Source organism: Nesterenkonia sedimenti, from assembly GCF_012641515.1.
GTDB classification, from domain to species: Bacteria; Actinomycetota; Actinomycetes; order Actinomycetales; family Micrococcaceae; genus Nesterenkonia; species Nesterenkonia sedimenti.
Genome location: NZ_JABAHY010000001.1, coordinates 452,629 through 507,845, shown reverse-complemented (window position 1 = coordinate 507,845; position 55,217 = coordinate 452,629). Strand labels below are relative to the sequence as shown.

57 protein-coding genes and 3 pseudogenes (2 of these 60 only partly in view) are annotated in these 55,217 nt (G+C 62.9%); 33 read left to right on the top strand and 27 right to left on the bottom strand.

The features are described from left to right. A protein-coding gene (locus HGQ17_RS02515; protein ID WP_168886365.1) for an FAD-dependent monooxygenase crosses the window boundary here: on the bottom strand, nt 1–13 show its start. Its footprint begins 551 nt before the window's first position; only the first 13 of its 564 coding nucleotides appear in the window; the start codon lies at nt 11–13; its stop codon lies beyond the left edge, outside the window. Between the two features lie 283 nt (nt 14–296). On the opposite strand from HGQ17_RS02515, the gene HGQ17_RS02510 reads away from it, so the two are divergent. Beyond that, entirely contained in the window at nt 297–824 is a 528-nt protein-coding gene (locus HGQ17_RS02510; protein WP_168886364.1) for a TetR/AcrR family transcriptional regulator, read from the top strand. 46 nt (nt 825–870) lie between these two features. Continuing rightward, the gene (locus HGQ17_RS02505) at nt 871–1,179 is read left to right on the top strand and encodes an MTH1187 family thiamine-binding protein (protein WP_168886363.1); all 309 of its coding nucleotides are present in this window, start codon (nt 871–873) and stop codon (nt 1,177–1,179) included. Here HGQ17_RS02505 and HGQ17_RS02500 read toward each other — a convergent pair. Continuing rightward, on the bottom strand, nt 1,176–1,880 hold the full coding sequence (locus HGQ17_RS02500; RefSeq protein WP_168886362.1) for an aminoglycoside 3'-phosphotransferase: 705 nt from the start codon (nt 1,878–1,880) through the stop codon (nt 1,176–1,178). The genes HGQ17_RS02505 and HGQ17_RS02500 overlap by 4 nt on opposite strands. Nucleotides 1,881–1,884: 4 nt before the next feature. Then, nucleotides 1,885–2,247 carry a MerR family transcriptional regulator gene (locus tag HGQ17_RS02495; protein ID WP_168886361.1) on the bottom strand — a complete coding sequence of 121 codons (363 nt, stop codon included), beginning with the start codon at nt 2,245–2,247 and terminating at the stop codon, nt 1,885–1,887. 45 nt (nt 2,248–2,292) lie between these two features. Here HGQ17_RS02495 and HGQ17_RS02490 point away from each other — a divergent pair, with 45 nt between their 5' ends. Next, nucleotides 2,293–2,718 (top strand): VOC family protein, encoded by a 426-nt coding sequence (locus HGQ17_RS02490; protein WP_168886360.1) that lies wholly within the window; start codon nt 2,293–2,295, stop codon nt 2,716–2,718. Nucleotides 2,719–2,797: 79 nt separating this feature from the next. Beyond that, nucleotides 2,798–4,153, top strand: coding sequence for an HNH endonuclease signature motif containing protein (locus tag HGQ17_RS02485; protein ID WP_168886359.1), 1,356 nt, complete (start codon nt 2,798–2,800; stop codon nt 4,151–4,153). On the opposite strand, the gene HGQ17_RS02480 is transcribed toward HGQ17_RS02485, so the two are convergent. The 4 genes from HGQ17_RS02480 to HGQ17_RS02465 are packed head-to-tail and all read right to left on the bottom strand — an operon-like array spanning nt 4,116 to nt 7,616. Then, nucleotides 4,116–4,622: a methylated-DNA--[protein]-cysteine S-methyltransferase gene (locus HGQ17_RS02480; protein ID WP_168886358.1), complete on the bottom strand. Its 507-nt coding sequence runs from the start codon at nt 4,620–4,622 to the stop codon at nt 4,116–4,118. The two genes, HGQ17_RS02485 and HGQ17_RS02480, sit on opposite strands and share 38 nt — an antisense overlap. Then, nucleotides 4,619–6,205: a DNA-3-methyladenine glycosylase 2 family protein gene (locus HGQ17_RS02475; protein ID WP_168886357.1), complete on the bottom strand. Its 1,587-nt coding sequence runs from the start codon at nt 6,203–6,205 to the stop codon at nt 4,619–4,621. The genes HGQ17_RS02480 and HGQ17_RS02475 overlap by 4 nt, the downstream gene beginning before the upstream one ends. Nucleotides 6,206–6,261: 56 nt before the next feature. Beyond that, nucleotides 6,262–6,912: a pentapeptide repeat-containing protein gene (locus HGQ17_RS02470; RefSeq protein WP_168886356.1), complete on the bottom strand. Its 651-nt coding sequence runs from the start codon at nt 6,910–6,912 to the stop codon at nt 6,262–6,264. Beyond that, nucleotides 6,912–7,616 (bottom strand): maleylpyruvate isomerase family mycothiol-dependent enzyme, encoded by a 705-nt coding sequence (locus HGQ17_RS02465; protein WP_168886355.1) that lies wholly within the window; start codon nt 7,614–7,616, stop codon nt 6,912–6,914. The genes HGQ17_RS02470 and HGQ17_RS02465 overlap by 1 nt, the downstream gene beginning before the upstream one ends. A 116-nt stretch (nt 7,617–7,732) precedes the next feature. Between HGQ17_RS02465 and HGQ17_RS15650 the strand changes: the two genes are divergently transcribed. Further along, complete coding sequence (locus HGQ17_RS15650) at nt 7,733–8,104, top strand: ATP-binding cassette domain-containing protein (protein ID WP_168886354.1); 372 nt, start codon at nt 7,733–7,735, stop codon at nt 8,102–8,104. 50 nt (nt 8,105–8,154) lie between these two features. Continuing rightward, nucleotides 8,155–11,757, top strand: coding sequence for a transcription-repair coupling factor (mfd, locus tag HGQ17_RS02455; RefSeq protein WP_168886353.1), 3,603 nt, complete (start codon nt 8,155–8,157; stop codon nt 11,755–11,757). Between the two features lie 21 nt (nt 11,758–11,778). On the opposite strand, the gene HGQ17_RS02450 is transcribed toward mfd, so the two are convergent. The 5 genes from HGQ17_RS02450 to HGQ17_RS02430 are packed head-to-tail and all read right to left on the bottom strand — an operon-like array spanning nt 11,779 to nt 17,018. Then, on the bottom strand, nt 11,779–12,117 hold the full coding sequence (locus HGQ17_RS02450) for a hypothetical protein (RefSeq protein WP_168886352.1): 339 nt from the start codon (nt 12,115–12,117) through the stop codon (nt 11,779–11,781). Nucleotides 12,118–12,156: 39 nt separating this feature from the next. Beyond that, nucleotides 12,157–12,852 (bottom strand): deoxyribose-phosphate aldolase, encoded by a 696-nt coding sequence (deoC, locus tag HGQ17_RS02445; RefSeq protein ID WP_168886351.1) that lies wholly within the window; start codon nt 12,850–12,852, stop codon nt 12,157–12,159. Nucleotides 12,853–12,884: 32 nt separating this feature from the next. After that, nucleotides 12,885–14,732, bottom strand: a complete 1,848-nt coding sequence (locus tag HGQ17_RS02440; RefSeq protein ID WP_168886350.1) for a phospho-sugar mutase — start codon at nt 14,730–14,732, stop codon at nt 12,885–12,887. A 2-nt stretch (nt 14,733–14,734) separates the two neighbouring features. Beyond that, nucleotides 14,735–15,559, bottom strand: a complete 825-nt coding sequence (locus HGQ17_RS02435) for a purine-nucleoside phosphorylase (RefSeq protein WP_168886349.1) — start codon at nt 15,557–15,559, stop codon at nt 14,735–14,737. 10 nt (nt 15,560–15,569) lie between these two features. Beyond that, nucleotides 15,570–17,018: an NAD(P)H-quinone dehydrogenase gene (locus tag HGQ17_RS02430; protein ID WP_168886348.1), complete on the bottom strand. Its 1,449-nt coding sequence runs from the start codon at nt 17,016–17,018 to the stop codon at nt 15,570–15,572. A 173-nt stretch (nt 17,019–17,191) separates the two neighbouring features. On the opposite strand from HGQ17_RS02430, the gene HGQ17_RS02425 reads away from it, so the two are divergent. Both HGQ17_RS02425 and HGQ17_RS02420 read left to right on the top strand, forming a co-directional pair. After that, nucleotides 17,192–18,142, top strand: coding sequence for a hypothetical protein (locus HGQ17_RS02425; protein ID WP_168886347.1), 951 nt, complete (start codon nt 17,192–17,194; stop codon nt 18,140–18,142). Then, nucleotides 18,135–19,394 carry an aminoglycoside phosphotransferase/kinase family protein gene (locus HGQ17_RS02420; protein WP_168886346.1) on the top strand — a complete coding sequence of 420 codons (1,260 nt, stop codon included), beginning with the start codon at nt 18,135–18,137 and terminating at the stop codon, nt 19,392–19,394. Before HGQ17_RS02425 ends, HGQ17_RS02420 begins: the two co-directional genes overlap by 8 nt. Here HGQ17_RS02420 and HGQ17_RS02415 read toward each other — a convergent pair. Continuing rightward, a complete protein-coding gene (locus HGQ17_RS02415) occupies nt 19,348–21,138 on the bottom strand; it encodes a hypothetical protein (protein WP_168886345.1) in 1,791 nt (596 codons plus the stop codon). The two genes, HGQ17_RS02420 and HGQ17_RS02415, sit on opposite strands and share 47 nt — an antisense overlap. Nucleotides 21,139–21,173: 35 nt before the next feature. Here HGQ17_RS02415 and HGQ17_RS02410 point away from each other — a divergent pair, with 35 nt between their 5' ends. The 3 genes from HGQ17_RS02410 to HGQ17_RS02400 are packed head-to-tail and all read left to right on the top strand — an operon-like array spanning nt 21,174 to nt 24,713. Then, nucleotides 21,174–22,169, top strand: a complete 996-nt coding sequence (locus HGQ17_RS02410; RefSeq protein ID WP_168886344.1) for a glycine betaine ABC transporter substrate-binding protein — start codon at nt 21,174–21,176, stop codon at nt 22,167–22,169. Nucleotides 22,170–22,214: 45 nt separating this feature from the next. Continuing rightward, nucleotides 22,215–23,459, top strand: a complete 1,245-nt coding sequence (locus tag HGQ17_RS02405) for a pyridoxal phosphate-dependent aminotransferase (protein WP_168886471.1) — start codon at nt 22,215–22,217, stop codon at nt 23,457–23,459. A 27-nt stretch (nt 23,460–23,486) separates the two neighbouring features. Continuing rightward, nucleotides 23,487–24,713 (top strand): pyridoxal phosphate-dependent aminotransferase, encoded by a 1,227-nt coding sequence (locus tag HGQ17_RS02400; RefSeq protein ID WP_168886343.1) that lies wholly within the window; start codon nt 23,487–23,489, stop codon nt 24,711–24,713. A 242-nt stretch (nt 24,714–24,955) separates the two neighbouring features. Here HGQ17_RS02400 and HGQ17_RS02395 read toward each other — a convergent pair whose 3' ends face one another. After that, nucleotides 24,956–25,222, bottom strand: a complete 267-nt coding sequence (locus HGQ17_RS02395) for an exodeoxyribonuclease VII small subunit (RefSeq protein ID WP_168886342.1) — start codon at nt 25,220–25,222, stop codon at nt 24,956–24,958. Further along, complete coding sequence (gene xseA, locus HGQ17_RS02390) at nt 25,223–26,515, bottom strand: exodeoxyribonuclease VII large subunit (protein WP_168886341.1); 1,293 nt, start codon at nt 26,513–26,515, stop codon at nt 25,223–25,225. A 63-nt stretch (nt 26,516–26,578) separates the two neighbouring features. Here xseA and HGQ17_RS02385 point away from each other — a divergent pair, with 63 nt between their 5' ends. The 7 genes from HGQ17_RS02385 to HGQ17_RS02355 all read left to right on the top strand — a co-directional run bounded on the left by HGQ17_RS02385 (nt 26,579) and on the right by HGQ17_RS02355 (nt 33,829). Next, the gene (locus HGQ17_RS02385; protein ID WP_168886340.1) at nt 26,579–27,493 is read left to right on the top strand and encodes an NAD(P)(+) transhydrogenase (Re/Si-specific) subunit beta; all 915 of its coding nucleotides are present in this window, start codon (nt 26,579–26,581) and stop codon (nt 27,491–27,493) included. Nucleotides 27,494–27,517: 24 nt separating this feature from the next. Then, complete coding sequence (locus tag HGQ17_RS02380) at nt 27,518–28,642, top strand: 4-hydroxy-3-methylbut-2-enyl diphosphate reductase (protein ID WP_168886339.1); 1,125 nt, start codon at nt 27,518–27,520, stop codon at nt 28,640–28,642. 35 nt (nt 28,643–28,677) lie between these two features. Next, complete coding sequence (locus tag HGQ17_RS02375; protein ID WP_168886338.1) at nt 28,678–29,439, top strand: TSUP family transporter; 762 nt, start codon at nt 28,678–28,680, stop codon at nt 29,437–29,439. Further along, entirely contained in the window at nt 29,429–30,613 is a 1,185-nt protein-coding gene (locus HGQ17_RS02370) for an MFS transporter (RefSeq protein WP_168886337.1), read from the top strand. Before HGQ17_RS02375 ends, HGQ17_RS02370 begins: the two co-directional genes overlap by 11 nt. Nucleotides 30,614–30,688: 75 nt before the next feature. Next, entirely contained in the window at nt 30,689–32,413 is a 1,725-nt protein-coding gene (locus HGQ17_RS02365; protein WP_168886336.1) for an SLC13 family permease, read from the top strand. Between the two features lie 117 nt (nt 32,414–32,530). Further along, nucleotides 32,531–32,767, top strand: coding sequence for a hypothetical protein (locus HGQ17_RS02360; protein ID WP_168886335.1), 237 nt, complete (start codon nt 32,531–32,533; stop codon nt 32,765–32,767). Nucleotides 32,768–32,776: 9 nt separating this feature from the next. After that, complete coding sequence (locus tag HGQ17_RS02355; protein WP_168886334.1) at nt 32,777–33,829, top strand: PPK2 family polyphosphate kinase; 1,053 nt, start codon at nt 32,777–32,779, stop codon at nt 33,827–33,829. Here the strand turns inward: HGQ17_RS02355 and HGQ17_RS02350 are convergent, their stop codons facing one another. The 4 genes from HGQ17_RS02350 to HGQ17_RS02335 all read right to left on the bottom strand — a co-directional run bounded on the left by HGQ17_RS02350 (nt 33,830) and on the right by HGQ17_RS02335 (nt 37,791). Continuing rightward, on the bottom strand, nt 33,830–36,223 hold the full coding sequence (locus tag HGQ17_RS02350; protein ID WP_168886333.1) for an ATP-dependent DNA ligase: 2,394 nt from the start codon (nt 36,221–36,223) through the stop codon (nt 33,830–33,832). Between the two features lie 163 nt (nt 36,224–36,386). Further along, nucleotides 36,387–36,575, bottom strand: a complete 189-nt coding sequence (locus HGQ17_RS02345) for a hypothetical protein (RefSeq protein ID WP_168886332.1) — start codon at nt 36,573–36,575, stop codon at nt 36,387–36,389. Continuing rightward, the gene (locus tag HGQ17_RS02340) at nt 36,572–36,928 is read right to left on the bottom strand and encodes a PadR family transcriptional regulator (protein ID WP_168886331.1); all 357 of its coding nucleotides are present in this window, start codon (nt 36,926–36,928) and stop codon (nt 36,572–36,574) included. Before HGQ17_RS02340 ends, HGQ17_RS02345 begins: the two co-directional genes overlap by 4 nt. Before the next feature lie 74 nt (nt 36,929–37,002). After that, nucleotides 37,003–37,791 (bottom strand): alpha/beta fold hydrolase, encoded by a 789-nt coding sequence (locus HGQ17_RS02335; RefSeq protein WP_168886330.1) that lies wholly within the window; start codon nt 37,789–37,791, stop codon nt 37,003–37,005. Between the two features lie 18 nt (nt 37,792–37,809). Between HGQ17_RS02335 and ku the strand changes: the two genes are divergently transcribed. From ku to HGQ17_RS02300, 7 genes are all read left to right on the top strand, one after another. Then, on the top strand, nt 37,810–38,634 hold the full coding sequence (ku, locus tag HGQ17_RS02330) for a non-homologous end joining protein Ku (RefSeq protein ID WP_168886329.1): 825 nt from the start codon (nt 37,810–37,812) through the stop codon (nt 38,632–38,634). A gap of 78 nt (nt 38,635–38,712) precedes the next feature. Next, nucleotides 38,713–39,393: a hypothetical protein gene (locus HGQ17_RS02325; protein WP_168886328.1), complete on the top strand. Its 681-nt coding sequence runs from the start codon at nt 38,713–38,715 to the stop codon at nt 39,391–39,393. Then, complete coding sequence (locus HGQ17_RS02320) at nt 39,390–39,962, top strand: hypothetical protein (protein WP_168886327.1); 573 nt, start codon at nt 39,390–39,392, stop codon at nt 39,960–39,962. The genes HGQ17_RS02325 and HGQ17_RS02320 overlap by 4 nt, the downstream gene beginning before the upstream one ends. Before the next feature lie 3 nt (nt 39,963–39,965). Next, complete coding sequence (locus HGQ17_RS02315) at nt 39,966–40,580, top strand: DUF3558 family protein (protein WP_168886326.1); 615 nt, start codon at nt 39,966–39,968, stop codon at nt 40,578–40,580. A 68-nt stretch (nt 40,581–40,648) separates the two neighbouring features. Beyond that, complete coding sequence (locus tag HGQ17_RS02310; protein ID WP_168886325.1) at nt 40,649–41,590, top strand: ABC transporter ATP-binding protein; 942 nt, start codon at nt 40,649–40,651, stop codon at nt 41,588–41,590. Further along, on the top strand, nt 41,587–42,057 hold the full coding sequence (locus HGQ17_RS02305; RefSeq protein ID WP_168886324.1) for a DUF202 domain-containing protein: 471 nt from the start codon (nt 41,587–41,589) through the stop codon (nt 42,055–42,057). The genes HGQ17_RS02310 and HGQ17_RS02305 overlap by 4 nt, the downstream gene beginning before the upstream one ends. Nucleotides 42,058–42,067: 10 nt before the next feature. Further along, complete coding sequence (locus tag HGQ17_RS02300) at nt 42,068–42,382, top strand: DUF202 domain-containing protein (protein WP_168886323.1); 315 nt, start codon at nt 42,068–42,070, stop codon at nt 42,380–42,382. Here the strand turns inward: HGQ17_RS02300 and HGQ17_RS02295 are convergent. From HGQ17_RS02295 to betT, 3 genes are all read right to left on the bottom strand, one after another. Then, entirely contained in the window at nt 42,379–43,953 is a 1,575-nt protein-coding gene (locus HGQ17_RS02295) for a GMC family oxidoreductase (protein ID WP_168886322.1), read from the bottom strand. The genes HGQ17_RS02300 and HGQ17_RS02295 overlap by 4 nt on opposite strands. A gap of 35 nt (nt 43,954–43,988) precedes the next feature. Then, the gene (locus HGQ17_RS02290) at nt 43,989–45,461 is read right to left on the bottom strand and encodes an aldehyde dehydrogenase family protein (RefSeq protein ID WP_168886321.1); all 1,473 of its coding nucleotides are present in this window, start codon (nt 45,459–45,461) and stop codon (nt 43,989–43,991) included. Between the two features lie 115 nt (nt 45,462–45,576). Continuing rightward, nucleotides 45,577–47,718: a choline BCCT transporter BetT gene (gene betT / locus HGQ17_RS02285; RefSeq protein ID WP_168886320.1), complete on the bottom strand. Its 2,142-nt coding sequence runs from the start codon at nt 47,716–47,718 to the stop codon at nt 45,577–45,579. 258 nt (nt 47,719–47,976) lie between these two features. On the opposite strand from betT, the gene ychF reads away from it, so the two are divergent. After that, a complete protein-coding gene (gene ychF, locus HGQ17_RS02280) occupies nt 47,977–49,074 on the top strand; it encodes a redox-regulated ATPase YchF (RefSeq protein ID WP_168886319.1) in 1,098 nt (365 codons plus the stop codon). Nucleotides 49,075–49,078: 4 nt separating this feature from the next. Continuing rightward, nucleotides 49,079–49,612 (top strand): hypothetical protein, encoded by a 534-nt coding sequence (locus HGQ17_RS02275; RefSeq protein WP_168886318.1) that lies wholly within the window; start codon nt 49,079–49,081, stop codon nt 49,610–49,612. Nucleotides 49,613–49,788: 176 nt separating this feature from the next. On the opposite strand, the pseudogene HGQ17_RS02270 reads toward HGQ17_RS02275, so the two are convergent. From HGQ17_RS02270 to HGQ17_RS02260, 3 pseudogenes are all read right to left on the bottom strand, one after another. Continuing rightward, nucleotides 49,789–50,082: pseudogene (locus tag HGQ17_RS02270) on the bottom strand (IS3 family transposase); the annotation flags it as partial. A 7-nt stretch (nt 50,083–50,089) separates the two neighbouring features. Continuing rightward, a pseudogene (locus HGQ17_RS02265) lies at nt 50,090–51,487 on the bottom strand (IS30 family transposase). A 57-nt stretch (nt 51,488–51,544) separates the two neighbouring features. Further along, nucleotides 51,545–51,706 (bottom strand): annotated as a pseudogene (locus HGQ17_RS02260) (IS30 family transposase); the annotation flags it as partial. A 107-nt stretch (nt 51,707–51,813) separates the two neighbouring features. On the opposite strand from HGQ17_RS02260, the gene HGQ17_RS02255 reads away from it, so the two are divergent. From HGQ17_RS02255 to HGQ17_RS02240, 4 genes are read left to right on the top strand one after another with little or no spacing between them, the layout of a single operon-like run. Next, nucleotides 51,814–52,575, top strand: a complete 762-nt coding sequence (locus tag HGQ17_RS02255; protein WP_168886317.1) for a hypothetical protein — start codon at nt 51,814–51,816, stop codon at nt 52,573–52,575. Nucleotides 52,576–52,622: 47 nt separating this feature from the next. After that, nucleotides 52,623–53,138, top strand: a complete 516-nt coding sequence (locus tag HGQ17_RS02250) for a GNAT family N-acetyltransferase (protein WP_168886316.1) — start codon at nt 52,623–52,625, stop codon at nt 53,136–53,138. A gap of 5 nt (nt 53,139–53,143) precedes the next feature. After that, nucleotides 53,144–53,398, top strand: coding sequence for a toxin-antitoxin system YwqK family antitoxin (locus HGQ17_RS02245; RefSeq protein WP_168886315.1), 255 nt, complete (start codon nt 53,144–53,146; stop codon nt 53,396–53,398). A gap of 11 nt (nt 53,399–53,409) precedes the next feature. Then, nucleotides 53,410–53,934, top strand: coding sequence for a GNAT family N-acetyltransferase (locus HGQ17_RS02240; RefSeq protein ID WP_168886314.1), 525 nt, complete (start codon nt 53,410–53,412; stop codon nt 53,932–53,934). A 234-nt stretch (nt 53,935–54,168) separates the two neighbouring features. Here HGQ17_RS02240 and HGQ17_RS02230 read toward each other — a convergent pair whose 3' ends face one another. Continuing rightward, a complete protein-coding gene (locus HGQ17_RS02230; RefSeq protein ID WP_168886313.1) occupies nt 54,169–54,567 on the bottom strand; it encodes a type II toxin-antitoxin system VapC family toxin in 399 nt (132 codons plus the stop codon). A gap of 5 nt (nt 54,568–54,572) precedes the next feature. Further along, the gene (locus tag HGQ17_RS02225) at nt 54,573–54,809 is read right to left on the bottom strand and encodes a type II toxin-antitoxin system Phd/YefM family antitoxin (RefSeq protein WP_168886312.1); all 237 of its coding nucleotides are present in this window, start codon (nt 54,807–54,809) and stop codon (nt 54,573–54,575) included. Nucleotides 54,810–54,841: 32 nt separating this feature from the next. Between HGQ17_RS02225 and HGQ17_RS15820 the strand changes: the two genes are divergently transcribed. After that, the gene (locus HGQ17_RS15820; RefSeq protein ID WP_168886470.1) at nt 54,842–55,153 is read left to right on the top strand and encodes a MarR family winged helix-turn-helix transcriptional regulator; all 312 of its coding nucleotides are present in this window, start codon (nt 54,842–54,844) and stop codon (nt 55,151–55,153) included. A 62-nt stretch (nt 55,154–55,215) separates the two neighbouring features. Then, a protein-coding gene (locus tag HGQ17_RS02215; RefSeq protein ID WP_324615150.1) for an alpha/beta fold hydrolase crosses the window boundary here: on the top strand, nt 55,216–55,217 show a 2-nt sliver of it. It continues 808 nt past the right edge of the window; a 2-nt sliver of its 810-nt coding sequence is all that appears in the window; only part of the start codon is in view: it crosses the right edge, with 2 bases visible at nt 55,216–55,217; the stop codon falls past the right edge of the window.

Sequence of the window (55,217 nt, the reverse complement as noted above, 5' to 3'; positions counted from 1 at the left end):
CAGTGACGCCCAAGGGGCGTGGCGCGGAGGCGGTCCCCCAGAAATGACTCCGCACCACACTGTGTAGATGCTCAGGGCCCGAAGTGCCTCCTGGCCACCTTTATGCAGGCCGAAGAGAGTCGGCACCTGACGGGTCTGCCACTGGGCCTCATGAAGATGAACATCCCAGTCGGTCGGAAGGCAGCTGGCCAGCGCCAACCCGGAGACGCCACCTCCGACGATGTGAACAGTGGTCATATCGAAAATGTACAACACTTGTTGTTTACGTACAACGGATGTTGTGCGACTATGGGGGCATGCCTTCGCGTCGTGAGGAAATTCTTGATGCCGCTATCCGTGTCCTAGGTGCCCAGGGCCCACGGGGGCTCACCCACCGTGCCGTGGATAAGGCAGCCGGTCTGCCGCTGGGAAGTACTGCGAACCTCTTCAGCCGACGGGATGACCTCATGGGGGCACTTGTGGACCATATGGAGGAGGCCGACCGCAGTCAGTGGGCGAAGATCCCGCGAAGTGCTGATCTCTCTGAAATGTTGACGGAACTCGTCTTTCGTAGCGCCCAGGAGCCTATGCGGACTGTGCAGACCGCCCGGTATCACCTGCAGTTTGCTCGTCCCGAAGAGACTGCAGCAGCTAACCGTCGACTCAGTGAAGAACTGGCTGCCCTCTTGGCGACAGCCGGTATCCCCGCCGAAGAGGCGGAATTGCTCTCGCCTGTCCTCGATGGCTTCATGCTCCGGGCTGTCACCTACGGTGCTGAATCTCTGCCGGCATATGACGAGGTTGCCAAATGTTTGAAGACCCTGATGACGGGGGCTAATCCATAGGGAGTGGGCTGTTCACATAACCCCAGCTCAGGCGTAGCCTGGGGGCATGTTAGTAGCGTTCTCCGTTGCACCCAGCAGTACTGACAGCGACGACGGCTCCGTCACCAAGGCCGTGGCTGCCGCAGTGAAGGTCGTCAAGGACTCCGGGCTTCCGTATGAGCTGAACTCGATGTTCACCATTCTGGAAGGCGAGTGGGATGAGGTCTTCGAGGTGATCAAACGAGCCACTGACGTGGTCGCCGAAACCGCCCCACGCACCTCCCTGGTCATCAAGGCTGATATCCGCCCCGGCCACACCAACCAGCTCACTGAGAAGGTCAAGCGAGTCGAGCAGGAGCTGGGCGGCCTCAGCTAACTCGCATCCCAGAGGTTTCGGTAGAAGGCGATGCGTTCCTCGTCTGGCTCCACCCCGTAGGTGGCGAAGAAGAGGTCATCGTAGCTGCGGCCGAAGTTGATCTGCCAGCTGATGCTGTAGGTGGCGATCGCCAGATCCGCCCAGCGGTCTGCAACGCCAAGCTGTCCCAGATCCACATGGGCAGCGAAGCCTCCATCGGTATGTACCAGAGTATTCGGCACGCAGGGATCGCCGTGACAGACCACGAGTTTCTCCGGCTCTGGAAGGTCGACCCCCTCCGCCTCCGCCCAGCTGCCCTGGAAGGGGCATTCGTCCACAGGCAGGGTGTTGTGCAGTTGCCGCAGACCTGAAGCGATGGCACGTACGGCAGTCTCCGGCTCGGCCTGCCAGCGTGGATGGACAGCAGGCAGCGCTTGGATCCCCGTGGTCAGCAGCCATGCAGCCTCATCGTCGTCGCCAACTTGTAGAACCTCGGGCACGGATATGAACTGTCCCGCCCAGGACAGGCGGTCTGCCTCTGCCTTGAGGTTCACGTGGCTGCGGTGGATAGAGCTCAGCCCCGAATAGCGCTGCCACTTGAGGTAACGGACACCCTCACCGCCGGAGAGTTTGAACGTGACCCCGCCAAGCTCGTTGTGCCAGACCGGCTCGATGGCGTCCCCGCCAGCAAGGTCGCGGGCCACAGCAGGCAGCTCGTTCATAGTCTCACTGTATGTCTGTCGCGCCCAGAGGTGGGGACTCATCGATGATCTGCTGCAGGGCACAGCGCATGGTCTCCCGCTGACGGATCTCCTCCACCAGCCGATCATGCTCCTGGATCAACCGCCTAGTCAGCTCTGAGGTCTGAGTGGCTGGTTCGCTGAGGCACGGCAGCACATCAGAGATGGCCTCGGTGCCCAACCCGGCCGAGAGTAGACCGCGGATCAGCCGCACTCGCTGGACGGAGTCCTCTGCGAACAGCCGCTGACCGGTGGAACTGCGTTGGGCAGCGATCAGCCCACGCTCCTCGTAGTACCGCAGAGAACGAACGCTTGCACCCGTTCGATCCGCCAACTCTCCAATGCGCATGGCCTCTTGCCCCTCACACCAATGTCAGGTTCTAGCCTCTGGGTTATGGAGAACAACAACACACCACCACAGAACACTTCCCCGGTGCGTCAACTGCGCCTGGTCGTCCACGCCGAGGACTTCGAATCAGCCCTGACCTTCTACCGAGACGTGCTGCGGCTGCCCGAAGAGGCCGCCTACGAGGGTGACGGTGATGCACGGGTAGGGATCCTCGACGCCGGACGCGCCACCCTGGAGCTGGCCAATACCGAACAGGTGCGGATGATCGACTCAGTAGAAGCCCAGGGCCAGCCCAGTGCGAGACTGCGAGTGGCCTTTGAGGTCGACGACGCCGCAATCCACACACAGCAGGCCACAGCAGCCGGGGCGCAGCTCACCGCAGAACCAACGCTGACTCCCTGGGGCTCCCTGAACTCCCGGCTCGAAGCGCCCGCGGGACTGCAGATAACCCTCTTTCAAGACGTGGCTTGATCACCGCTGCTGGAGCAGTTCGGCCTGCCGGATCAGAAGGAATATCGGCATGTCCGGGCCCCTGGTTAGTGTGGCAAGTATGAAAGATAAACAGCGGCAGAACCGGCCCAAAGTGCCGGAGCGTGTGGCCTCTCTTATGGTTGAGCCACAGCTTGCCGCTGCTTGGAATACAGGTGTTGAATTCCGGCGTCGCTGTGCTGAGCAGGTCGCTCAATTATTGGCCTACTGGGAGCACTGCAGTAAGGAAGCTGAGAAGGAGAATGCCTTTGCGCAACTGGTTGCCGAGCAAGCAGCAGTCAAAGACGCCTCCTTCATCCTGGAGATGAGTGAATACACCGCCGCCGGCCTGCTCACCGAGGCGAAACTCATCCGCGACACAATGCCCATCTTCTGGGGACTCTTCACCTCCGGTGCCGTGGACCGGGAAAAACTCTGTACTCTCGGATCAGCCATCAGACCCATCGAAGACCGCCCCGACCTCCTGGAAATCCTGGACACAGATGTAGCCGAGATCGCCCCAGGGAAGACCCCTGCGGAACTCAAGCGCTGGCTGAAACGTAAAATCCCCACACTGGATATCGAACTCTTCGAAGCCCAGGTCGAGAAAGCCGTCCAAGACCGGTACGTGAGCGTCCGCCACGGTGAAGACGGTGTCAGCCTCATTCAAGCTCTGCTGCCCACCCCAGAAGCAGAGGCCATTGCCAAGAAACTCCGTGCAGCAGCCCGATCCATGGACCGGGCCAGACCCAAAGACTGTGAAGTTCCGCCGCCACCGGCTGCTGCAGAGACCCTGACCGACCCCTTGGCTCCCCACCAGCCCGTGGCAGAACCCCCATCGCGGGATATCGACCACGACGGTCGCTATCAGGGCCACGACCCTCTGCTCTATGGTGATCAGACCGATGAGCGAACCCTGCAGCAGCGAGAGGCCGACCTCTTCAGCGCCTGGCTGCGAGACGGGCACTGCTATGGCGTGCCCATTTCGGCAAAGATCTGCGTGATGGTCCCAGAGGAAACCCTGACCGGAGAATCCAATGAGCCGGCCATCGGCGCCGATAGGTCATGGGTCCTCCCCGCCCCAGAGTTCCGAAAGCTAGCTGCGGACCCCGCCGCCGAACACCAGTGGTACACCGCAGGAACACGACCCAACCCCAAAGAAGCAGAACGAGACATCCTCAGCGTCGTCTACAACGGCCGGTTCCCACCGGACAGCCTCCGCGATGCCATCATCTTCCGAGACGGAACATGTCAGGCACCCGGATGCGTGGTCTCGGCCGAACGCAGCGATCTCGACCACCAAATCCCCTTCGAGCGGGCTGGGGCAACCACCGCCTCAAACCTCTGGGCACTGTGCAGACGCCACCACAAGATGAAGTCCCATGGCTACCTTGAGGTGCCTAAGAGCGCGACTCCCGTTTCAACAGGCTTTCCTTGATCCGCAATCCATAGCGGAACCCACCCAGGGAGCCGCCTGTCCGGATCACCCGATGACACGGCACGAACAGGGCAGCAGCATTCTTCGCGCAGGCCCCTGCCGCCGCACGTACAGCACCCGGGTTCCCCGACCGTGCGGCATACTCCGCATACGTATCTGGAGCTCCCGGCTCGACCTCACGCAGCACCTCCCAAGCATGCTGCCGAAACGGCCCCGACTGCTGATGCACTGCAACGCGCATCGGAGCCCAGTGGTCGCCGTCGTAATAGACGGTCACTGCATCCTGCGCCTCCGCCAAGACCCGGGGGCCCTCTGAATCCACTGCTGTGCCCCGCAGGGATGGGTGGACCAGCGAGATGAGGAGGTCGACATCCTCGGTCCACCCCGAGGCTAATACCGCCGATTCATCGGTCACAATGCTGAAGGCCCCATCAGGGGTATCCATCTGGGAGGTATACAGACTTGTCATGGGTGAGGTCCTTCCTTCTGGGCAGATGCAGCAGCCCATAGGTGCATAGCGGCATAGGACCGCCAGGGCGACCAGCGGTTGGCAGTCTCAGCAAGTTCCCGGTGGGCAGCCGCCTTGAGGAGGTCATCTGGGATCAGGCCCAGCTTCTTGGCACCGGCGATCAGTGCAACATCTCCGGTCATCCACACATCGGGATCCCCGAGCAGGCGCAGCGACAGATAAGCAGCCGTCCACTCACCGATACCCGGCATTGATTTCAACTCTTCACGCATCGCAGCAGGCTCACGACCACTGTGCATATCCAACTGCCCCTCCACCAGGGCTGCGCATGCGGTCCTGATTGTCTTCACCGACCGTGCCGGCAGCCTCAGCGGCCGCTGGGGGTCAGGGGTTTGCCCCGAAACAGGCTCCGGCACACCCGCCAGGATCTCAGCGGGGGAGGGGAACAGCCTGCTCAGCCCCGCAATCCTGGACTCATAAGGCGTCCCCAAGAGCCCCGCCAGACGGCAGAGATGAGCCCGGGCCGCTGAGACCGAGATCTGCTGACCGACAATAGCCCGGACCAGATACTCCTGAGGCTCAACTGTGCCTGGCAGCCGGATTCCTCGAACCGCGGATACTCGCGGCTGCAGGACAGGGTCCTCGGACAGGGCGGAATCAATCCCGAGCGGATCAGCATCGAGGTCCAGGAGCCTGCGCGCGGCAGCCACTGCGGAGGGCACATCGGCCAGGGAACTGAGCTCACAGGACAGCCGGGGCAGCCACTCTCCCTCCACCAGCTGCGCGGTGACCTCCAACGCTCCAGGCCCCTGTGGCAGGTGTACGGTCCGAGCAAAACGTAGATAGCGCGCTCTGAGCTCTGCGGCCTCCACTCCATCTATCGCCCGCTCGGCCAGGAAGCGGAAAACCCCGGGAGCATCAAAGGGCTGCCGGACGGGCAAGTCCAGAGTCAAGACCAGAGGAGTATCCGGGGCCTGCTGCGCAGTGACCTCAAGGTGCTGGGTGCGGCTGCGGATCTGTGAGGGAGAGCAGTCGAAGACCTCACGGACGGTGGCATTGAACTGGCGCACCGAGGAGAACCCCGCGGCGAAAGCCACATCCGATACTGACAGCTCCGTGGTGCTCAATAAGGCCCGGGCGGTATGCGCCCGCTGTGCCCGAGCCAGTGCCAGGGGACCGGCACCCAATTCCGCGCGCAGAATCCGGTGCAGGTGCCTGCTGGTGTAGCCCAATCGTGTGCTCAGCGCCTCGACCCCGCCCTGGTTCATCACACCCTCACGGATCAGCCGCATGGCCCGGCCGGCGAGATCCTGGCGAAGATTCCACTCCGGGGAGCCTGGGGTCGCATCGGGCAGACACCGTTTGCACGCGCGGTAGCCGGCCTCATGGGCAGCCGCCGAGGTGGTGTAGAAAGTGACATTCTCCGGTTTCGGGGTTCGCGCCGGACAGGAGGGTCGGCAGTAGATACCGGTGGTTGAGACCGCCAAGAACAGCTGGCCATCAAACCGGGGATCTCGAGACTTCACAGCACGATACCGCCGGGTGAAATCCGGATCCTCGGTCAGTGCCGCCTGTGCCTGCATACTCCCATCCCACCGCCTGCCCGGTGGCTTGTCCAGCGGAAATCGGACATTGCCTTTTAGATGTCCTCCAGAACGGTCAGCCCCAGATGCTCAGCGAGACTCGGGGCCAGTTCGCTCAGCTGCATCGGACTGATCACAGCACCTCGAAGCGAATCAATACCGATAATCCTGCTCAGCTCGGCGCCGGTGAGATCAACATGGGCGAAACTGGCCTGTGTCGCTGCAAAGGTCTCCACCTGACAGCCGATGAACTGCACCCGCTTGGCGCTGCAGCCGGCGAGATCAAGTTCCCCGATAGTGCAGTTTTCGAAGACGACATCGGACAGCTTGGCCCCACGGAGATTCACCAGGTCCAATTTAGAGCCCTGGATATGCACCGAATCCAGGACACCGTCATAGAGGTCAGCAGCACCAATCCGGGAGCCGGTCAGCAGTACATCCCGCCAGGAGGAGCGAGGAGCTGACAGATGCGGGGCATTCAACCCGCGGATCCAAGTCTCAGCAATGGTCACCGCCGAGAGATCAGAATCCATGACATAGAGGTTCTGCAGTGAGCATTCAACAAAGCTGCCCCCGCTGATGTCCTCACCGACCAACTCCTGACCCTCGAAGCTCAGCCCCTCGGCCTCGCCTAGCAGCTCACTGCTGGTGCCAGGCACCAGATGCCTGGGCTCACGCAGGTCCAACTGGGGGCGGTGGAGGGCCATCAGGGCACCAATGCTTGAGCAACGAGATCGGCAGCTCGCTGATCCCCGTAAGTATCGTCCCAGGGGAGTCGGTGCCAGAGCAGAAGCAGAAGCTCCGCGGCTGGTCCCTCTAAGACAGCCTCCTCCGGGGCCTCGCCGATCACCACGAGCTCAGCCTCGAGATCGGTCGCTGATATTGCGAGGCTCACCGGCAGTGGATCCACCCGGCCGGCGCGGAGCATACGCGGATACATGACATCGCGGATCTCGGCGATGCCGTCAAAGGCCAGGGCTTTGTCGAACTCTGTCTGTTGGCTCAGGGCAGAGCGGGCATCCCAGAGATGCACCAAGGTCTCATGTACCTGCCGACGCTGCCAGAACAAGGCCGTGCGCTGCTCCTTCACCAGTGTCCAGCAGGGTGCATGGGGACCTGCCTCGGCCAGGGCATGCCGCAGATTCTCCGCTATGCCGGCATACCAGGGCGCCAATGGACCCTTGGGATTATCCTGTGGCCGATCGCGGGGATCCGCCCCGGCCAGGATCTGAGTGGCCCACAGATGCGTCCGTCCCACGTGAATCGCCAGCTCTTGCAGATCCCACCCCGGGCAGGCAGCAACTGGGGTGCTCAGGGCGTCGTGGTTCTCTGCTGAGGCGATAACCGCCCGAAACTGTTCAGTGGCCGAGGCCAGCTCATCCAACCACGGCCGTCCAGTGGGAGAGATCACGTTGTGGAGCATACCCCGCATCCACCGATCGGTGGATATGTGACTCAGCCGAAGGGCTGTCCAGTTCCACCCAGATCGTCGATGTGCCCTCGTGCTGGGAGCGACAGTCTGGATATATGACGATCCTCAACATCAAAAACCTCACCAAACGCTATGGCGGGCACACGGCCGTGGACGATGTGAGCTTCAGCGCGAGCAAAGGCGAGATCTTCGGCATCCTCGGACCGAACGGTGCTGGAAAGACCACCACAGTCGAGTGCATCTCCGGGCTGCGGAGCCCCGACAGCGGCTCCGTCACCGTCTGCGGACTGGACCCCCAGCGCAACCCATCGGACCTCTCAGGGCTGACCAATCGAGAAACAGCTAAAGAACTGTTCATCAGTGAGGCCACAGTGAAGACCCATCTCATACATGCCTATACAAAGCTCGGGGTCAAGGACCGCGCTGCAGCAGTTGCCGCAGCCTACTCCCAGGGTTATCTCCGGTAATGTAGGGGAGGTCTATTTTCTCCCCTTCAGTTCTGTGGTGAGGTGTTCTTGTGTCTCTGAAAGGTCTGCGAGCCGCATTGGCGGAGGCGTCGTCGTATGCCCGAGTGGCATCTGCGGCGGGCCACCCTGCAGCTGAACGCACCGATGAGGTGCAGATCGCTGCTACCTCGGGGCTGCGCGGTGCGCTGCTGGCCGAGATCACCGAGAACCTGCGCAAACACCACAGTCAGGCCGTCACCCTGGCGATCACCGCAACCGATCGCGAAGCCGATGAGCTGGAATCAGCGCTCAGCTGCTACGCCCCACAGGCACGGGTCGGACACTTCCCCTCCTGGGAGACCCTCCCGCATGAACGGCTCTCCCCACGCTCGGATACAGTCGGGCGCCGGCTGGGAATCCTGCGGCAGCTGGCCCATCCTGAAGATGCCGGTGGACTCGATATCGTCGTCGCCCCCATCCGGGCGGTCATCCAGCCGCTGGTCGAAGGTCTCGGTGACCTCGAACCGGTCAGCCTGTCCACCGGTGAGTTCTACGAATTCGATGAGGTCGTCACCCGACTGGCCGCAGCCGCCTACTCCCGGGTGGATATGGTCACCCGGCGCGGCGAGTTCGCCGTCCGTGGCGGCATCCTCGATGTCTTCCCACCCAATGAGACCCATCCGGTACGTGTGGAGTTCTTCGGTGACGAGGTCGAACAGATGCGGCACTTCGCCGTGGCCGACCAGCTCTCCATCGAGACCGATGATGCCCCCACCACCGTTCACGCCGTACCCTGCCGCGAACTGCTGATCACCGATGAGATCGCCGCCAAGGCCAAAGAGCTGATGGCCACCATGCCCCATGCGGTGGACATGCTGGAGAAGATCAGCCAGCACCAGGCCGTGGAAGGGATGGAATCCCTGGCCCCCGTGCTGGCCGAGCGGATGGTCCCGCTGGTCTCCCAACTGCCCGAAGGCTCCCTGGCCGTGGTGGTGGAACCCGAGAAGGTCCGCACCCGCGCCCATGACCTGGCCGCCACCAATGAGGAGTTCCTCGCCGCCGCCTGGCAGGCAAGCTCCGACGGCGCCTCAGCCCCTATCGATGTCACCGCGCAGGAAAAATCCTCCCTGGAATCCGGGGCCTTCGCGTCCCTGACCGAAACCCGCGAATCCTCCCTGGAGAACGGCACCGGCTGGTGGTCGATCACCTCCCTGGGCCTGGACGAGGACCTCGAACAGGATGCCGATATCATCTCCATCGACTCCCGGGAACCCATCGGGTACCGGGGATCAGTGGAACAGGTCATGGAATTCCTCGCCCAGCGCGCTGCCGATAAGTGGTCCGTTGTGGTCACCACCGCCGGCTCCGGCTCAGCCATCCGCGTGGGTGAACTGCTCGAAGAGCACAACGTCCCCCACGAGCTGGCAGAAACCCTCGACGACGCCCCGGCCGCCGGGAAGATCACCGTCACCACTGCCAATGTGGCCGAGGGCTTCGGGGTGGACTCCCTGCAACTCGCCCTGCTGACCGAATCCGAGATGCTGGGCCGCTCCATCCGGCAGGACTCCCGGGCCGGGAAGAAACGCGCCACCCGCCGGAAGAAGAACCCCGTGGACCCGCTCTCCCTGGCCAAGGGGGACTATGTGGTCCACGAACAGCACGGCATCGGCCAGTTCGTCGAACTCATCCAGCGTCCGGTGGGATCCCCGCAGTCCATCCGCGCCGGGACCGCCGGAATGCGCGAATACATGGTCCTGGAATACGCCTCCTCCAAACGCGGGGCACCCAAGGACCGGCTGATGATCCCCACCGACCAGCTGGACCAGGTCTCCCAGTACGTCGGCGGGGATGCCCCCAAACTCTCCAAAATGGGCGGCTCCGACTGGGCAGCCACCAAACGCAAAGCCCGTAAAGCGGTCAAGGAGATCGCCGCCGAGCTCATCCGGCTCTATGCGGCCCGGATGGCATCCCGCGGCCACTCCTACCAGACCGACACCCCCTGGCAGTCCGAGCTCGAGGACGCCTTCCCCTATGTGGAGACCCCCGACCAGCTCTCGGCCATGGACGAGGTCAAACGGGATATGGAAGCCGAGGTCCCCATGGACCGGCTCATCTCCGGGGATGTGGGCTTCGGCAAAACCGAAATCGCCATCCGGGCAGCCTTCAAAGCAGTCCAGGACGGCAAACAGGTTGCGGTCCTGGTGCCCACCACACTGCTGGTCTCCCAGCACTATGAGACCTTCACCGAACGCTATGCCGGATTCCCCGTCCGAGTCCGGGCGCTCTCCCGGTTCCAGACCGCCAAGGAGTCCAAGGATGTCCTCAACGGTCTCAAAGAGGGGACTATCGACGTCGTCATCGGAACCCACCGTCTGCTGAGCAAAGAGGTTCAGTTCAAGGACCTCGGCCTGGTGATCATCGACGAGGAGCAGCGCTTCGGCGTCGAGCACAAGGAACAGCTGAAGAAGATGCGGACCAATGTGGATGTGCTGGCCATGACCGCCACCCCCATCCCCAGGACCCTGGAGATGTCCCTGGCCGGGATCCGGGAGACCTCCGAGCTGAACACCCCACCGGAGGAGCGCCACCCGGTGCTCACCTATGTGGGCCCCTATACCGATAAACAGATCTCGGCTGCCATCCGGCGCGAGCTCATGCGAGAAGGCCAAGTCTTCTACGTGCACAACCGAGTCGCCGATATCGATAGGGTCGCCGCACGGGTGCGTGAACTGGTCCCCGAGGCCCGGGTGGAGGTCGCCCACGGCCAGATGGGGGAGACCCAGCTGGAACGCATCGTCAACGACTTCTGGGAACGCCGCTTCGATGTGCTGGTCTCAACCACCATCATCGAAACCGGCCTCGATATCTCCAACGCCAATACCCTGATCGTGGACAAGGCCAGTGCCTTCGGGCTCTCCCAGCTGCACCAGCTGCGTGGACGAGTCGGCCGGTCCCGGGAACGGGCCTATGCCTACTTTCTGTACCCCGCGGAGAAACCCCTGGGCGAGGACGCCCTGGAACGGCTCAAAGCGGTCGCAGCGCATAACGAACTCGGCGCCGGATTTCAGCTGGCCAAAAAGGACCTCCAGCTCCGGGGAGCCGGAAACCTCCTGGGCGGAGAACAGTCCGGACATATCGAAGGAGTCGGCTTCGATCTCTATCTGCGGATGGTCGGCGAGGCTGTGGCGGACTACCGGGGCGAGGAGGACACCCACCCCGAGGAGGTCAAGATCGAACTGCCGATCAACGCTCACCTCCCGGCCGAATACGTGCCCAGTGAACCCCTCCGCCTGGAGGGCTACCGGAAGCTGGCCGCAGCCGATACCGATGAGAAGGTCGATGAGGTCGTGGCTGAGTGGAGTGACCGCTACGGCGAACTGCCCGAACCGGTGAAGAACCTCGTGGAAGTCTCCAGGTTCCGCAACCGCATGCGGGCAGTGGGCATCACCGATGTCGGAGTTCAGGGCAAGTTCATCCGGTTCGGTCCGGTCGAAGAGCTGGCCGAATCACGTCAGCTGCGCATGGAGCGGATGTACAGCGGGCAACATAAGGCTGCGATGAAACAGGTGCTGCTGACTAAGCCCACCACCAAGAAGATCGGCGGGGAGGACCTCACTGACGGGCCACTGCTGGAATGGTTGGGCCAGGTCTACGAGGCCCTGTTCAAGCAGTAGGCCCCGTCAGGGGCGAAACGCTCAGTAACGGGACTGGGCGGTGGCTTTGCGCTCACCGCGGGGAGCCTGGGACTCCGCCTCACGGGAGTTCATGGCGTCCAGGGGCTCGCCGTGCTCACCGTGGAGGTCCTGCTGATCCAGTGTGTCGGAGCGGCCGATGACCTCCTTGGCCACCAGGAAAGCGCCGGTGTACAGACCCAGGAAGGCCAGGCCGGGCCACCAAGCGTTATCCAGATCCCAGAAGTTCAGAATCACCATCGAGCCCAGAAGCAGGCCGAATACAAACAGGAAAGCAACGAAGTTGCCGAGAAAACGGCCCTGACCGGAGTAGGCCTTGACATTGCCCTGAGCGTCAATCATGTGATCCCTCTATAAAGTCGTACGGACTGCAGCGGCGAGTCAGTAACCGCCGTCTGAGCTTGGATTTCCTACCCCCACAATATCAAGTGAGGAGCTTGCTCCGATGCGGGTGGCACCGGCGTTGATCACCGCCACCGCATCCTGGTAGGTACGCACGCCTCCTGAGGCTTTGATGCCCAAGCGGCCGCCTACCTCCTGATGCATCAGGGCGATGTCCTCCACAGTGGCCCCACCGCCGGCGAAACCGGTGGAGGTCTTCACGAAATCGGCACCGGCGGCCTCTGCTGCCTGGCAGACCAGCCGCTTGGCCTCCTCGCTGAGCAGGGCGGTCTCCAGGATCACCTTCAGAATCGCCCCACCGGCATGGGTGGCGGCAGCAATGGCAGCGATCTGACCCTGGACGGCATCAGCGGCCAGGGTATTGGCATCGGCGATATCGACGACCATATCGATCTCATCGGCGCCCTCGGCTATGGCCTCCTGGGCTTCGGTGACCTTCTGTGCGGTCGTCGTCGCCCCCAATGGGAAGCCCACCACAGTGCAGGTGCGCACCCCGGTGCCGGCCAGCTGCTCAGCAGTCAGAGAGACCCACTTCGGGTTGATGCAGACCGAGGCGAAACGGTGCTCCACAGCCTCATTGATGACCCGGCGCACCGTGGGCTCATCGGTATCGGGTTTGAGCACCGTATGGTCGATCATCCCGGCGATCTCCGCCGGTGTGGGCGCAGTGGTCATCAGCGCAGTGTCCTTTTCGTCGGTTGTGGTGATCAGGCGAGGATATTCTGCATTGCGGCACGGAGATCGCTGAGGGTCGACTCCGCAGTTTCACGGGCTGCTGCCACCGCATTCGGTGCAGCCGAGGCCGGTTCGGCAACAGCCTCCAGATAGCATTTGACCTTCGGCTCAGTGCCCGAGGGCCGTACGATCACCCGGTGACCGCCGGCAGTCAGGAAGATCAGCGCATCAGTGGACTTCGCCTCGGTGAACTCCTTACCCGGCAGTCCAGCAGTGGAGAGGTCCAGAGAATCCACGACGACGTCGCCTGCGATCTCCGTCGGTGGGTTCTTCCGCAGGGCCGCAGTGATCTGCCCCAGCTGAGAGAGATCATCAACCCGGATGGTCAGCTGACCGGTGACATGCACCCCGGCCTCCGCGGCGATCTCATCCAGGGCTCCGATAGCAGTCTTGCCCTTGGCCTTCAGATCGGCCATGAGCTCGCTGAAGATCAGCGCAGCCGAGACCCCATCCTTATCCCGGACATGGACGGGATCGACATCGAAGCCGATGGCCTCCTCATAGCCGAAGACCAGATTCGGCACTCGAGCCAACCATTTGAACCCGGTCAGTGTTTCCTCATGCCCGACGCCGCGGCCGGCGGCCAGTTTGCCCAGCAGGCGGGAGGAGACCACGGAATTGCCGATTACTGGGGTTGTGTCACCTGGCTGGTTCTGCCAGCCGGTGCGCAGCGGACCGCGCTCGATGATATGCCGGCCCAGCAGGGCGCCGATCTCATCACCGGAGAGCTGACGCCAGTCATCGGCGGCGGCGTCATAGACCGCAGCTGAGAGCCGGTCAGCATCGGGGTCATTGGCCAGTACGAGGTCGGCGTCATGCTCCCGGGCGGTCCGCAGCGCCAGTTCCAGGGCCCCAGCTTCCTCGGGGTTCGGGAAATCCGCGGTGGGGAATGCCGGATCCGGTGCGAACTGCTCCTCGACCGGGATAACATCGGCGAAGCCTGCCGCATAGAGCAGATCGGTCGCCGCCGCACCGCCGACACCATGCATCGCGGTATAGACGATGCTGAGATCTCGATGCGGATAGCTCTGCGGGTCCAGCAGCTGCAGGGCCTCACGCTGGTAGCTCTGGCGGGCATCCTCACCGATGATCTGAACACCCGAGGGGGTCGGCACCTCCGGAGCGGGAACCGCCGCCGGGGCGGGGGCATCGGGAGCGAAATCCTCGGCCACCACCTCAGCGATAGTGGCTGCGATCTCCTTATCCACCGGGGAGACGATCTGGGCACCCACGCCCAGCCCATCGGGCTCAAGGAACCGGGAGAGCTCCCCGCCGAGGTAGACCTTATAACCGTTGTCCCGGGGCGGATTGTGACTGGCGGTGACCATCACTCCGACCTCGGCATCCTGGACCAGCACCTGTCGGGCCAGCAGGGGAGTGGGGCCGGGGCGGTCGAAGAGATGGACCGCCCAGCCGGCATCGCGGAAGATCTCCGCAGTCTCATAGGCGAACTCATCGGACTGGTACCTGGCGTCGAATCCGATCACGATCCGGCGTGCGCCAGCAGCCTGAACATCCTGGGGATTGTCCACCTTCGCGGTGGCCCCCTCCAACGTCGCAGTGGCGTATTTCAGCAGTCCCACAGCAGTCTGGCGAACCACCAGACGATTCATCCGCAGCGGACCAGGCCCCAGCTCCGCGCGCAGGCCCGCGGTGCCGAAGGCCAGACGACCGGCGAAAAGCCGCTCCAAGGTGTCATAGGCATTCTGCTCACCGGAGCGAGCATCAGAGAGCAGTTCGCTGAGCTCGGCACGGGTACTGGGATCGGGATCCAGATCGATCCAGCGCTGGACAGTGCTCAGCAGATCGGTATGCGACATTCTCAGCTCTCCTCTGCTGTGCGCTTGATGACCCCGGCCAGCAGCCCGGCGATCCGCGGGGCAGCGGCCTGGCCTGCCTCGATGACCTCCTGATGGGACAGCGGCTCAGGTGAGATCCCGGCGGCGAGATTGGTCACCAGTGAGATCCCGAAGACCTCCATCCCGGCGGCCCGGGCGGCGATTGCCTCTAAAGCGGTGGACATGCCCACCAGATCGGCGCCGATGGTCTTGAGGTACCGGATCTCTGCGGGGCTCTCATAATGCGGTCCCGGCAGCTGGGCGTAGACACCCTCATCCAGGCTGGGGTCGATCTCCCGGGCCAGCTCGCGCAGCCTGGGGGAGTAGAGATCGGTGAGATCCACGAAATGCGCCCCGGTCAGTGGCGATGCCGCGGTGAGATTGATGTGATCGGAGATCAGCACCGGGGTGCCGGGCGCCCAGTCCCGGTTCAGCCCGCCGCAGCCATTGGTCAGGAACACCTGCTTAGCCCCGGTGGCAGAGGCTGTGCGCACCCCATGGGCGACGGCTTCAACGCCACGGCCCTCGTAGTAATGGGTGCGGGCACCGATGACCAGCACATATTTGTCCTGACAGCGGATGACTTTCAGGACCCCGCTGTGCCCGGGGACCGGGGAGGTGTGGAATCCCGGGATGGTCTCGGCAGGGATCTCGGCGATCTGCTCGCCGATCTGGCCAGCGGCCTCACCCCAGCCGGAGCCGAGAGTGCAGGCGATATCGATCCGGTCCACGCCGGCGGCTGAGAGCAGGGCTTCTGCGGCCTGCTGAGCCTGCTGATTGGGTGCGGAGGCAGGGTCCTTGGTGCTCATGCCAGTAAGATTACTCGTCCGTCGGCTCCATCACATGCAGGTGCAGCCGCCGCGCCGCCTCGGCCACCGAACCGGTCAGTGAGGGATAGACGGTGAAGGTGGAGGCGACATCGTCCACATGGAGTTTATGAGTCACCGCCAGGGCCAGTGAGTAGATCAGCTCAGAGGCACGCGGGGCGACGACGACGGCGCCGATCACCGTGCCGGAGCCGCGGCGGGCAAAGATTTTGACGAAACCTTCGCGGATATTCATCATCTTCGCCCGCGGGTTGGTGGTCAGATTCAGCTTCACCACATCGGCCTGGTACTTCCCGGAGTCCACCTGGGCCTGGGTGACGCCCACAGTGGCGATCTCCGGGGAGGTGAAGACATTGGATGCCACCCGGTGCAGCTGCAGGGGTTTGACCGCCCCGCCCTGCATATGGGCCACGGCAATCCGGCCCTGCATGGCCGCCACAGAGGCCAGCGGAAGCATCCCGGTGCAGTCGCCGGCGGCATAGATATTGGTGGCGGTGGTGCGGGAGACAGTATCGACCCGGATATGACCGGACTGGGTGGTCTCCACACCGCATTCCTCGAGGCCGAGATCGCCGGTATTGGGCACCCCGCCCACTGCCATCAGGCAGTGTGAGCCGTTCAGAACACGGCCATCACTGAGGGTGACCCGCACCCCGTTCTCGGTGCGTTCGGCGGATTCGGCCCGGGCCCGGGCGGCGACTTTGACCCCCACTCGTTTGAAGGAGTTCTCCAGCACGGTGGCCGCATCGGCGTCCTCGCCGGGCAGCACCTGGTCACGGGAAGAGACCAGGGTGACCTCTGCGCCCAGGCGGCGGTAGGCGGAGGCGAACTCCGCGCCGGTGACACCGGAGCCGACCACGATCATATGTTCGGGCACCTCGGTGAGGTTATAGGCCTGGGTCCAGTTCAGGATCCGCTCGCCATCGGGCTTTGCCGAGGGCAGCTCGCGGGGATGGGCGCCGGTGGCCAGGATGACCGCATCGGCCTCGACCCGGAAGGTCTCACCGGCGGAATCGGTGACATCAACATGATGCGGCGGGGCCAGTCGCCCCCGCCCGGAGATGATCTTGACCCCGATGGCCTCCAGGGAGGCGTGGATGTCCTGGGACTGGGTCTTCGCCAGCTTCAGCAGACGCTCATTGACCCGACCGAAATCCGCCCAGGCCTCAGTCTCATATTTATCGCCTCCGCCTTCGCCGAAGCGGACTCCAAAGGCAGTGGAGGCATTGACCCGCCGCATGGCATCGGCCGTGGCGATCAGAGTCTTGGAGGGCACCACATCGGTCAGCACCGCTGAACCGCCCAGGCCCTTCTCCTCGATGATCGTGACCTCCGCCCCGGCATCCGCGGCGACCATGGCGGCCTCATATCCACCAGGTCCACCTCCGATAATCGCAACACGGTCCGGGGCAAAGCGTTTAGCGGGTGCGGAAGCAGTCATGACCTCCATTCTTGCCGACAATGGAACCCCATGTCACAGAGGTTCGTGTATATGTCGAAGCTGAGCCGGGAGCATCGGATACCCTAGAACAATCAGCGGCACCCCCGTCGAACCAGGACGGAGCCGAAGCAAGCATCAGCCATCGGGTTGATCGAGGGCAGGTGGAGACGTTCATGACGTTGGGCCTCTGGCTAACAACAGCCGGATTCGTCGACATGATCCCCACCCTGCCCATTCACTCTTCGGTCCTCATCGTTCTGGTCGCCGGGCTCTTCCTGGCGGCGCTGGTACTGAGAGCCCAACGGCTGCCTCAGAAGGCAGCAGACGCGCAGAAACCCGGTCTGAGCACGCGCCAGGCCCGGGCAGCACGCAGACGTGTACAGCAAGGGACAACTATGAGCACCGCTAGGAAAACGACACAAGCCAACGACGGCTTCCAGATCTACTGGGGGCGTACCTTCCTCGCAGTGGTCGGGCTCTTGGCGCTCATCGCCGCAGTCGGCGGCGCCCTGCTGGTCCCGTTCACCACCGCCATCACCTGGGCGGTTCCCCTGTGGAGCGGGGCCGTATTCCTCGCCGCTCTGGTGAGCCTGCAGGTCACTGCCGCAGTACGGCGCCGGCATAAGCGCCGCCAGCGGATCGAACGCGCCTTCCAGGAGGCCATCGAGACCCAGCCGGAACCCCAGCGCACCCCCGAGGCCGAGGCCCCGGCGCCGAAGAAGGCTCCCTTCGATGCGATGACCCAGGACCGTACCGGGGTCGGTGGACCCGATTCTCTGGTCCGCACCGATGAGGACGGACTGGCTGATAACCCCGAGCGGCTCTTCGGCTCCCAGGCCCCGAAGGTCGATGCCTCGCTGTTCGACCAGGGCGACAGTGCCGACAAGGGCGAGAAATGGGAGCCCCGCGAGGTGCCGCAGGCGAAGTACATGGTCGCCGAGAAGGCCGAACGCAGCACACCCGAGGTGCAGGTCGAGACCAGCCCCGCAGAAGCCGAGGAGTCCGCCGAGCAGGAGGCCGAGGCCAAACGGAGGAAGGAAGAGGTCAAACTCAAGCAGCCGGCTGCCGCACCGGCAGAGCCGTCCATGGACCTGGACGCGGTGCTCAGCCGACGCCGTGCCTGAGCAGCTCAAGGCTCAGCCGGTGGCCACCACCCAGGACGAGAATTCCCAGCTGAGCTATCTTCAACAGGCTGACCTCGTTCAGCCGCATATCGCCGCGGCCCTGCAGAGGACCTCCGGGATCACCGCTGAGGGTATCCACCTCGAATCGGTCCAGCACCGTCCCGGCGCCGGGGTCACCGGCATCTACCGTGTTGCCCTGCCCGGCGGAATCGATGAGGCCTATGTCGGCATCACCACCGAAAGGCTGCGCCACCGCTCGGAAACCGCGCTGAGCGCTGATTCGCCCCAGGGCCAGCTGACCCTCTGGCAGCATCCCTATGACCCCGCACTGCCGGGTCTGCAGCGGGCCACCGACCCCGCAGAGGTAGTCCGGATCTGGGGCGGGGGCCGCAGGCTGACCGGCCTGGAGACCATCAGCTACCGGCCCCTGCGGCGTGCGGTGATCGCAGCAGATTTCGACGACGGCGCCCGGGTCTATCTCAAGGTTCTGCGCACCGGTCGGGCTGAAGAGCTCGATGCCCGCCACCGGCTGCTGCTGGATGCTGGAATCCCCGCCCCGGTGCCGGTGAAAGAACCCGTCGACGACGTCGTCGCCCTGCATCAGGGGCAGGGCGTATCCCTGGCCGAATATTTCCTGGCCGATGGCGGTGCCACCGTCAGACCACAGGACTTTGTGGATCTGCTCGATGCCATGCCCGCAGATGTCATGGCTCTACCGGCCAGGGATGCGTGGACGGACCGGCTGCCGGCCTATGCCTCGGCGGCGGTGGCGGCCCTGCCGGACTGCCAACGCCGAATCCGGCGGTTGGAGGAGGAGATCCTGGCCGGAATTCCGGTCACCGACCGCGGGCCGGTTGTGCCCACCCACGGGGACTTCTACGAGGCCAATGTGCTCATCCGAGGCTCAAAGGTCTCCTGCCTGCTGGATGTGGACTCCCTGGGCCCGGGCCATCGGGTCGATGACCTCGCCTGCTTCCTGGGACACCTGGCAGTACTGCCGGCAGTGGACTCCCGGTATGTCCATGCCCCGGCCGGCTTCGACCGGTTCGCCCGGGTATTCGCTGAGGGAGTGGACCCCGAAAGCCTACGGATCCGGTCAGCCTCAGTGGCACTGTCCCTGGTGGCCGGAGCACGCGATGCCCGCCGCACCGGATGGGAACCGGCGGCCGAACACCGGCTGCGCTGCGCTGAGGTGCTGCTGGGGCTCACCCCTCCCGCTGGGGATCTTCCTCACTGGCCAGCTGTGCTTTAGCAGCCTCCAATTCGCCCTCCAGCTCAACGGCGGCATCCTCACCGCCGAGATCACGCAGGGCTTCTATCCGGCCCTCAAGAATGGTGATCAGCAGGGGTAAGGAAATCTCCCGGCTCTCGGCCGCCATCCGGAAGACCAGCTCGGCCTCCTTGGCCTGATTCGACTGCAGCAGAACAGTTGCCGCAAAGATCTCGGCATCGGCTGCAGCCTCCTCATCACCGGCCTCGGTGAAGAGATCCGCTGCCGCCAGGGCAGTGGAGACCGCCTCGCTTCCGCGGCCCAGCGCAGTCAGAGAACGCGCCTTGGTATCGGTGATATCCGCCTGCTGCCAATCTGTGCCGTGCTCATTGGCCACCGCAAGGGCCCGCTCCAGGTACTGCAGTCCCGCCTCCTCCTCATGACGGCAGAGCAGATGACCCAGTGAGTGCAGGGCCTGCAGCAGCATCAGGGGATCGGTGTCCTCACCCTGATCGGCTAGCTTTAGGCCCCGTTCATAGTGGTGCCGGGCGCTGTCCACCCGGTCCAGGGAGGCCGCCAAGGCCCCGGCGGCCAGATGCGCCCGGGCTGCCTCATCCAGCTCCTGGGCGGCCAGGAACTGTTGGGCAGCCTCATCCCAATGGGACATCGCCTCCAGGGGGCGTTTCTGCTGGGTCACGGCATGGCCCAGACCCATCAGGGCCCGGCCGCGGGTGGAATGCTCATCCTCGGCCCCGGCCAGCCGGAGGGACAGCGCATCGAGGACCTTCTCGGCTTCTGCGTGGTCCTCCATCTCCAAAAGCTGTTGCCCCAGAGCCAGGGAGAGCATCCGCGATTCCGGGAACTCACCGAGCTCTGCCTGCTGGACGGCCACCCGCCAGGCCAGCACGGCCACCTCGGACTGGTTCAGACTGGAGGTGATTCCGGCCAATAGGGCAGCCGCAGAGGCTGCTCCCTTGCGGACTGCACAGGCCGAGTAGAGCTCAGTGGACTGCATCGCATCGGCCACTGCCTCAGTGGGACGCTCGGCCTGGTGATGAATGGTGGCACGCAGCATCGACATCGCACCCCGGATGGCCCTGTTGGACTCCCCGGAGAGCACCTTATCTGCGGTGACCAGGGCGGCATCGGGGTCTTCGGTCAGCAATTGGGTATGAGCCAGGAACATCCGAGCCCCGGCCAGGGCCTGACGCCGGTCCAGCTGCTCCAGGATCTCGCAGGCCTCACCGATCAGCGGCAGGGCCGCATCCGGGCCCTCATCATGCAGCCGGCGCACCGCCAGAGAGGAGAGCACATCGGCGCGTTCAACACTGGGGCCTGAGCCGTCGTCGAGCTCCTCTGCCAACCGGGCGAGGATCTCGGCTTCGACCCGATCGGGCTCACGCAGCAGCATAGGACCCAGCCGGTCCTCGACATCGGCCTGGCGCATCCGGCCCAGCCGGCGCAGCAGATCGACCCGCTGCCGCAGGAACGGGGCCGAACGTTCAGACTCCCCACGCATCTCATAGACACCGGAGAGGATCCGCAGCAGCATCAGCCGGTTCTCGGGGTCCTTGGCCCCGGGGGCAGTCAGACCCTGCCGGGCAGCCTCGGCTGCGGCGGCGTAACGTTCCCCATAGGCTGCTTCATAGGCGAGGTCCACCCAGCCTCGGGCGGTCTCCGCTCGGGGCTGACTGGGCCCGGTACTACGCAGCAGCGATTGCAGCCGCCTATTCAGCGGCGCCGAGCCGGGGATCTCGACGGAGAGGTCAGCAGATTCGCCCTTCATCCCCCCTAGGGTAGCGCGGACGTAGAATATTCCTCATGACTTTTGCTCAACGGTCGGGTGCAGCTGTGCTCACAGCGGCCATGCTGATCACCGGCTGCTCGAGCCCACCACCACCTGCACCGGAGCCCACCGGCGATGATCTGGAGCAGGCCTGGCGGATCGCGGTGGGGGAGAACCAGCTAGATGCCACTATCGCTCAGGTCTACGCCATCGCGCTGAACTCCCATGAGGTGCCCACAGTGGTCACCGAGGCCGAGGAATCAGCCGTGGACCTCGCCGTCGCCCTGGCCCGCGGGCAACAGCTGGCCGAGGATGACTCCGAGGATCGGTACGAGATGGTTGTGGCTCGCACTATGCCGCTGGCCGAGGCCCTGGATCCCAGTGCGTATTCCGACACCATCACCGCCTCCGAGGTGGAGTACACCCCTGCGGCGTCCCCGGAGGAGCTGACCGAACTCATTGAGTCCCGGATGGATGCTGCCGAGCTGCTCGAACCCACAGCGGGGGTGCTGGGGCAGGGCTTCCACATCACCTCCATCACTGCTGAGGAGTTCGAACTCGGCGGAGAGGATGAGGATGCCGAGGACTTCGCTCCGCACTGCGGGGAGCTGCGGATGGGGCTGAACGAGGAGCTCACCGATGCCGCCGATCAGCTCGCCGAGGTCTATGACTGTGTGCCGGCCGAAATGCAGACCGGCTCCGAGGAGGAGCTGGTCCAGCTGCTGATCACCGCCGAGATCGATGCAGCCCTGATGACCCTGTCCCATCCGGCCGCGGCAGATCACTCCCTGATCACCTTCTCTGATGCCAGCCGGGGCTTCCCACAGGACCAGTACGCACCGGTGGTCTCCTCGGAGATCGCCGATGAAGTCCCTGAAGTCGTCGTCGAAATCTCTGAAGCCCTCGATGAGGACTCACTGCTGACCCTGCGCCGGCTGATCGAAGGGGAGAACGGCCTCTCCCCGGAGGATGCGGCGGTCTATTGGCTGGTCGAAGAGGGGCTGCTGGCCGAACCTGATGACTGGGGCTAACCATGAGGATTGTTGACAATCGCCTTAATGGGGCAGAATCTTGTCATGGAGGAATTCGAGGACTTCACTCAGGCGCATAAACTGCGCAATGTCCGCTATGACGTCCGCGGACCTATTGCCGTAGAAGCCGCCCGCCTGGAGCGGGCCGGCCACCGGATCACCAAGTTGAATATCGGCAATATGGCCCCCTTCGGATTCGAGGCCCCGGACTCGATCATGATGGACATGATCAAGCACCTCCCCACAGCCCAGGGCTACTCCGACTCCGCCGGTATCTACTCGGCGCGCACGGCCGTGGCGCAGTACTACCAGACCAAGGGGATGAAGGACGCCGCCGTTGAGGATGTCTATCTCGGCAATGGAGTCTCCGAACTGATCACGATCACCCTCCAAGCCCTGATCAACCCGGGGGACGAGATCCTGATCCCCGCCCCGGACTACCCCCTGTGGACTGGACTGACCTCCCTCTACCAGGGGATCCCGGTGCACTACATCTGCGATGAGCAGAACAACTGGTGGCCGGACCCCGAAGAGGTCGAGGCTAAGGTCACCGACCGGACCAAAGCCCTGGTGATCATTAACCCCAATAACCCCACCGGGGCGGTCTATCCGCGGGAGATCCTCGAGGCAATGGTGGATATCGCCCGGCGGCATAACCTCATGCTGCTGGCCGATGAGATCTACGAGAAGATCACCTACGACGACGCCGAGATGATCAACGCCTGCACTCTGGCCGAAGATGTCTTCACCATTACCTACTCCGGACTGTCCAAGACCTGGCGAGTCGCCGGCTACCGGTCCGGCTGGATGTACATCTCCGGGCCTAAGTACCGGGCCAAGAACTACCTCGAGGGCCTGCAGCTGATGTCGAACCTCCGCATGTGCCCCAATGTCCCCGGGCAGCATGCAGTCCAGACGGCCCTGGGCGGGTATCAGTCCATCGAGGAGTTCATCCAACCGGGCGGACGCCTCTATGAGCAGCGACAGGTCGCCTATGATCGTCTGCGCGAGATCGAAGGGGTGGAAGTCACCCAGATGGACGGGGCGATGTACCTCTTCCCACGCCTGGATCCGGGGATCTATCCCATCGAGAATGACGAGGCGTTCGTGATGGAACTGCTGCGTCAGCAGAAGATCCTGGTCTCCCACGGACGGGCCTTCAACTGGATCGATGACCAGCATTTCCGCCTGGTGACCCTGCCAGCAGTGGATGAGCTGGAGGAGGCCATCGACGGTATCGCGACCTTCCTAGCCGAGTACCGCGACGCATTCGCATCGGTGCCACGCTGAGCCACAGTGATGGTGCATGATTGGGGGATGCAGAATTTCGCCGATGATTTTCTCCAATCACCCAAACTGGCTGAAGTCCGCTATGACGTCCGCGGTCCCATTGCCCAGGAGGCGGCCCGGTTAGAGGCGGAGGGACACCGGATCACCCGGTTGAACATCGGCAATCCGGCGCCCTTTGGATTCGAGGCCCCGGAGCAGATCCTGCAGCATATGATCAAGACCCTGTCCACCGCGCAGGGCTATACCGACTCCCAGGGCATCTATTCAGCGCGCACTGCCGTAGCCCAGTACTACCAGGCCCGCGGAATGCGCAATGCCAGCCCCGAGGATGTCTACCTCGGCAATGGGGTCTCCGAGCTGATCTCCATGGTGCTCACCGCACTGATCGGCCCCGGGGATGAGATCCTGATCCCAGCCCCCGACTATCCGCTGTGGACCGGGGCCACCAAGCTCGCCGGCGGTAAGGCCGTGCACTATATGTGCGATGAGGACAATAACTGGTGGCCGGATCCAGCGGAGATCGAAGCCAAGATCACCGATAAGACCCGCGCCCTGGTGGTCATCAATCCCAATAACCCCACCGGTGCGGTCTACCCCCGGCATATTCTCGAGGCCATGGCGGAGATCTGCCGCAAACATGACCTCATGCTGCTGGCCGATGAGATCTACGAGAACATCACCTTCGACGGGGTAGAGATGGTCAATGCCGCCACCCTCAGCGATGATGTTCTGACCATCACCTTCTCCGGTCTCTCCAAGACCTGGCGGGTGGCCGGTTTCCGCTCCGGCTGGATCTACGTATCCGGGCCCAAGCACCGGGCGAAGAACTACCTCGAGGGTCTCAGTCTGCTGATGAATATGCGCATGTGCGCCAATGTTCCCGCCCAGCACGCCATCCAGGCCGCCCTGGGCGGGTACCAGTCCATCGAGGAGCTCATCCTGCCGCAGGGCCGGCTCTACGAGCAGCGCAATACCGCCCACCGGCTGCTCAGCGAGATCGAGGGAGTCACGGTGACCAAGGCCGATGGCGCCCTCTACCTCTTCCCGCGTCTGGACCCGGAGATCTACCCCATTGAAGACGACGAGAAATTCGTCATCGAACTGCTTCGGCAGAAGAAGATCCTGGTTTCCCACGGCAGGGCCTTCAACTGGCCCGACACCCAGCACTTCCGGCTGGTAGCACTGCCCAGTGTCGAAGATCTCGAGGAGGCCATCGGCGAGATCGCCGATTTCCTGGCAGAGTATAGGTCATGAGGAAAAGCTTGATAGCCCTTGTTGGGCTGGGGGTGTTGACCGCCTGTGGCGGGCCTCCGATATGGGCCCCGGCAACGATCAGCTGTTCGTCCTGGGGGCTCAGCGGGGCGTTCTGCTGAGGCTGCTCTGCTGGTAGTCATTCTGCGGATAGGGGTTCTGTGACATCTGTGATCACTCCTTGACTCATTGGGGGAACGGTCAGGAGTGAATTTACATATATTTACTGCAATTTGCAAGAGTAATTATTGCGAGTCGAGGTCTTGGCGAACCTCTTCTAGTTTCGCAGTGGCGCCATCCAGCCAGCGTTCGCAGCGATCGGCCAGGGCCTCACCGCGCTGCCAGAGGGCAAGGGACTCCTCCAGCGGAGCTCCACCGGTCTCCAGTTTCGTTACTACTGCAACGAGTTCATCGCGGGCCTGCTCATAGCTCATCTGCTCGATGTCATCGGTTTTTGCCGCTTCGAACTGGGCCTCGGGCTCATTGCCGGGGTTCAGGCTCTCCTGGCTCATTCACTTATCTCCTTCTGACTGGGCATTGACGTCTATCACTTCGGCGGAGAACTCACCGGTGGCCACCATCACCTGAACCGGGGCGCCCGGGGTGAGCTCGGCGGCGTCGCGGATAATTCTGCGCTGATGCTGGACCACCGCATAGCCGCGGTCCAATGTGGACTGTGGGGACAGGGCGGTGACCCGAGAACGGGTGGCGCTGACCCAGTCCCGGGCACGGTGCACCGCGGTCTCAGCCGAGACGAGGGCCCGACGACGCAGGGCACCCAGCTCCTCGGCGCGAACCTCGATCATCGACTGCGGATGGGCAAGTACCGGGCGGGAGCGTACTGAGGCGAGCCAATCGGCCTCCCGGGCAAGCATCCGCTCCAGGCCCTGAGACATCCGGCTGCGGGCCAGAGAGATATTCTCCCGCTCCTGGGCCTCCTCAGGCACCAACAGTTTGGCCGAACCCGTGGGTGTGGAGGCCCGGACATCGGCCACCTCATCCAGCAGGGGGCGGTCAGCCTCATGCCCGATGGCCGAGACCACGGGAGTCCCAGCAGCAGCCACGGTCCGGATCAGCCGCTCATCGGAGAAGGGCAGAATGACCTCCTCCAGGGCCCCGCCGCCGCGGGCGATAACAATGACATCCACCTCTGGATGGGCATCAAGCTCCTGGACTGCGGCCGCCACCTCAGTCGGTGCGCTGACCCCCTGGGTGGCGACCTCACGGATCTCGAACTGTGCGGCCGACCAGCGGGCAGTCACATTGCGCAGAATGTCCTTCTTGGCATCGGAATCTCGGCCGGTGATGATACCGATCCGAACCGGCAGCACCGGCAGCGGCTTCTTCAGCCCGGGGTCGAAAACCCCCTCAGCGGCCAGCTCCTGTTTGAGCCTCTCGATCCGCGCCAGCAGATCACCCAGGCCCACCGGCTCCATCCGCTGGGTCACCAGCGAAAGCCGCCCTGACTTCTCCCAGAGCGAGGGCTTGACCAGAGCCACTACCCGCGAGCCCGGGGCCAGGCCCTTGGAGGCCAGGCCGCCGGCGACATTCCGCCAGGCCACCGCGGTGAAGGAGACCTCCTGCTCCAGATCCCGCAGGGTCATCCAAGCAGTGCCGTTGCGCAGATTGAACTCCACCAGCTGACCCTCAACCCAGGTGGGGTTGACCCGGGCGATATGAGCCTTCAGCTTCCCGGAGAAATGACTCAGCGGCCAGGGGGTCTCCTCAGAGGTCTCCTGTGAGGTGGCAGGTATAGCCGACACTGTGGCGGCTGGGTCTTTGGCGTGTGGCTGCTGGTAGTTCATACTCCAGAACAGGCTACTCGCCCGCGTGGACATCAGACCGTTATTCCATAGGAGATTCTTCCCGTGCGCCATGTGCTCAGCATCATCAGTCTTCTGCTGGCGGCCCTGCTGGCTGCAGCGGCCCTTGCAGGGGGTCAGGTCAACCAGCTGCTGCGCAGTGAGGAGCCGGTGCGGGGGATCGCAGGATCCCTGCCGGAGGATGATGACTTCGCCCGGTCGGTGACCACCACGGCCCTGGATGAACTTGCCGGGCAGCTGCCCGGCGGGGTGCAGGACTACCTCCCCACCGACAGTGTCGAAGGTCTGCTGACCCCTGTGATCTCTGATGCCTTCACCGCCGACCGGGCCCTGGCCGCCTGGGATGAGGTCCTGCAGACAACCCGCTCCGACTACACCGCACAGTTGGAGGCGATCTTCGAATCCGGGACCCAGGGAGATGTCCGCGAGCTGGATATTGAGCTGAATCTCACACCGGTCTCTGAGGCGATGACCGAACCCCTGCGCGAAAGCCTCCACGATGCCCTGGGATGGGTCCCCGGAGTGGATCTCGACAGCTTCGATATGATCGCCCCGGATATCGTCCTGGACATCGAGGCCGCCACCGGCGAAACCGCCGATCCCTATACCTGGGCCACTGTGGCCGTGGCCAGCCAGTACTGGGGTGCCTATGCCATCGGCGCGGCAGTTCTGGCCCTGATCGGGGTGCTGGTCGGCGCCGGTCGGATCCGCTGGTACGCCATGGCATCCGGGGGAGTGGTCGCAGCCATTATCGGCCTCTGGATGGCCACCACAGTCGCCTCCCCGCAGTTCGAGCCCCCACCGGAGACCCCTGCGGCTGCGGTGGCGATTCTGGAGCATATCCAGCACCAGTTCACCGAATGGGCGCAGCCAGCCTGGTGGGTCTTCTCCGCCCTGGCCGGTGTGGTGGTGCTGGCCGGGATGTTGGTGGGCCTGCTCACCCCAACACGCAGACGTTAGGGTTGCGGCAGTAGACTTATCCCTATGACTACGACGACGCCGGAAGCACCAGCCCAGCGCCGGAAGCACATCTCCGTGCCCACGCCCCAGGTGCCGCGGAAGCGCCGCTCACCTGAAGAGATTGCCGCTGAGCAGAGTTTCACCGGGGACAAGCGAATCCTCCTGGCCGCCCCGCGGGGCTACTGCGCAGGAGTCGACCGCGCCGTCGTCGCTGTGGAGAAGGCTCTGGAGCAGTACGGCCCCCCGGTCTATGTGCGCAAGGAGATCGTGCATAACCGGCATGTGGTGGACACACTGACCGAAAAGGGCGTCATCTTCGTGGAGGAGACAGAGGAGGTTCCCGAGGGGGAGCTGCTGGTCTTCTCCGCCCATGGAGTCTCCCCGGCCGTGAAGGAATCGGCTTCACAGCGGAACCTGCAGACCATTGACGCCACTTGCCCCCTGGTGACCAAAGTCCATCGCGAGGCAGTGCGGTTCACCAGCAAGGACGACTTCCATATTCTGCTGATCGGTCACGACGGCCATGAGGAGGTTGAGGGAACCTATGGGCACGCCCCGGAGGCCACGACCATCGTCAACGGTCCGTGGGAGGTCGACCAGATCGAGGTTCCGGACCCGGATAAACTCATCTGGCTCTCCCAGACGACGCTTTCGGTGGACGAAACAATGGAGACGGTTCAGAAGCTCCGGGAGCGGTTCCCGAACCTCCAGGATCCTCCTTCGGATGACATCTGCTACGCCACGTCCAACCGTCAGGCGGCGATCAAGAAAGTCGCCCCGCAGGCGGATCTGGTGATCGTGGTCGGCTCGGCCAACTCCTCGAACTCCGTACGGCTCAAAGAGGTCGCCAAGGAGTACGGGGCCAAGCGGGCTGAGCGGGTGGACTACGCCAACCAGGTGGATGAATCCTGGTTCGCCGATGCCCAGACCATCGGAGTCACCTCGGGTGCTTCAGTGCCGGAGGTCCTGGTCCAGGAGGTGCTGCGCCTGCTGGCCGAATACGGCTACGGCGAGCCCGAGGAAGTCGTCACCGCAGAAGAGGACATCGTCTTTTCCCTGCCCAAGGAGATCCGCAAGGCGCTGCAGGAGGCCGGGCACGATAACGTCGGCCGCGGCGGACGCAAACGCAACGCCTGCAGCAGCAGCTGACCCCGCGGCTGCCCGGGACTGGCTAGTATGCACGGGTGAGCGTTTTAGGCACTGTGGCAATCATCGCGGCCGCAGTGCTGATCGGAACTATCCTGCAGAGACTCTCCGGAACTGGAGTGGGTCTCGTTGTTGCCCCGGTGCTCTCCCTGCTGCTGGGCCCTGCCTTCGGGGTCCTGGTTACTAATATGACCACTGTGGTCTCCGGGTTCCTGATCATGCTCAGTGTGTGGTCGGCGATCAACTGGCGGAAGTTCTGGCTGATCATCCCCGCAGCCGTCATCGGTGCCTGGCCCGGTGCCTGGTTGGTAGGCGTACTCTCTGCCGGCTGGCTGTCGATCATCCTCGGATCCATTGTGGTCGCCGCCCTGCTGGTGACGGTGACCCTGCGCAGACTGCCGGAGTGGACCACCAAACCACCGGCAGTGATCACCGGGCTGATCGGTGGATTCTTCAACACCACCAGTGGGGTGGCAGCACCGGTGATGGTCATCTACTCCCGGCTCTCCCGCTGGGATCAGCGCTCCTTCGCTGCGACCCTTCAACCGATCTTCATGACCATGGGTGCAGCCTCAGTGATCTCCAAACTGGCCCTGGGGTCGGTCAGCACCGATGGGGGAGCAGGTATCCCCTTTGGCTGGCTCTTCGCGGCCATTGTGCTCACTGTGATCATCGGGATCCTGATTGCCGGTCAGCTGGCCAAGGTGGTCTCGGCCTCGGCGGCACGCACTCTGGCGATGACCCTGGCCGGCCTCGGCGGGGCCGGTGCGATCATCCGTGGGGTCATCGATGTCATCTGAGGGACTGCAGGCCGGAACCCCGGCCTACCGCAGACTGCTGGTGGCACTGTTCTTCATCGGTGTAGCCACCTTCGCCCAGCTCTACTCCCCGCAGGGGCTGCTGCCGCTGATCTCCACTGATCTTGACATCACCCCCGATCAGGCCGCCCTGATGATCTCCGCAGCCACCCTTGGCCTTGCCCTGGGCGTGATCCCCTGGTCCTATATCGGTGATGCGGTGGGCCGGAAGCAGGCCATGCTGGTGGCCGTCAGTCTCGCCTGTGTCTTCGCGGCACTGACAGTGCTGGTGCCCACCTTCCCCCTGGCACTGGTAATGCGGTTCATCGAAGGCTTCATGCTCGGGGGAGTGCCGGCCCTGGCAGTGGCCTATCTCAGCGAGGAGGTCAGCGCCAAGGTAGCCGCCATCGCAGCGGGAACCTATATCTCCGGGACCACCATCGGAGGGCTCTCCGGGCGCATCATCGCCGCCCCCATCGGGGAGCAGCTGGGCTGGAAGACAGGCATGCTGGTGGTCACCGGCCTCGCGGTGGCCTGTGTGCTGATCTTCCTGCGCCTGGCACCACGGGCCCGCAACTTCACCCCTGGGCGCAGCAGTTTCCGTGAAGGCATGGGCCAACTCTTCGGGAACCTGCGCTCCGGAGCGCTGTGGGTGATCTACCTCCAGGGGTTCCTGACCATGGGCGGATTCGTCGCCACCTATAACTTCCTGGCCTTCCACCTGGCGGCCCCGCCGTTCTTGATGCCGCTGTGGCTGACCAGTTTCATCTTCCTGGCCTATCTGGCCGGCACCCTCTCCTCACCCCGGGCCGGGGCGCTGGCCTCCCGGATCGGCCGGAAACCGGTGCTGATCGGCGGCAATCTGGTGATGCTGGGCGGACTCGCCCTGACCCTGGTGCCCCAGGTCTGGGTGATCATCCTGGGCATGGTCGTGCTCACCGGTGGCTTCTTCGCCTCCCATGCAGTGGCCTCCGGATGGGCCGGAGCCTCAGCGGTAGCCGGACGGTCGCAGTCGGCCTCCCTCTACAACCTGGGTTACTACGGAGGATCCTCAGTCTTCGGATACCTCGGAGGAACCTTTCTCTATATGGCGGGATGGCCCGGCACAGTAGCCATGGTCGCGGCTCTGGCAGTCCTCGCCACGCTGCTGGTGGCGGTCGTACTGCCGCGCAATTGATTCATGTACGCTACGTACCTACTGATGTGACGTAACGCACTGTGATGTGCAGCCCCTGCCAAGGAGTCCGAGACGATGACACCTCCGCGATCCCGGGTCACCGGAGCCCACCTGCAGCAGTACGACCCCAAGGAACAGTCCAAACGCGAACAGGCGGCGCTCTCACCGGGGCACCGGGCAGAGGGATTCGAGAAACCCACACTGATTCGCCGACTGATCGGGATCTTCGGCGGTTTGGCCGCCTCGCTGCTGGTGTACTTCATCATGCCCGGCGATCTCGATGTCTGGCTGCGGCTCACAGCCGCCACCGCCGTACTGATGGCCGTGTGGTGGATGACCGAGGCTATTCCGATCCCGGCCACCGCACTGCTGCCGCTGGTGATCTTCCCAGTACTGGTCCCCGATGAGGAGACAGTGACCGAAACGATTGAGGACGGGGAAATCGTCGAAGCCCCCAGTCCCGTCGATGTCGACGTCATCGGTGCCTCCTACGGCAACAACATCATCTTCATCTTTATGGGCGGGTTCATGCTCGCCCTGGCCATGCAGCGGTGGAATCTGCACCGCCGCATCGCATTGCTGACCCTCCGGGCGATGGGTTCGAAACCTGCCAGCCTCATCGCCGGGTTCATGATCGCCACCGGCTTCCTGTCCATGTGGGTCTCGAACACCGCAACGGCAGTGATGATGCTGCCCATCGGTCTCTCCGTGCTCATGCTGGTCCGTCGCATCCTCGCCGGTGAGGACCCCGTAGCCGCCGAACCTGAATCCGAGGAGGACGAGGAGGACGAGGAGGTCAGCAAGAAGGAGGCCATCAAATCCAACTTCGGCACCGCGCTGATGCTGGGTATCGCCTATGCCGCCTCCATCGGTTCCCTGGGCACGATTATCGGCACCCCGCCGAACACCTTCCTGGTCGGCTATATGGGCAACGAGCACGACATCCACATCAACTTCGGCCAGTGGATGCTGGTCGGTATCCCGGTGTCCATCGTGATGATGCTGATCTGCTGGTTCCTGATCACCAAGGTGGTCTTCCGGCCGGAGATCGACGATATCCCCGGCGGGGCTGAGCTGATCAAATCGGAGCTGGCCAAACTCGGCCGGATGAGCCAGGGCGAGCTGCGCGTACTGCTGATCTTCATCCTCGCTGCCTGCTCCTGGGTATTCATTCCCTTGGGCACTGATCTGCTGATCGAACTTGAAGCCCTCGATGAGGATGCCGAACCGTTCATCGACGACGCCGGCATCGCCATGGCCATTGCAGCCCTGCTCTTCCTGCTGCCAGCCGGTGGTGATACGAAGAAGGGTGTGCGCCTCCTCGACTGGGAGGCAGCGGTCAAACTGCCCTGGGGTATCCTGCTGCTCTTCGGCGGCGGACTGGCGCTTTCCGGTCAGTTCGGGGCCTCCGGGCTGTCTGACTGGCTCGGCGAGCAGATGGAGGCCCTCGGCGGCGTTCCGGTCTGGATCCTGGTCGCCGTTGCCGTCCTGGGTGTCCTCTTCCTGACGGAGATGACCTCCAATACTGCCACTGCGACGATCTTCGTGCCGGTGGCCGCAGGTGTGGCCATGGGCACCGGCGTTGATGCCCTGGTGCTGGCCGCGCCGGTGGCACTGGCGGCAACCTGTGCCTTCATGCTGCCGGTGGCCACACCGCCGAATGCCATCGCCTATGGTTCCGGCTATGTCACCATCGGCCAGATGGTCAAGGGTGGTCTGTGGCTGAACATCATCTCGGTAGCAGTGATCACCCTGGTCTCGATGACGATTCTGGTGTGGGTCTTCGACCTCAGTCTCTGACACGCGCAGCGGCTGATTTGCCACTGAAAACCTGATCGTGTTTGCCATTTCGTCACCGCCGAAGATGAGGACACGTACCAGTACCATTGGGAGGGCGAAGACGTAGCTTCGGTCTCGGTGGTTGCTTCACCCGTCCAAGAGGGCGCTGACCCCGAGCTGGCCCTGTCCGAACTGGCAGGTCAATCAGGCGGCGACGTCGAGGAGGTCGATATCGCAGATGGTGCCGTGATCTTGCCTGGTAACCAGCTTGGTGTCATCGACGGCACCCAGATGTATCTCCTGGCAGGCCAGACAACCCAGGAAGACAGCAAGGAGCACTTCATCGCACTGGCAGAGGCAGTCACCTCCAACTAGGCTCGGAGGATGGCACCTCAGAAATCCGACACAGTCGAACTCAGTGGAGTCCCTGGACCGGATACCGGTCTGGGGCTGCCCTTCACCGGTGACCCGCGCCAGCTGTGGCGCGTTCCCACCTTCCTGAAGGATGCCCCTTTATGCCTGGGCGATGTCCCAACCCGACGTCGTCGTGGATTCAAAGGCGGAAAGAAGTCGGGCCAGCAGGCTCTGAGCCAGCGGGCCGAGCTGCTCGCTGAGCTTCAGGAGCTGTTGTGGGCCCATGCGATCGCGGCACCGGCCGATGACCGCAAGGCAGTTCTGAAGTCCATCAGCTCCCGGGTTCCCCGACGCAGTAAGCAGGAGAACGCCCGGCGTAAGGAGCTTTTCACCCCTGCAGTTCAGAAATTGCTTGACGGGCTGGAAAAGGGTCCGCGGATGCTGCTGGTGCTGCAGGGAATGGATGCCTCCGGAAAGGGCGGCATGGTGAAATCGGTGGTCGGCGCCATGGATCCCCTTGGGGTGGATGTCTCCGGCTTCGGCAAACCCACTGAGGCCGAGGCCAAGCAGCATTACCTCGAGCGGATCATCAAACGCCTGCCGACTCCCGGACACGTCGGGGTCTTCGACCGCTCACATTATGAGGATGTGCTGGTCCCAGCGGTCACCGGTACCCATGACGAGGATGAGCTGGCCGAACGGGTCGAGGCCCTGCAGATCTTCGAGCGTGAACTGGTCCGCCGCGGCTTCGTGATCGTCAAAGTGATGCTGCATATCTCCTCCGGGGAACAGCTGGACCGCCTCGTTTCCCGCCTGGACCGCGAGCATAAGCATTGGAAATACCACCCTTCGGATGCCGATGCCCGTGCCGAGTTCGGCACCTACCAGACCGTTTACTCCACGCTGCTGGAGGCCACTGATGAGGATTATGCCCCCTGGCATATCATCGGCGCCGACCGGAAGTGGTACTCCCGCCTGGCCGTCCAAGAGGTCCTCATCGCAGCCCTCGGGGACCTGCAACTGCACTGGCCCCCGGCCGACTACGACGTCGAATCCGAACGCAAACGCCTCCTGAGCACCTGATCAGTCGGTGAGGAGCCGGCGCCAGCTGGGGTGCCGGAGTCTGTGATCCCGGGTGATCCCGGAGTGTTTGACCTCGGCGGTCAGCTTCGGGGTGACCCAGGTGGCATCTGAGGCATCCTCGCCTGGAACATCATCTACCGGTGGGGTCTTCCGGGTGATGCCATCCAGCATTCGGCGCAGTTCGGTGAGATCCGCATCGGAGAAACCGGTGCCGACTCGTCCGGCATAGCGCAGCTGATCATCCTCCTCGGTGATGCCCAGCAGTAGGGAGCCGAAGGTTTTGGCTCGCCCGCCTCTGCCGCGGCGGTAGCCGATGATGACGACGTCGGCGTGATTGTCGTGTTTGATCTTCAGCCAGTCCTCGGAGCGCCGCCCGGGGTAGTAAGGCGAATCTGGCCGCTTGGCGATGATGCCCTCCAACTGCAGGTCGAGGCTGATCTCCATCGCATGGTCCAGTTCCTCGCCGAGGTCCTCGGGCAGCTGAACCTGTTCACCGGCGGAGAGCAGCTCGAAGAGAATCTCCCTCCGCCGCCGGTAGGAGAGGTCCGTGACATCCCCCTCCTGGGGAGTGTGCAGGACATCGAAGACCATGAAATGCACCGGAATGCGGTGGGCCGCCCGGTCGATCTCGCGTTGACTGCTCAGCCGACCACGTTGCTGCAGACGGCCGAAATCTGGCCGACTGGCGGCGTTCAGGGCCACGACCTCCCCGTCGAGCACTGTGCCGGGAGGTGCTAGATCAGCCAATTCGGCCAGTTCAGGAAAGACTGCGGTGTAGTCCTTGCCATTCCGGCTGCGCAGCTGGACCTCTGGCCCCTCATCACCGGGGCCGATGCCAGCCAGCATCCGGTAGCCGTCCCATTTGGCCTCATAGACCCAGTCCCTGCCCCGCATGTCTGAGGGTTTCCCTAGCGTGGCCAGCATGGGGGAGGGCAGTGGGTCAGGCAGGGGCTTTGGCTCTTTCTTGGGCCGTTTGCTGCGGGGCTGGTCCTTGGTCATTCGGATTAGCCAGTCCTTGCCCTCCGTGCGCACCAGGGCGTAGCGCCGCGGTTTAGCCTTCAGGCCGCCATCGGGCTGGCCGTGCAGGACGAAGACGACCTTGTCCTGTTCCCATTTCTCGATATCGACGGTCCCGGAGTCCCAGATGCTGACCTCCCCGCCGCCGTATTCACCTTTGGGGATGGTCCCTTCGAATTCGGCGTACTCCAGAGGGTGGTCCTCGGTCTGGACTGCCAGGCGCTGGGTGCCGGCCTTCAGCGGTGGGCCCTTGGGCACTGCCCAGGAGACCAGTACACCGTGGCGCTCCAGGCGGGTGTCATAGTGCAGTCGGGAGGCGTGATGCTCCTGGATGACGAATATGGGATCCCCATTCCGGGCCGAAGGGGAGGCCTTGGGCACCGGCTCGGGGGTCTTGGAGGCATCCCGCATGGATCGGTAGGTACTCAGAGCGTCCTCGGTAGGGGAGTCGGCCACTAGGTCCGCCAGGGGATCGATCCCATCGGCCAGGCGCTGCATCACCTCCTGGAAGTCCAGCTGCTTCAGATCCGGATCCTCCAGCTCCTCCCAGGTCCGCGGTGCGGCAACCCATGGATGGGACCGACCGCGCAGGGAGTAGGGGGCGACCGTGGTCTTATTCGCATTATTCTGCGACCAGTCGATGAACACCTTGTTCTTTCGGGCGGCCTTCTTCATCTGGCTGACCACCTCTTTGGGGTGATCTGACTCCAGGGCGCGGGCCAGTTCCTTGGCCACCTGGGAGACCTCCTCAGAGGTGTATTCACCCTGCAGGGCGGCGTAGAGATGAATCCCCTTGGAGCCGGAGGTCGCCGGAATGCTGGGCAGGCCCATATCGTCGAGAATCTCTCGGCACCAATGGGCCACCTGCGCACATTCGGCCAGTTCGGTGCCCGGGCCCGGGTCGAGATCCAGCACCAGCCGGTCGGGGTTCGAGCGGGCAGCAACCGGGGGCTCACCGCGCTGCTCAGCGGGGATGAAAGGGGCGACGTCGGCGTCGAACCTCCACTGCGGAACATGCAGTTCCAGCGCTGCCACCTGACCGAACCAGGCCAAGGTGGCTTGATCCTGAGCCAGGGGATAGATATTGACGTGATCGGAGTGCTCCAGGCCCAGCCGCGGCACCCAGCTCGGTGCGGAGTCCTCAAGATTCTTCCGGAAGAAAGCATCCTTGGGGGAGTCCTCGGTGCCCGGCCCATCCGGCCAGCGCTTACGGGTCACCGGCCGTCCTCGCAGTGCCGGCAGCATCGCCTCAGCCACTGTCTGGAAATACTCGATGACCTCGGCCTTGGTGGTGCCGGTCTCCGGGTAGAGCTCCTTATCGAGATTCGTCAGCTTCAGCCGCCGTCCGGCCACTGTGACGGTCTGCTGGGATGCCATGTTGACCAGGATGAACGGCGAATCTGGATATCGGCTGGAACCTTGGAAGCCCTAGGCGAAGATCCAGAGCGCCAAAGCCAGAAGCGCTGTGTATCCGGGCATCATCAGTACCGGTATATAACCTGCCCGACGAGCGGAGCCCACCCGGCGCTGGAGGGTCGATTCATCTTCCAGGGGAGAGGTGATCATGCCCTCGGAGGTGCTCAATCCCCACCTCCGCCAGGGCCGCGCCGATCTCCTCGCCAGCAGCCTGGCGAATATTGAGCTCCATGGTGAAGGTGGCGGCCCATTTGGGATCAACATGCGGAGCCATCTCGTGCTCGAACCGGTACTTACTGCTGTTGCTGCTCATGATCGCTCCTCGGATTTCGCTGTTCCTTCAAGGATCTGCTCGGTGACCTCGGCGAATGCGCGCCATCGTCGACTCATCTGCTCCAGGGCAGCTCGGCCCTGATCGGTGAGCACGTAGTACTTCCGTCCTGGGCCGCCCTCGCCGGGGCGCCATTCGATATCGACCCGCCCAGAGGCCTCGAAACGCTGCAGCAAGGGGTAGAGAGTGCCTCCTTTGACCTTGCCGAGTCCCCCGGTGGCCAGCCGGGAAGAGATCTCATAGCCGTAGGTGGGGCCATCGGCGAGGATGCGCAGAACGCACAGCTCCAGGACCCCGCGCAGCCACTCGGCCGGCCACTCCTCAGTTGAACTCATACCTAGATGGTGTCACTAACTAGTCAGGTGTGCAACCTAGTTCGGCGTGGTTGAGAACTATTGAAGGACGGCTCTCAGCTGAGGAAAGACTTCAGCAGGGCGGTGAAGACCTGGGGCTGTTCGGCGTGGACCCAGTGGCCGGCGTTCTTGATGGTGCTCAGCCGGGTCCGCGGGAAGAGCTCGCGCATTGCCGGGGCGTACTCATCCTCCACGTAATCGGAGTTCTCCCCGGCGATCCAGAGTACGGGGCCATCGAACTGCTTATCCGTTAGATCCGGGAAGTCGCCGATCACCGGCAGCGAGGAGCGCAGCAGCCGAAGATTCGGCCGCCAGGTGAAGCCATCGGAGGTCCGGGTCAGGCTCTGCAGCAGGAACCCGCGGACCATATCCTCAGGAATCGGATCCTGCAGCCGCTTATCGGCCTCACCGCGGGAGTTGATCTCCTCCAGCGGCAGACTCAGGAGAGCATCCAGAAGGTGTTCGAACTCGTCCATATCCTTCCGGGCGGCAGGGGAGATATCCACAATCACCAGCCGCTCGACCAGCTCCGGGTGGCGCAGAGCCAGAATCATCGCGATCTTCCCACCCATGGAATGGCCCACCAGATGCACCGGCTGCTCGCCGGCACCTTCGGTGCGCAGCTTCTCGGCTACGAGATCAGCCTGCTGGATGTAGTCGAACTCATCGGTCCAATCACTGGCGCCGTGATTGGGCAGATCCACCAGAATTGACTGGAACTCCGGCTGCAGTCCCTTGGCGATCTGGGTGAAATTCTTCCCTTGGCCGAAGAGCCCGTGCAGGAAGACCACCGGCTGCCCGGAATCACCGAAAATTTCAGAATTGATGGAAAACTCATGGCTCACCCTGCCAGGATAGAGGGTATGCGCGCTATATGGACCGGCGAGGTCAGCTTCGGGCTGGTTTCCGTGCCGGTGAAGCTCTACTCCGCCACCAAGAGCCACGATGTCAGCCTCCACCAAGTCCACGATGCCGATGGCGGAAGGATCCGCTATCAGCGCCGCTGCGAGGCCTGCGACAAGGTCGTCGACTATAAGAACATTGACCGGGCCTACGATGACGGCGAAACCTCGGTGATCATCACCAAGGATGAGCTCTCCGACCTCCCAGCCGATGAGTCCAAGGAGATCGCCGTCGAGCAGTTTGTGCCCTCAGACCAGATCGACTCCATGGTGATGGATAAGTCCTACTACCTGGAGCCGGCTGGGAAATCGGCGAAGTCCTATGTGCTGCTGCGCCGCACCCTGGAGGAGGCCGATCGGATGGCCGTGGTCACCTTCACCCTCCGGTCCAAAACGCGGCTGGGTGTCCTGCATGTCCGCGATGACGTCATCGTTCTGCAGGGGCTGCGCTGGGCCGATGAACTGCGCGAGCCAGAGTTCGACATACCCAAATCCCGGGTCTCGAAGAAGGAGCAGGAGATGGCCGCCTCCCTGGTGGAATCCTATTCCGAGGACTTCGAACCTGAACGCTTCACCGATGAGTACCAGGAGCAGCTGCAGACCCTGATCGAGGAGAAGCTGGAATCCGGTGAGGAGATCGACACGGAGGCCACCTTCGGAGAAGTCGATGAGGACGACGAAGGCGAAGGAAACGTCGTCGACCTCATGGAAGCCCTGAAGAAATCAGTCGATGAGCGGCGCAAGAAATCTAAGAGCTCAGGTGGGAGCAAGAAGAAGTCCGCCTGAACACGCTCCTACGTGGCGTCCAGTCAGCATCCAGCGCCATTCCCGTATTCACGCAGAGAGCTTTCCTAGGTTCGGTGCATGACGTACGCAGGGCATAGCATCACCACAACGGGACTCAGCGTCCTCGGCGCTGCAGCCCTGATCGGGCTGACTACCGGCTGCGGCGATGATGAACCCGAAGTGGAGACTGTCCATCCCGATACCGCCGAAACGGCCTGGCCCGAAGACGAGGAGGCCGATGGCGGCGAGGAAACCCCTGATGATGAGGCCATGGCAGGAGAAGCCGAGGTCGAAACTGAGGGCGAAGAGGCCGAAACCGAAGCTGACGCGCAGGGCGATACTCTCCCGACCCAGGACGTCGAACACATCGATGACATTCTCTGTGACCTCCTCAGTGCCGGAGAGATCGAAGCCAGTACTGGCTATGGCCCCTTCACCGAAGGGGAGATGAACGAAGAAGAGGCCAATCTCCCAATTTGCTACTGGGGCGACCAGGAGGATGAGAACCGGGGAGTCAGCGTCTACGGCGTCAGCGGCACCGCGGATGCCGCAGAGGAGTATTTCGAGGGCCTAGCCTCGGGGGAGTCGGTGGAGATTGAAGGGGCCGATGAGGCCTCAGTCGACGCTTATGAGCGGGATATGGTACTGATCCGCATTCAGGATGAGGTTTTCCGTGTCGATACCTTTGGTATGGATAATATGGAAGAAGACAATTACATCGCTCTAGCGGAAACTCTTATCAGCAACCACGGATCATGACTCTTGAAAAACGCTCAAAAGCCGTCCTCAGCACCTTCTCATTACTGGGGGTGGTCGCTTGTGCGGATAATGATGCCGATGCCGAGACCGAAGAAGCAGAGGACCTCGAGGTTCCCGAATGGGCAGGGGAGAGCGGTGTCGATCTTGTCATCCTTGAAGATCAGGAGGATGCCTGCAGTCTCCTGAGCCCCGAAGCGATTGAGGAGATCATCGGCGTCGGCGGTCATGAAGTGGACCCTGGTGACACGCACTTCATTCTCGCAACGGGCATGATGATGCGAGACTGTCGTTTTAATAACTTTGAGGCCCCCGAATCCGCGCTCACCGTGGGCGAGAACACCCACCTTGACCCGGCGGCGATGCTAGAGGACTACTACGGGGAAGATCAGCGGCCAGTTGAGGTCGAGGGTGCCGAAGAGGCGGCGGTTCATGACACTGAAGGAAAAATCGCATGGTGGCGTGGCGAGACTTTCTACAGGGTGGAGCAGCAGATACCTACCGAAGAAACCCGGCCTGATGACGAGATCCTCATTGAGCCCGCCGAGACCGTCATCCGGAACGAGGGATGAGCCATGCCACCGCAGCCGAGAACGACTAGGGCGTTGGCGCTGGTCGGTGTCATCGGTCTTCTTGCAGCCTGCGCCGAGGAGGATCCCGCGGAGGAACCCCGCGAGGATCCCACAACTCAGGACCAGGAGAGCCCATCACCCCAGGAATCCCCAGAAGAGGAACCCACTGAAGACAGTCCGGGCGATTTCATCGCACCCGGAGGTGAAGGTGGTGCCAGCCTCGAGTCCGCATGTGACCTCCTGAGTCCAGCCCAGCTGGAGGAGATGACCGGGGCCGGGCCCTACCAGGATGGGGAGTCTGCTCTCGACACCATTGGCGAAGAGTCCCCAGGGGAGTTCACCACCTGCCAATGGGAATCACCTGAGAACCCCGATAACAGCATCCTGCTGCGCATCGGCTCAGCCGAGGAGAGCGAGTTCCTCCGCGAGGATGACGATGAACCCGTAGAAATCGCAGGCGCAGAAGAGGCCGCCTTCAATACTGAGCTCAGCCGCATCACCTGGAGCTATGAAGACACCCTCTATGTGCTGAGCCAAAGCAGCCGAGAGCCCGCGGACCTCTTCGACACCGAGGTGTTCATCGAGCTGGCCGAAACTGTCATGAGTAACCACAGCTGACAAATGTCATAGGCAGGTCGTGACACCTGCTCTAAGCCCGGCGATGTACCTCCACACAAGATGGAGGTATGAACACACAGAGAACGGATACACCACAGCCCGGGACAACCACTGCCGCGGTGACAATCACCGATGCTGTGCGCTCTTTCCCCGATGGTGACGGCGGGAAGGTCCGCGCCGTCGATGGGGTCAGCCTCAGCTTCGACTCTGGTGAGGTCACCGCCATCCTCGGCCCCAATGGGGCAGGAAAAACCACCCTGATCGACCTGATCCTCGGACTCAATACCCCCGAATCGGGATCCCTGACAGTCCTAGGCAGCAGCCCCAAGAAGGCCGCCCAGAACGGCAAGGTCGGTGCCCTGCTGCAGACCGGAGGGCTCCTGCCGGACCTCACCGTCAAAGAGACCGTGCAGATCATCGCCGCCCTGCATAAGCGGCACCTGCCGGTGGACCAGGTGATGGAAACAGCCGGCATCACCGGTATCGCCTCCCGAGCGGTGGGCAAATGCTCCGGCGGACAGCAGCAGCGGCTGCGCTTCGCCCTGGCCCTACTGCCCAAACCAGAGCTCATCATCCTCGATGAGCCCACCGCTGGGATGGACGTCTCCGCCCGTCACGAGTTCTGGGACCGGATGCGTGAGACCGCAGCCGGCGGAACCACCATCCTCTTCGCCACCCATTACCTCGAAGAGGCCGAACAGTTCGCCCGCCGCACTGTGCTGATGAACGCCGGACAGATCATCGCCGACGGTCCCACTGATGAGGTGCGTCAGCAGGCAGGTGCCGCCCATGTGAAAGTCACCTGGACGGCGTCGTCGGAAGAAATTCAGCGCATCCCACATGTGATCGACTACGAAATCCGCGGCGGCACCATCACCTTCCGGACCGATGACGCCGATACCCTTGCCCGCTACCTGCTGACCCAGACCGAGGCCCACGGCATCAGCGTCCGGCCGGCCAGCCTCGAAGAAGCGTTTATGCAGCTGACCAAAGAGGAGGCAGCCCGATGAGCCTCATGACCTATATCCTGATGGACTTCTGGCGGAACCTGCGGAACTTCGGCAACAGTTTCTTCATCATCGTTCTGCCGGCCGTGCTGTTCCTGATCTTCGGGGTCAGCGCCGACTGGAATGAATTCCCCCTGCCCACCGGCACCGGCAATGTCAGCGCCCACACCCTGATCGGGATCGCGGTTTACGGTGCCGCCACCGCCACCACCTCGCTGGCCTTGCTGGCCGGTGGGGTAGCGGTCGAAGCCCTGACCCAGGAGATCTTCGAACCGACCGTGCGCACCCTGTTGGCAGTGCTGCTGCTGGTCCTTGGGGTTGCCCTGAGCGCCGGTGCCTTCTGGCGCTGGCTCAAGGTGGAACGGAGGGTCCGGCAGAAGGACGCCCTACCGCTGCCGCTGATCGCCCCATTACTCGGAGCCGGAATCGCTGTGGTCTCTGCCCTGCTGATCTGGGCCATGCTGGCCTGAGGCTGCCCCAGTGCGGAGAACACATACCGATCCGGGCCTGCAGCCTGAACGCACACTGCTCTCCTGGAGCCGGACGCTGCTTCTTGTTCTGGTGGTCGGCGGTTTCTTCATCCGCTGGGTGCCGTATCACGGGGCGGCAGTGCTGGGGCTCTGTGCCGCAGCAGCCCTGGCCGCCGGCGGGATCTGGATGGGTCAGCGCCGGCGCTATATCCGGGCTGATGCCGGTATCAGCGCGGAGCGCTACCCACCCGCTCTGGGCGGGGCGCTCAGCCTCTCACTAGTGGTGATGGGGCTGGTCGCCCTCGCTCTGCTGCTGGTCCTCTAAGCGTTATCGCCCTTGATGAGGTCAGCGGCACGCTCACCGATCATCATGGTGGTGATATTGGGGTTGACCGTGGTGATCTCAGGCATCACCGAGGCATCAGCCACGCGCAGACCCTGAACGCCCTTGACCTTCAGATCCGGGGTCAGCGGGGACATCGCGTCATCGGCAGCGCCCATCCGGACTGTTCCCACCGGGTGGTAGACGGTGTTGTGGGTCCGGGAGACGTAATCGGCGATCTCCTCATCGGTCTGCACATCCTTACCCGGGTAGAGCTCCTCACCGGCCCATTCGGCCATCGCCGGCTGGGCGACGATCTCCCGGGCCAGTTTGATGCCGTCCACGGCCACACGCATATCGTGGCCCTCGGGATCGGTGAAGTACTTCGGATCAACCATGGGCTTATCCCGGTAGTCCCGGGAGCGCAGCCGCACGGTCCCACGCGCCTTGGAGTGGGTGATATTCGGGGTGAGCACAAAGCAGTTATCAGCAGTGGGGTAGCCCTGACGCACCGTGTGCATATCGAAGGGCACTGAGCCGTAGTGCATCATCAGATCGGGGCGGCCAGGCCGGTCGGAACGGCCGGTGCCCTCCAGGAGGTCAGCGAAGATGCCGATCTCCCAGAACTGGTAGCCCTCCTCGACCATGGGCTGCTTGGCCTCCCAGCCGATGACCGCCTCGGGGTGGTCCTGCAGGTTCGAACCCACACCGGGGGAATCGACCCGGGTGGGGATACCGTGCTGCTCGAGGTGCTCAGTGGGACCGATGCCCGAGAGCATCAGCAGCTTGGGGGTGTCGATAGCCCCGGCCGAGAGCACGATTTCCTTATTCGCGGAGATGGTGCTGGCCCGGCCGAATGCATTGTTCACCACCGAGACCCCTACCGCGCGGTCGCCGTCGAAGATCACCTCGCGGACCCAGGTATCGGTCAGCAGAGTGAAGTTCTCCCGCTCCAGGATCGGGTGGATATAGGAGACCGACGACGACGAACGAGTCCCGTCCTCACGGCGGTTGATCTGGAACCAGTTGGCGCCCTTGACCACAGTCTCACCGCTGTTGAACTCCACCCGCGGGATCCCCGCCTGCTCGCAGGCATCCAGGATGGCCACACCGCAGGGGTCATGCGGCGGGACGTTCATCAGCGTCACGGGACCCTCCTTGCCGTGATGGTCGCCGTCGTTCTCATTGGTCTCCAGGCGCTTCAGCAGAGGCCAGACGTTCTCGGCGTTCCAGCCCTCAGCACCCAGCTGCTCCCACTCGTCGATATCCTCCGCCGGAGGCCAGAAAGCGATGCAGGAGTTATGGGAGGAGCAGCCGCCGAGCACCTTGGCCCGGGCGTGACGCATAAAGGAGTTGCCGTTCTTCTGCGGCTCAATGAGGTAGTCCCAATCATAGCCGGACTCCAACAGCTCCATCCAACGGTTGAGCTGCAGGATCTCGTCCTTGCCCTGGTCAGTGGGACCGGCCTCCAGCAGGGCAACTGTCACATTGGGGTCCTCAGAGAGGCGGGCGGCCACGGCTGCGCCGGCGGAACCACCGCCGACGACGACATAGTCGAAAGTCTTCTCTGCCATATTCAGAATCTCCTTTATCCAGCGATCCGGGATGCTCAGTTATCGGAGAACCAGCCGGAGACGGCGGGCTCGGTGTTCTCGTAGACATGCTTGGCCTCGCGGTACTCCTCGAAGCCGATATGGCCGAGCTCGCGGCCGAATCCGGACTGTTTGAACCCGCCCCACTCAGCCTGCGGGAGGTAGGGGTGGTAGTCGTTGATCCAGATGGTGCCGTGGCGCAGCCGGGAGCTGACCCGGTGGGCGGTACCACGGTTGGAGGTCCAGACCGCACCGGCCAGACCGTAGTGGGTGTCATTGGCGGTGGCGATGGCCTCCTCCTCAGTGGTGAAGGTCTCCACGGTGATCACCGGGCCGAAGGCCTCCTCCTGGACCACGAACATGCCGCGTTTGACGTCGTCGAGCACGGTGGGGGCGTAGAAATAGCCGTCCTTATGCTCATCGGAGCCGAAGTGGTGTCCGGTGCGCAGGGTCGCGCCCTCGGCGATGCCCTTCTCGGTGTAGTCGTGGACCTTCTGCCGGTGCTCGGCGGAGATCAGCGGGCCGGTTTCGGCGTTCTCATCGAAGGGCCCACCCATCCGGATCTTCTCGGCGCGGCGGACAAGTTCGGTGACGAACTTCTCCTTGATGGACTCCTCGACGATCAGCCGGGTACCGGCCGAGCAGACCAGGCCGGAGTCCAGGAAACCGGCGTTGAGGGCATTGTCCACCGCGGCGTCGAAGTCCGCGTCGGCGAAGACCACATTGGGGTTCTTCCCGCCCAGTTCCAGGGCCACCTTCTTCACCGTCTCGGATGCCGATGCCGCGATCTTCCGGCCGGTGACCAGGCCACCGGTGAAGGAGACCATATCCACATGCGCATGCGAGGACAGCGGTGCGCCTGCGGTGGCACCGGGGCCGGTGATGAGGTTGGCAACACCTGCGGGCAGACCCGCCTTCTCGAAGACGTCCATGATCAGCATCCCGGTATGCGGGGTCAGCTCTGCGGGTTTGAGCACCAGGGAGTTGCCGGCGGCCAGGGCCGGGGCCAGCTTCCATGCAGCCTGCAGCAGCGGGAAGTTCCAGGGGGTGATCAGACCACAGACACCCACGGGTTCGTAGACGATCTTGGAGATGACGGTGGGATCTCCAGCGTCGACGATCCGGCCGGCATCGGAGTCAGCCAGCTTCCCGAAATGCTTGAAGCAGCCGATGATGTCGTCCATATCGATCTGGGCCTCGACGAACCGCTTACCGGTGTCCAGGGCCTCCGCGCGGGCGAACTCATTCTTGCGGTCCTCAATTGCCTTGGCGACCTGCAGCAGGAACTCTCCGCGCTCGGATGCGGGGGTGTCGGCCCAGACCCGGGAGTCGAAGGCTTTGCGGGCTGCGGCAATGGCTTTGAGGGTATCGGCTTCACCGGCCTCAGAGACCACACCGACCTCGGTGCCGTCTGCGGGGCAGTAGATGGTGCGGGTCTCGCCGCTGGTGGCGGCCACCCACTGGCCGTCGATGTAGAGCGTGGCAGTCATGATTACTCCTTGACGTAAAGATGTGGAGGTGAGGCGGTGCCGGGTCCAGCCTAGCCAGCCGGGCCCGGCACTGTAACGGCCCGCAGGCCGGTGATCTGCGACGGGGCGGGCCCTCCTATTCGGAGGTGCCGCGGGTCCGGACGTGGTCCCAGTCATCTGGGATGGAATCAGGGTTCAGGGGTACCGGGGCGGCGCCGTCGTCGTCGTTCATCCGCAGCACCACCAGGTGACGCTCATATGCGTCGAGGATGTCGCAGATCAGCTGCTCTTTGGAGTAGCCGTAGACGTCGTAGCCGGCTGAACCGGTGGCGGAGAAGACCTCCACCCGGTAGTAGGTCTCCTCGCTGGTGTTCAGCCGCAGCGCGAAGTTCGGCACCGAGTATTCGATGGGGTAGGCCTGGTACTTGAACATGGCCTGGTCGCCGAAGTCCACGTGGAGATCGATCTGCGGGATGCCGCCGTCGATCTCGGCCTCGGTCTCGGGGACGGTGCCGCGTTCGCAGTAGACGGTGGCGCCCTGTTTCTCCAGTTCTGCGGCGACCTCCTCCACAGCAGGCATGGCGGTGTTCTCCATGTACTCGGAGATTTCCTTGCCGCTGGGGTAGTGCATATGCCGGGCCAGGCGGCGGCGCCAACGGCCTGGGCTGGTGCCCCCGGCCTCGGCGATCCGTTCGGAGAGGGCGGAGGGCAGTGTGGCTTCCATGGAGTCGGCGTTGTACTTCTCCTGGCGCAGGGCGCGCCAGACGCTGACCATCAGCAGGTAGAGCACCAGGGACAGCGGAACACCGATGATCACTGCGGCCATCTGCAGGGAGTCGATGCCGTTGAGCATTAGCATCACCAGGGTCAGTGCGCCGATGATGATCGACCAGACGATACGCAGCCAGGAGGGGCCATCGGAGTTGGCGTTTTCAGTCTTGGAGGTGAAATTGGCCAGCACCAGGGCACCGGAGTCCGCACTGGTTGCGTAGAAGAGCAGGCCGACCAGGACCGAGAGGCCGATGATGAAGGTGGCACCGGGGAATTCGGCCATCAGGGAGAAGTAGCCGGCGCCGTCGGGGTCCTCGGCCATTTCTGCGAATGCTGCGTCCCCGGGGACATCGCCAGCCTCGTGACCCATGATGCGCATGATGGTGGCGTTGCCGAAGATGGAGATCCACAGGGCGTTGAAGGCAAAGGGCACCAGAAGCACGCCGATGATGAACTGGCGCAGGGTGCGCCCGCGGGAGATTCGGGCCAGGAAGAGCCCGACGAACAGTGCCCAGGCCATCCACCAGGTCCAGAAGAAGATAGTCCACCATTCGACCCAGGCCTCGTCGACCCATTCCTCGGAGGTGTCGAAGGCGAAGGTTTCGGTCATCATGCCCGGCAGCAGGGCGAAGAAGTCACCGACGTTCTTCACCAGGGCGTTGAGCAGCCGGACGGTGTCTCCGGAGATCAGCACGTAGAGCATCAGGGCGATGGCCATCAGGACATTGAGCTCGGACAGGCGACGGATACCTTTCTCAACACCGGAGACGGTGGAGATGGTGACGACGACGGCGGCCAGCACAATGAGTCCGGCTTGGACCCCGGTTCCTGGGGGAATGTCGAAGAGGTAGTCCAGTCCGTAGGAGAGGAAGACCACGCCGATGCCGAGGCTGGTGGCGATGCCGAAGATGGTGCCCAGGACGGCGGCGATCTGGACAGTGTCGCCGGCGGGGCCCTGGGCACGTTTGCCGATGATGGGGTAGAGGGCGCTGCGGATGGACAGCGGCAGGTGGTACCGGTAGGCGAAGAGGCCGAAGGCGATACCGGTCAGGGCATACATGGCCCAGCCGGGGATGCCATAGTGGAACATGGTCCAGATGGCGGCTTCCTCGGCGGCCTGCAGGGTCTCGGGTCCGGCGCCGGGGCCGAGCCGGAGGTTGGTGGCCGGGCCGATGACGGCGAAGAACATGAGGTCCACACCGATACCGGCGGCGAAGAGCATCGATGCCCAGGTGAAGAGGCTGAAGCGTGGTTTGGAGTGGTCGGGGCCGAGTTTGGTCCGTCCCACCCGGGTGAAGGCGATGATCAGGACGAAGACCACGATGATCGCGGCGGTGAGGATGAAGTACCAGCCGAGGTTTCCGCTCAGCCAGTCGAAGGCGGTGCCCAGTGTGGCCTCAGCGGTGGCCGGGGAGAACGCGGCCCAGAGGGTGAATGTCACGATGAGGGTGGCGGAGATGCCGAATACCGGCCAATTGACCTTGGAGACTGCAGGTGCAGTTGCCATGGATTCCTGCTTTCTGTGAATGACCTCTTGGTTAGGGAGTGATGTACGGGGGCAAACGGGCCTACGTTATGCAATTGCACAGAGGTTGTGGCTTGAGTCGTGGGTGGGCGCAGTCGCGGGTAGCCGCGTGATCATGCGGGAAGCAGCCTGTTGACAGCATCTTACAGCTGTGTCGAATATCACGGGCCTGTGGGCGTCGTCGGGCTTTATGGCGGGGGAATCGCGGCAGTCGGCGGCGGGACGGTAGGCTAGGGGCCCGTGGCACTGACTATAGGTATTGTGGGGCTGCCCAATGTGGGCAAGTCGACCCTCTTCAACGCTCTGACCCGGCAGACCATTCTGGCTGCTAACTACCCGTTTGCGACGATCGAACCCAATGTGGGCATCGTGAATCTGCCTGATGAACGGCTGGATAAGCTCGCTGAGATCTTCAGTTCGCAGAAGATCATTCCGGCCACGGTCTCCTTTGTGGATATCGCCGGGATCGTCAAGGGTGCCTCCGAGGGTGAGGGCCTGGGCAACCAGTTCCTGGCCAATATTCGTGAGGCCCATGCGATTGCGCAGGTGGTTCGGGTCTTTGAGGACGAGAATGTGGTCCACGTGGACGGGAAAGTGGATCCGGCCTCTGACCGCGAGACGATCAATACTGAGCTGATTCTGGCGGATATGCAGACCCTGGAGAATGCGATCCCCAAGCTGGAGAAGCAGGTCAAGGGCAGGAAGGCCGAGCAGTCCACGCTTGATGCCTACCTGGGGGCGCAGAAGGTCCTGGAGGACGGGCGCACGGTGTTCTCGGCCTCGGATTCCCTGGATATGGAGCAGCTGGCTCAGTTGAACCTTCTGACGGCTAAGCCGCAGATCTATGTGTTCAACGCCGATGAGGGTGTGCTGGGTTCCGCTGAGAAGCAGGCTGAGCTGGCTGAGTTGGTTGCTCCGGCCCAGGCGGTGTTCCTGGATGCGAAGATGGAGTCCGAGCTGGTGGAGCTCTCCGAGGAGGAAGCCCGAGAGATGTTGGAGCTCAATGGTCTGGAGGAGTCCGGGCTGGATCAGCTGGCTCGCGTGGGCTTCGAGACCCTGGGGCTGCAGACCTACCTGACCGCCGGGCCGAAGGAGGCCCGCGCCTGGACCATCAACCAGGGCGACACCGCCCCGGAGGCGGCCGGTGTCATCCACACCGATTTCCAGAAGGGCTTCATCAAGGCGGAGATCGTCAGCTATGACGATCTCGTCGCGGCCGGCTCCATGGCTGAGGTCAAGTCCGCCGGCAAGGTCCGCATGGAGGGCAAGGACTACGTCATGAAGGACGGCGACGTGGTCGAGTTCCGTAGCGGATTAACATCTGGTGGTAAGAAGTAGCCGGATGCCACGTGACCTATCGGGCCTGAAGGTGAGAGACCTGCTTCAACTGGAAGCCAGCGTAGTCACCGAACTCCGGAGCCGAGGTCTGGTTCGCACTAACAACAAGCCTCTGGGGGACATAGCTGAACAGGTGGTTCTCGCTGCTCGTGGCGGAGTTATCGAGCCGAACTCAACGAAGTCGCATGATGTCACGGATCCCGGCGGGCAGAGGATACAGGTCAAGGCGATGGGCGGGAGGCGGGCCGGTAGGTCAGGGAAGTTCAGTCCGTTCCGCAGTTTCGACTTCGACACTGCGGTGTTCCTAGTTTTTGAGGCTGAGACCTTCGAGTTGGACTTCGCTCGTGAGGTTTGCGCGAAGGACGTTGAAACAGTCTCGCGATACAGCGCTCACACCAACGGACGACAGCCAACGCTGAGACAGATTGAGAGTCTTGGGGTCGATGTGACAGACGAGATGCGCACTGCATATGGAACGCTTGACGATGAAGCCCTGGAGCTCCATAGCGGTCTAACCTCTGGCGGAGGCAAGAAATGATCTGGCTAAGCCCCGAGTTCTGCGTTGACATCGCAATAGCGCCAGATGCCTGCCATCGCGCAAGCGACGTCGCGGGGACTGCTGCACGGATAGGTGACAGTTCCTAGTCACGCCGCCAATGTGAGGGACTGCTGCGCGAGTAGGGGGACTGATTCGCGATCAGGTGTCAGCTGGGGTTAGGCCGCCAGGCTGACGGTCGGGTTCATGATGGTCTCGTACTCGATGGGGGTCGATCGGCCCAGTCGGGCTTGTCGGCGGCGTCGGTGGTAGTAGGTCCGCTCGATCCAGGTGATGATCGCGATCCGCAGCTCTTCTCGAGTCCGCCACCTCTTGCGGTCCAGGACGTTCCTCTGCCGCAGAGCGAAGAAGGACTCCATCGCGCCGTTGTGCCCGGCGGCATCCACTTTCCCCATCGATCCGATGAGGTGATGGAAGTTCAGGGCGTGCACGAAGCTTCGCGCGCAAAACTGGCCGTATTCAACCGGTGCTCGCAACAGTTGCCTGTTGGACTGAGCGTAGCTGATCTTCGAAGGCTTCGGCAGGTGTCCTCCAGCCTAGGATCCCTCGGGGCCGGTTATTCATCGCGGTGGCTATCGCAGCAATCTCCGCGGTGCTCCACCGTGAGAGGTCGGTGCCTTTCGGGAAGTACTGCCGCAGTAGCCCGTTGAGGTGTTCGTTGCTTCCGCGCTGCCACGGGCTCTTCGCGTCCGCGAAGTACACCGGGGTCTTGGTAGCCTCGGTGAAAAGAGCATGGGCTGAGAGCTCTTTGCCTCGATCCCAAGTCAATGACCGGCGCAGCGATGCTGGTACTGAACTCATGACGTTGATCAGGGCATCGTTCATCGTCAGTGCTCCATAGCCAGCCAGGGCGGGACCGTTCTTCTTCGGCGGGATGAGCCCATAGCCGACCTCCCGGGGCAAGTGCACCAGTATCGCGTAACGAGTGGTGCGCTCAATCAGGGTGGCCACCGCTGAGCGTTTCAACCCGATAATCAGGTCACCTTCCCAATGGCCAGCAACCTGGCGATCCTCAGCCTCCTTGGGGCGTTTGGCCAGCACCGTCTTGGCGGTGACATGAGCCCAGGCTTCCTGCCGGGTACGAGCCCGGGGCATCCGCTTGGTGCGGCCTCGGCGCAGGTGCCATGACTGCTTACGCTCCAAGCCGCCGCGGGATTCGACTTAGAGGGCCTGATAGATCGCCTCATGGGAAATCCTCATGGTCGGGTCATCGGGGAACTCCATCGGTAACCGTTTCGCGATCTGCTGCGGGCTCCAGGCGGTGACCCACTCGCGGTCACCGCGGTGTGGTTTGTTCTTCCCATCCCAGACCGGGCCATCCGGGCCGACGACCTCACCTTCAGCGGTGAGGATCTCACCGCTGAGCTTGTCCTGGACGTACTGACGAAGCCGTTCATTGGTGGCCATCTTCGCGACCTTCGGACGGCGGGCACGCCGCTCTGCATGCCATTGAGCAGTTGAGGCCTTGTAGTCCAGCTGATACGTCCTGGTCGAAGCGTTACGTCGTAACTCCCGTGAGACTGTCGAGGGACTGCGGCCCAGCCGGCGGGCTATTTCTCGGACCCCGATCTCTTGGGCTCGCCATAAGGCGATTTCCTCCCGTTCTGAGGAAGAGATATACCGTCCCGAAACACTCGGAGTCAGTTGTGGATTCACGCCACCAGCATGCCTGAACCACCGGTGAGCTACAGGCTCGGAGACACCAGCAGCCTCACCGGCTTCCCTCGTCTTGGCCCCGGCTGCGATAGCCTGTCAAAACCGCACGCGGTCCTCACGCCAGGCCACTGTAGGACGCCCAGGAGAGACGATGTGACCGCGATACTCCCTTGCTCGTTTCTGCCTCGGGCCGATGCCCATCGAACACCTCCATCAGATAGGTGTTGCGACGACCACTTGAATACGGCCTGGGTGAATTCAATCGGTGGTAGCAACACTCGGTTGTTGTACTGATTCTAGATAATCTTTGAACGCTTCAGCTGGGGTTCTCCATCCCAGGGTCTTTCGCGGCCTGGTGTTGAGGGTGTGAGCGTTGGCTGCGACTTCTTCAGCGCCCCATCGTGAGAGATCGGTGCCTTTGAGCCACGAAAGGCGTACTTTGCAGACTTTGCATTAGCACATAACCTCGGCTAATCTCTATTGCAGACCCCAGCCCGATGCAGATCCCCCTTGAAAGGACCCCCATTATGAAGGCTCTTCCGACTCGGAACGCGGGTGCCGCCGGTGCCGGACTCGCCCTTATCGCACTGCTGGCAACCAGTGGTTGCATCAATTTTGACGGTGAAGACCGCGAAACGACTGAGCCAGCTCCGGCTGAGGAGACCGAAGCCGCCGTTGAGGAAGGCACTGAGGAAGAGTCCGAGGAGGAGGAATCCCCGGAAGAGGAGGATGACTCCACCGAGGAGGAAGAATCCGACGAAGACGCCCCGGCAGCCGAGGGTGGGCTGCAGGAAGGCACTGTCACTGTAGGGGAAGAGCTCGACGTCGAGCCGCGTGAGATGGAGGTTGCGCAGTCTGTCGGCGAGGCTGAGCCGCACTTTGTGCTCGAAGAGCTTGAGATTACCTACGACGACGACGTCTCAGATGAAGCCCAGGGCGCTGCCGAAGACGGGATGGTCTGGGCAGTGGTTCACCTCGATGTCGAGCTCACTGGCGACGACGATATTTTTGAATACACCGAGGGCCAGTGGAACCTACGGCTGACTGACCAGGATGGCGAAGAATGGTCAGAGTCCTACGAGGTCACCGGCGATGGTGCCTGGCCTTCCGGCGAGGTGGCCCTGGCTGTGCAGATCCCGGCTGACACCGCTGAGCTTCAGTACCAGTCCACCATGCGCGCGGAGTTCGAACCGGTGGAACTGCCCGATGGCATGGTGGATGCCAATACCAACCTGCCCTTCACCACCAACAGTGAGATCGAGATCGACCTCTCGGAACTCCTGGGCTGAGACTGCAGCTCCGAGGTCATTCCTCCGCAGGCTTTAACATGGCCACTATGACCACGGAGATTCGCCCCGCAGCCTTCGTGGACCTTCCGCGTCTGCAGCAGATTGAACGTGCCGCAGGGGAGATGTTCAGAACAGTTGGCATGCCCGAGATCGCTGACGATGCCCCACCGAGTATCGAGGAGCTGCAGCGATATGCGGATGCTGGACTGGCCTGGGTGGCAACAACGGGGCCGCACCCTCTGGAGGCGTATCTCCTGGCTGAACGGCTAGACGATGCGCTGCATATCGAGCAGGTCTCTGTGGATCCCAAGTATGCGCGGCTGGGTCGGGGGCGTGAGCTGATCGACCAGGCAGCAAGGGTCGCCGCTGATCTCTCATGCACTGGTCTCACCCTCACCACTTTTGTAAAGGTGCCATGGAATGCGCCCTACTACCGAAGGCTCGGTTTCAAAGAAATTCACGACGGCGCCCTCACCCCTGGGCTCGCAGCCGTTCGGCAAGGAGAAGCAGAGATCGGCCTCGATCGCTGGCCACGGGTCGCCATGTACCGGCCGCTAGGATGATACGCATGGCAGTACCGCAGAAGAAGACCGAAACCATCGACGGATATGAGATCAAGTATCACGCTGATGGGCTAACACGGTGGTCGAAGGGCAAGGTCGAGGACGGCCAGCCAGTTGGTTACTGGGAGTGGTACCGGAAAGACGGCACCATCAAGCGCTCGGGGTACTTCGATGCCGGGGAACCCGTAGGAAAGTGGATCACCTACGATCAGGCGGGGGAACCGTATAAAGTGACCGACCGCGGCGCAGGTAAAGGCTGAGTCCCCATCAAGTGAGCGAACAGCTAACCCTCCGACCGCCTCAGCTTGAGGATGAGTCGCAGGTTCGAGAGGCCCAGGCTGAACTTGCCCGCGAGGACTTCCTCTTCGTGTTCCAGAAGCCAGACCAATCCTGGGCGGAGTACCTGAAGCTGGTCGAACGTCAGAGCGCTGGTGTGGACTTACCTCCGGGTCGCATCCCAGCTTCCATGTTGATGGGCGTTGTGGGATCTCGCATCGTGGGCCGAGTCCATATCCGACATCAACTCACCCCTGAACTGCGTGAAGTCGGTGGTCATATTGGATACGCCGTGCGGCCGAGCTTCCGCCGTCAGGGGTACGCCACTGCGATGCTTCATCAGGCTCTGGCAGTTTGCCGGGACCTAGGCATCACTGAAGTCATGCTCACCTGCGACGACGACAATCCAGGGTCAATCACCACCATTGAGCGCTGCGGTGGGGTCTTGGAATCTGACTTCACACCTTCCCAGGGTGTTCCCAAACGCCGCTACTGGATTGAAGGGGAGGGCCACCTGTGACTCTCAAGGGGGCGGGCTGAGTCACTTGGCCTTTCATGCCGGTTCAAAGCACGACGTCGACGGTCTTTGGGAATCTGCTGTCTGGCATGGCTGGACACAGCTCTATGTAGACCGTCATCCCTATGCCGGTGGTCTAGGGCATTACGCCGCATACCTGGAGAACGCAGAACGGTTCAAAGTCGAACTTGTCGCTGGATAGGTCTGAGGCCACGGGCTCGTAAAGGTCGAACCTAGCTAATCCACGGCGCGGACAACGAGGCCCTCGATTCCCTCGAAATCATCTGGGTTCTTCGTATAGACAGGGAGGGACTGAGAAATTGCGGTAGCGGCGATCAGGGCATCATATGCACGCGCGGCGCGTTTCCTCCCGGCCTGTCGAAGCTGTGATGCCACGGCTCCGAAAGCTCTGGCAGATGCTGCATCGAAGGGTAGGGGATCAAAGTCAGCTTCCGCCTGTTGCAGGTGAGTTTGCCTAGTGGCCCTGTCCGTCTCGTTGTGAGCTGCCAAGGGTCCAACTGAAAGCTCTGCAAGGGTGATAGCAGTAATGGCTGGTTGTTTGGGCAGGTCTTCAGGTTGGGTTTCAGCCAGGTCGATAACGACTGATGTATCGAGGATTCCTTCTTCGTCGCGCATGCTGGTCACAGGCCTGGATCCAAGATCTCGTCGAGGTCGCTCCGCATCGTCTCGTAGCTCACTTTAGGAAGATTGCGCCGACGGGCGATCAGTTCTTCAGCACTGAGCCGCTTACGAGGCAGGGGAGACACCACGGCAACTGGCTCACCTTTCTTTGTGACAACAAGGGACTCGCCCTGAGCCACTTGGCCCAGCACTTCGGCACTGCGGTTGCGCAGGTCTCTCACGGTCACCGGCATCATGGCATCAAGTGTATCACCAGTGATACATCTAGATCCGGGAACTGCCTCGAGGGGGTGCAGAATTCGGCGATGTTACGCAGGCCCAACTCGGTCGAGATACTGGCATCGACCGCAGTGACGTAACAGCTGTTCTAGTCCACCTAGAGGAACGAGAATTGGTTGCCCGTGAGGTTGACCCTTCTCACCGGCGTCGGAAGATCGTAAGCATCACGACCAAGGGGCGACGCGCACTCATCAACCTGGATGAGGTGTTGGATGAGATCCAAGAAGAGTTGCTAGCACCTCTGACCGCAGTGCAGAGGGAACAGTTGCACAGAATCATGCTGCGGATCGCAGAGGGGTGAGCCCTGCGTTGTCTGGTGGAGGAGTTTCGGGCCTGTCAGTGTCGTGGTTATCCAGGCATGACGT

Excerpts from the sequence above, each read along its gene's own strand:
- HGQ17_RS02415 (WP_168886345.1), bottom strand. The coding sequence starts at position 21,138 with ATGAAGGGCGAATCTGCTGACCTCTCCGTCGAGATCCCCGGCTCGGCG.
- HGQ17_RS02450 (WP_168886352.1), bottom strand. The coding sequence starts at position 12,117 with ATGATTGACGCTCAGGGCAATGTCAAGGCCTACTCCGGTCAGGGCCGT.
- HGQ17_RS02490 (WP_168886360.1), top strand. The coding sequence starts at position 2,293 with ATGGAGAACAACAACACACCACCACAGAACACTTCCCCGGTGCGTCAA.
- HGQ17_RS02275 (WP_168886318.1), top strand. The coding sequence starts at position 49,079 with ATGCCACGTGACCTATCGGGCCTGAAGGTGAGAGACCTGCTTCAACTG.
- HGQ17_RS02440 (WP_168886350.1), bottom strand. The coding sequence starts at position 14,732 with ATGTCGCATACCGATCTGCTGAGCACTGTCCAGCGCTGGATCGATCTG.
- HGQ17_RS02290 (WP_168886321.1), bottom strand. The coding sequence starts at position 45,461 with ATGACTGCCACGCTCTACATCGACGGCCAGTGGGTGGCCGCCACCAGC.
- HGQ17_RS02425 (WP_168886347.1), top strand. The coding sequence starts at position 17,192 with ATGACGTTGGGCCTCTGGCTAACAACAGCCGGATTCGTCGACATGATC.
- HGQ17_RS02435 (WP_168886349.1), bottom strand. The coding sequence starts at position 15,559 with ATGAGCACCAAGGACCCTGCCTCCGCACCCAATCAGCAGGCTCAGCAG.
- ku (WP_168886329.1), top strand. The coding sequence starts at position 37,810 with ATGCGCGCTATATGGACCGGCGAGGTCAGCTTCGGGCTGGTTTCCGTG.
- HGQ17_RS02315 (WP_168886326.1), top strand. The coding sequence starts at position 39,966 with ATGCCACCGCAGCCGAGAACGACTAGGGCGTTGGCGCTGGTCGGTGTC.
- HGQ17_RS02255 (WP_168886317.1), top strand. The coding sequence starts at position 51,814 with ATGAAGGCTCTTCCGACTCGGAACGCGGGTGCCGCCGGTGCCGGACTC.
- HGQ17_RS02225 (WP_168886312.1), bottom strand. The coding sequence starts at position 54,809 with ATGATGCCGGTGACCGTGAGAGACCTGCGCAACCGCAGTGCCGAAGTG.
- betT (WP_168886320.1), bottom strand. The coding sequence starts at position 47,718 with ATGGCAACTGCACCTGCAGTCTCCAAGGTCAATTGGCCGGTATTCGGC.
- HGQ17_RS02410 (WP_168886344.1), top strand. The coding sequence starts at position 21,174 with ATGACTTTTGCTCAACGGTCGGGTGCAGCTGTGCTCACAGCGGCCATG.
- HGQ17_RS02505 (WP_168886363.1), top strand. The coding sequence starts at position 871 with ATGTTAGTAGCGTTCTCCGTTGCACCCAGCAGTACTGACAGCGACGAC.
- HGQ17_RS02310 (WP_168886325.1), top strand. The coding sequence starts at position 40,649 with ATGAACACACAGAGAACGGATACACCACAGCCCGGGACAACCACTGCC.
- HGQ17_RS02250 (WP_168886316.1), top strand. The coding sequence starts at position 52,623 with ATGACCACGGAGATTCGCCCCGCAGCCTTCGTGGACCTTCCGCGTCTG.
- HGQ17_RS02295 (WP_168886322.1), bottom strand. The coding sequence starts at position 43,953 with ATGGCAGAGAAGACTTTCGACTATGTCGTCGTCGGCGGTGGTTCCGCC.
- HGQ17_RS02470 (WP_168886356.1), bottom strand. The coding sequence starts at position 6,912 with ATGGCCCTCCACCGCCCCCAGTTGGACCTGCGTGAGCCCAGGCATCTG.
- HGQ17_RS02370 (WP_168886337.1), top strand. The coding sequence starts at position 29,429 with ATGTCATCTGAGGGACTGCAGGCCGGAACCCCGGCCTACCGCAGACTG.
- HGQ17_RS02380 (WP_168886339.1), top strand. The coding sequence starts at position 27,518 with ATGACTACGACGACGCCGGAAGCACCAGCCCAGCGCCGGAAGCACATC.
- HGQ17_RS02325 (WP_168886328.1), top strand. The coding sequence starts at position 38,713 with ATGACGTACGCAGGGCATAGCATCACCACAACGGGACTCAGCGTCCTC.
- HGQ17_RS02245 (WP_168886315.1), top strand. The coding sequence starts at position 53,144 with ATGGCAGTACCGCAGAAGAAGACCGAAACCATCGACGGATATGAGATC.
- HGQ17_RS02500 (WP_168886362.1), bottom strand. The coding sequence starts at position 1,880 with ATGAACGAGCTGCCTGCTGTGGCCCGCGACCTTGCTGGCGGGGACGCC.
- HGQ17_RS02230 (WP_168886313.1), bottom strand. The coding sequence starts at position 54,567 with ATGCGCGACGAAGAAGGAATCCTCGATACATCAGTCGTTATCGACCTG.
- HGQ17_RS02405 (WP_168886471.1), top strand. The coding sequence starts at position 22,215 with ATGGAGGAATTCGAGGACTTCACTCAGGCGCATAAACTGCGCAATGTC.
- HGQ17_RS02485 (WP_168886359.1), top strand. The coding sequence starts at position 2,798 with ATGAAAGATAAACAGCGGCAGAACCGGCCCAAAGTGCCGGAGCGTGTG.
- HGQ17_RS02430 (WP_168886348.1), bottom strand. The coding sequence starts at position 17,018 with ATGACTGCTTCCGCACCCGCTAAACGCTTTGCCCCGGACCGTGTTGCG.
- HGQ17_RS02350 (WP_168886333.1), bottom strand. The coding sequence starts at position 36,223 with ATGGCATCCCAGCAGACCGTCACAGTGGCCGGACGGCGGCTGAAGCTG.
- HGQ17_RS02395 (WP_168886342.1), bottom strand. The coding sequence starts at position 25,222 with ATGAGCCAGGAGAGCCTGAACCCCGGCAATGAGCCCGAGGCCCAGTTC.
- HGQ17_RS15650 (WP_168886354.1), top strand. The coding sequence starts at position 7,733 with ATGACGATCCTCAACATCAAAAACCTCACCAAACGCTATGGCGGGCAC.
- HGQ17_RS02345 (WP_168886332.1), bottom strand. The coding sequence starts at position 36,575 with ATGAGCAGCAACAGCAGTAAGTACCGGTTCGAGCACGAGATGGCTCCG.
- HGQ17_RS02365 (WP_168886336.1), top strand. The coding sequence starts at position 30,689 with ATGACACCTCCGCGATCCCGGGTCACCGGAGCCCACCTGCAGCAGTAC.
- HGQ17_RS02355 (WP_168886334.1), top strand. The coding sequence starts at position 32,777 with ATGGCACCTCAGAAATCCGACACAGTCGAACTCAGTGGAGTCCCTGGA.
- HGQ17_RS02340 (WP_168886331.1), bottom strand. The coding sequence starts at position 36,928 with ATGAGTTCAACTGAGGAGTGGCCGGCCGAGTGGCTGCGCGGGGTCCTG.
- HGQ17_RS02480 (WP_168886358.1), bottom strand. The coding sequence starts at position 4,622 with ATGACAAGTCTGTATACCTCCCAGATGGATACCCCTGATGGGGCCTTC.
- HGQ17_RS02495 (WP_168886361.1), bottom strand. The coding sequence starts at position 2,247 with ATGCGCATTGGAGAGTTGGCGGATCGAACGGGTGCAAGCGTTCGTTCT.
- HGQ17_RS02400 (WP_168886343.1), top strand. The coding sequence starts at position 23,487 with ATGCAGAATTTCGCCGATGATTTTCTCCAATCACCCAAACTGGCTGAA.
- xseA (WP_168886341.1), bottom strand. The coding sequence starts at position 26,515 with ATGAACTACCAGCAGCCACACGCCAAAGACCCAGCCGCCACAGTGTCG.
- HGQ17_RS02320 (WP_168886327.1), top strand. The coding sequence starts at position 39,390 with ATGACTCTTGAAAAACGCTCAAAAGCCGTCCTCAGCACCTTCTCATTA.
- HGQ17_RS02510 (WP_168886364.1), top strand. The coding sequence starts at position 297 with ATGCCTTCGCGTCGTGAGGAAATTCTTGATGCCGCTATCCGTGTCCTA.
- deoC (WP_168886351.1), bottom strand. The coding sequence starts at position 12,852 with ATGACCACTGCGCCCACACCGGCGGAGATCGCCGGGATGATCGACCAT.
- HGQ17_RS02305 (WP_168886324.1), top strand. The coding sequence starts at position 41,587 with ATGAGCCTCATGACCTATATCCTGATGGACTTCTGGCGGAACCTGCGG.
- HGQ17_RS02475 (WP_168886357.1), bottom strand. The coding sequence starts at position 6,205 with ATGCAGGCACAGGCGGCACTGACCGAGGATCCGGATTTCACCCGGCGG.